Origin of the sequence: Bradyrhizobium sp. 40 (genome assembly GCF_023100925.1) — a bacterium.
Lineage (GTDB): Bacteria > Pseudomonadota > Alphaproteobacteria > Rhizobiales > Xanthobacteraceae > Bradyrhizobium.
Window position 1 is genome coordinate 796653 of the sequence record NZ_CP064688.1, and the last position, 56604, is coordinate 853256.

The 56604-nt window shown below is 64.7% G+C and carries 53 protein-coding genes and 1 other RNA gene (2 of these 54 running past the window's edge); 28 read left to right on the top strand and 26 right to left on the bottom strand.

Annotated features, from left to right (window positions below; all coding sequences use genetic code 11):
• The 9 genes from IVB40_RS03690 to IVB40_RS03730 all read left to right on the top strand — a co-directional run.
• Positions 1-240: the 3' end of a DUF934 domain-containing protein gene (locus tag IVB40_RS03690; RefSeq protein WP_247818117.1), read on the top strand. The gene continues 276 nt to the left of window position 1, outside the view; only the last 240 of its 516 coding nucleotides appear in the window; its start codon lies off the left edge, out of view; it ends in the stop codon at positions 238-240.
• The gene (locus IVB40_RS03695) at positions 237-968 is read left to right on the top strand and encodes a phosphoadenylyl-sulfate reductase (RefSeq protein WP_247818118.1); all 732 of its coding nucleotides are present in this window, start codon (positions 237-239) and stop codon (positions 966-968) included. The genes IVB40_RS03690 and IVB40_RS03695 overlap by 4 nt, the downstream gene beginning before the upstream one ends.
• A gap of 120 nt (positions 969-1088) precedes the next feature.
• The gene (locus IVB40_RS03700; protein WP_247818119.1) at positions 1089-2090 is read left to right on the top strand and encodes a sulfate ABC transporter substrate-binding protein; all 1002 of its coding nucleotides are present in this window, start codon (positions 1089-1091) and stop codon (positions 2088-2090) included.
• Positions 2091-2126: 36 nt separating this feature from the next.
• A complete protein-coding gene (gene cysT / locus IVB40_RS03705; RefSeq protein ID WP_081747971.1) occupies positions 2127-2963 on the top strand; it encodes a sulfate ABC transporter permease subunit CysT in 837 nt (278 codons plus the stop codon).
• A 9-nt stretch (positions 2964-2972) separates the two neighbouring features.
• On the top strand, positions 2973-3884 hold the full coding sequence (gene cysW / locus IVB40_RS03710) for a sulfate ABC transporter permease subunit CysW (RefSeq protein ID WP_027570237.1): 912 nt from the start codon (positions 2973-2975) through the stop codon (positions 3882-3884).
• Positions 3874-4911: a sulfate ABC transporter ATP-binding protein gene (locus IVB40_RS03715; protein ID WP_027570238.1), complete on the top strand. Its 1038-nt coding sequence runs from the start codon at positions 3874-3876 to the stop codon at positions 4909-4911. Before cysW ends, IVB40_RS03715 begins: the two co-directional genes overlap by 11 nt.
• A 91-nt stretch (positions 4912-5002) precedes the next feature.
• Positions 5003-5506 (top strand): CAP domain-containing protein, encoded by a 504-nt coding sequence (locus IVB40_RS03720; protein ID WP_247283753.1) that lies wholly within the window; start codon positions 5003-5005, stop codon positions 5504-5506.
• 78 nt (positions 5507-5584) lie between these two features.
• Entirely contained in the window at positions 5585-6760 is a 1176-nt protein-coding gene (locus IVB40_RS03725; protein ID WP_027570240.1) for a patatin-like phospholipase family protein, read from the top strand.
• Position 6761: 1 nt separating this feature from the next.
• Positions 6762-7550, top strand: coding sequence for a 3-hydroxybutyrate dehydrogenase (locus IVB40_RS03730; protein WP_027570241.1), 789 nt, complete (start codon positions 6762-6764; stop codon positions 7548-7550).
• A gap of 46 nt (positions 7551-7596) precedes the next feature.
• Here the strand turns inward: IVB40_RS03730 and IVB40_RS03735 are convergent, their stop codons facing one another.
• From IVB40_RS03735 to IVB40_RS03750, 4 genes are all read right to left on the bottom strand, one after another.
• Positions 7597-8421, bottom strand: a complete 825-nt coding sequence (locus tag IVB40_RS03735) for a sulfite exporter TauE/SafE family protein (RefSeq protein ID WP_027570242.1) — start codon at positions 8419-8421, stop codon at positions 7597-7599.
• Between the two features lie 530 nt (positions 8422-8951).
• Positions 8952-9188, bottom strand: coding sequence for a hypothetical protein (locus tag IVB40_RS03740; protein WP_247818120.1), 237 nt, complete (start codon positions 9186-9188; stop codon positions 8952-8954).
• Positions 9189-9241: 53 nt separating this feature from the next.
• Positions 9242-10609, bottom strand: coding sequence for a flippase (locus tag IVB40_RS03745; RefSeq protein WP_247818121.1), 1368 nt, complete (start codon positions 10607-10609; stop codon positions 9242-9244).
• 231 nt (positions 10610-10840) lie between these two features.
• Positions 10841-11680: a protein-disulfide reductase DsbD domain-containing protein gene (locus tag IVB40_RS03750; RefSeq protein WP_247465262.1), complete on the bottom strand. Its 840-nt coding sequence runs from the start codon at positions 11678-11680 to the stop codon at positions 10841-10843.
• A 142-nt stretch (positions 11681-11822) separates the two neighbouring features.
• On the opposite strand from IVB40_RS03750, the gene IVB40_RS03755 reads away from it, so the two are divergent.
• A complete protein-coding gene (locus IVB40_RS03755; RefSeq protein ID WP_007605477.1) occupies positions 11823-12467 on the top strand; it encodes a YqgE/AlgH family protein in 645 nt (214 codons plus the stop codon).
• Positions 12468-12596: 129 nt separating this feature from the next.
• Here the strand turns inward: IVB40_RS03755 and IVB40_RS03760 are convergent, their stop codons facing one another.
• Positions 12597-13484 (bottom strand): TauD/TfdA family dioxygenase, encoded by an 888-nt coding sequence (locus tag IVB40_RS03760; RefSeq protein WP_247818122.1) that lies wholly within the window; start codon positions 13482-13484, stop codon positions 12597-12599.
• Positions 13485-13684: 200 nt separating this feature from the next.
• Positions 13685-14464 carry an SDR family NAD(P)-dependent oxidoreductase gene (locus IVB40_RS03765; RefSeq protein WP_027570246.1) on the bottom strand — a complete coding sequence of 260 codons (780 nt, stop codon included), beginning with the start codon at positions 14462-14464 and terminating at the stop codon, positions 13685-13687.
• Positions 14465-14563: 99 nt separating this feature from the next.
• Here IVB40_RS03765 and IVB40_RS03770 point away from each other — a divergent pair, with 99 nt between their 5' ends.
• The gene (locus IVB40_RS03770; protein ID WP_247818123.1) at positions 14564-15301 is read left to right on the top strand and encodes an SDR family oxidoreductase; all 738 of its coding nucleotides are present in this window, start codon (positions 14564-14566) and stop codon (positions 15299-15301) included.
• A 74-nt stretch (positions 15302-15375) separates the two neighbouring features.
• The gene (locus IVB40_RS03775) at positions 15376-15744 is read left to right on the top strand and encodes a CsbD family protein (RefSeq protein ID WP_247818124.1); all 369 of its coding nucleotides are present in this window, start codon (positions 15376-15378) and stop codon (positions 15742-15744) included.
• 144 nt (positions 15745-15888) lie between these two features.
• On the opposite strand, the gene IVB40_RS03780 is transcribed toward IVB40_RS03775, so the two are convergent.
• Together IVB40_RS03780 and IVB40_RS03785 are read right to left on the bottom strand one after the other, a co-directional pair.
• Complete coding sequence (locus IVB40_RS03780) at positions 15889-17571, bottom strand: SGNH family hydrolase (RefSeq protein WP_247818125.1); 1683 nt, start codon at positions 17569-17571, stop codon at positions 15889-15891.
• Between the two features lie 202 nt (positions 17572-17773).
• Positions 17774-19171 (bottom strand): lytic murein transglycosylase, encoded by a 1398-nt coding sequence (locus IVB40_RS03785; RefSeq protein ID WP_247818126.1) that lies wholly within the window; start codon positions 19169-19171, stop codon positions 17774-17776.
• A 203-nt stretch (positions 19172-19374) separates the two neighbouring features.
• Here IVB40_RS03785 and IVB40_RS03790 point away from each other — a divergent pair, with 203 nt between their 5' ends.
• Positions 19375-20250 (top strand): UTP--glucose-1-phosphate uridylyltransferase, encoded by an 876-nt coding sequence (locus IVB40_RS03790; protein ID WP_007599884.1) that lies wholly within the window; start codon positions 19375-19377, stop codon positions 20248-20250.
• 107 nt (positions 20251-20357) lie between these two features.
• Here IVB40_RS03790 and IVB40_RS03795 read toward each other — a convergent pair whose 3' ends face one another.
• On the bottom strand, positions 20358-21854 hold the full coding sequence (locus IVB40_RS03795) for a diguanylate cyclase (protein WP_027570251.1): 1497 nt from the start codon (positions 21852-21854) through the stop codon (positions 20358-20360).
• A 144-nt stretch (positions 21855-21998) separates the two neighbouring features.
• Here IVB40_RS03795 and IVB40_RS03800 point away from each other — a divergent pair, with 144 nt between their 5' ends.
• Positions 21999-22268, top strand: coding sequence for a hypothetical protein (locus tag IVB40_RS03800; RefSeq protein ID WP_027570252.1), 270 nt, complete (start codon positions 21999-22001; stop codon positions 22266-22268).
• A 12-nt stretch (positions 22269-22280) separates the two neighbouring features.
• Here IVB40_RS03800 and IVB40_RS03805 read toward each other — a convergent pair whose 3' ends face one another.
• Together IVB40_RS03805 and IVB40_RS03810 are read right to left on the bottom strand one after the other, a co-directional pair.
• Positions 22281-25157, bottom strand: a complete 2877-nt coding sequence (locus IVB40_RS03805; RefSeq protein ID WP_026232774.1) for an EAL domain-containing protein — start codon at positions 25155-25157, stop codon at positions 22281-22283.
• 154 nt (positions 25158-25311) lie between these two features.
• Positions 25312-26310 (bottom strand): NAD(P)H-quinone oxidoreductase, encoded by a 999-nt coding sequence (locus tag IVB40_RS03810; protein ID WP_018454625.1) that lies wholly within the window; start codon positions 26308-26310, stop codon positions 25312-25314.
• 111 nt (positions 26311-26421) lie between these two features.
• Here IVB40_RS03810 and IVB40_RS03815 point away from each other — a divergent pair, with 111 nt between their 5' ends.
• Positions 26422-26613 (top strand): DUF1192 domain-containing protein, encoded by a 192-nt coding sequence (locus IVB40_RS03815; RefSeq protein WP_247283829.1) that lies wholly within the window; start codon positions 26422-26424, stop codon positions 26611-26613.
• Positions 26614-27149: 536 nt separating this feature from the next.
• A complete protein-coding gene (locus IVB40_RS03820) occupies positions 27150-27659 on the top strand; it encodes a DUF1465 family protein (RefSeq protein WP_007599893.1) in 510 nt (169 codons plus the stop codon).
• A gap of 163 nt (positions 27660-27822) precedes the next feature.
• Here IVB40_RS03820 and rpmE read toward each other — a convergent pair whose 3' ends face one another.
• Positions 27823-28050, bottom strand: coding sequence for a 50S ribosomal protein L31 (rpmE, locus tag IVB40_RS03825; RefSeq protein WP_007599895.1), 228 nt, complete (start codon positions 28048-28050; stop codon positions 27823-27825).
• 218 nt (positions 28051-28268) lie between these two features.
• Between rpmE and IVB40_RS03830 the strand changes: the two genes are divergently transcribed.
• Positions 28269-30095, top strand: a complete 1827-nt coding sequence (locus IVB40_RS03830) for an ABC transporter ATP-binding protein/permease (RefSeq protein ID WP_027570254.1) — start codon at positions 28269-28271, stop codon at positions 30093-30095.
• A gap of 253 nt (positions 30096-30348) precedes the next feature.
• Positions 30349-30522, top strand: a complete 174-nt coding sequence (locus IVB40_RS03835; protein WP_247283832.1) for a hypothetical protein — start codon at positions 30349-30351, stop codon at positions 30520-30522.
• Between the two features lie 331 nt (positions 30523-30853).
• Here IVB40_RS03835 and IVB40_RS03840 read toward each other — a convergent pair whose 3' ends face one another.
• From IVB40_RS03840 to IVB40_RS03855, 4 genes are all read right to left on the bottom strand, one after another.
• Positions 30854-31075 (bottom strand): hypothetical protein, encoded by a 222-nt coding sequence (locus tag IVB40_RS03840; protein WP_027570257.1) that lies wholly within the window; start codon positions 31073-31075, stop codon positions 30854-30856.
• A 111-nt stretch (positions 31076-31186) separates the two neighbouring features.
• On the bottom strand, positions 31187-31633 hold the full coding sequence (locus IVB40_RS03845) for a GNAT family N-acetyltransferase (RefSeq protein ID WP_247818127.1): 447 nt from the start codon (positions 31631-31633) through the stop codon (positions 31187-31189).
• Positions 31633-32661, bottom strand: coding sequence for a peptidoglycan -binding protein (locus tag IVB40_RS03850; RefSeq protein ID WP_247283836.1), 1029 nt, complete (start codon positions 32659-32661; stop codon positions 31633-31635). The genes IVB40_RS03845 and IVB40_RS03850 overlap by 1 nt, the downstream gene beginning before the upstream one ends.
• A gap of 4 nt (positions 32662-32665) precedes the next feature.
• Positions 32666-33688 (bottom strand): flagellar motor protein MotA, encoded by a 1023-nt coding sequence (locus IVB40_RS03855; RefSeq protein WP_247818128.1) that lies wholly within the window; start codon positions 33686-33688, stop codon positions 32666-32668.
• A 202-nt stretch (positions 33689-33890) separates the two neighbouring features.
• On the opposite strand from IVB40_RS03855, the gene IVB40_RS03860 reads away from it, so the two are divergent.
• The 5 genes from IVB40_RS03860 (at position 33891) to IVB40_RS03880 (ending at position 43848) form a co-directional block, all read left to right on the top strand.
• The gene (locus IVB40_RS03860; RefSeq protein ID WP_247818129.1) at positions 33891-34910 is read left to right on the top strand and encodes a cyclopropane-fatty-acyl-phospholipid synthase family protein; all 1020 of its coding nucleotides are present in this window, start codon (positions 33891-33893) and stop codon (positions 34908-34910) included.
• Between the two features lie 296 nt (positions 34911-35206).
• Positions 35207-37810: an autotransporter outer membrane beta-barrel domain-containing protein gene (locus tag IVB40_RS03865; RefSeq protein ID WP_247818130.1), complete on the top strand. Its 2604-nt coding sequence runs from the start codon at positions 35207-35209 to the stop codon at positions 37808-37810.
• 265 nt (positions 37811-38075) lie between these two features.
• On the top strand, positions 38076-39269 hold the full coding sequence (locus tag IVB40_RS03870; protein WP_155810045.1) for an efflux RND transporter periplasmic adaptor subunit: 1194 nt from the start codon (positions 38076-38078) through the stop codon (positions 39267-39269).
• Positions 39270-39275: 6 nt separating this feature from the next.
• The gene (locus IVB40_RS03875) at positions 39276-42428 is read left to right on the top strand and encodes a multidrug efflux RND transporter permease subunit (protein ID WP_247818131.1); all 3153 of its coding nucleotides are present in this window, start codon (positions 39276-39278) and stop codon (positions 42426-42428) included.
• 283 nt (positions 42429-42711) lie between these two features.
• Positions 42712-43848 (top strand): AAA family ATPase, encoded by a 1137-nt coding sequence (locus IVB40_RS03880; RefSeq protein WP_247818132.1) that lies wholly within the window; start codon positions 42712-42714, stop codon positions 43846-43848.
• 26 nt (positions 43849-43874) lie between these two features.
• Here the strand turns inward: IVB40_RS03880 and IVB40_RS03885 are convergent, their stop codons facing one another.
• The 9 genes from IVB40_RS03885 to tkt all read right to left on the bottom strand — a co-directional run bounded on the left by IVB40_RS03885 (position 43875) and on the right by tkt (position 53384).
• Positions 43875-44666: an inositol monophosphatase family protein gene (locus tag IVB40_RS03885; protein ID WP_247465229.1), complete on the bottom strand. Its 792-nt coding sequence runs from the start codon at positions 44664-44666 to the stop codon at positions 43875-43877.
• 84 nt (positions 44667-44750) lie between these two features.
• Positions 44751-45845, bottom strand: a complete 1095-nt coding sequence (locus IVB40_RS03890) for a tetratricopeptide repeat protein (protein ID WP_247283888.1) — start codon at positions 45843-45845, stop codon at positions 44751-44753.
• Between the two features lie 8 nt (positions 45846-45853).
• Entirely contained in the window at positions 45854-46528 is a 675-nt protein-coding gene (locus IVB40_RS03895) for a thiamine phosphate synthase (protein ID WP_247818133.1), read from the bottom strand.
• A 3-nt stretch (positions 46529-46531) separates the two neighbouring features.
• Entirely contained in the window at positions 46532-47557 is a 1026-nt protein-coding gene (locus IVB40_RS03900; RefSeq protein ID WP_247818134.1) for a class I fructose-bisphosphate aldolase, read from the bottom strand.
• Positions 47558-47725: 168 nt separating this feature from the next.
• Positions 47726-48793: a class II fructose-bisphosphate aldolase gene (gene fba / locus IVB40_RS03905; RefSeq protein ID WP_027570269.1), complete on the bottom strand. Its 1068-nt coding sequence runs from the start codon at positions 48791-48793 to the stop codon at positions 47726-47728.
• Between the two features lie 66 nt (positions 48794-48859).
• A complete protein-coding gene (locus tag IVB40_RS03910; RefSeq protein ID WP_247818135.1) occupies positions 48860-50056 on the bottom strand; it encodes a phosphoglycerate kinase in 1197 nt (398 codons plus the stop codon).
• Positions 50053-50211, bottom strand: coding sequence for a hypothetical protein (locus IVB40_RS03915; protein WP_247283907.1), 159 nt, complete (start codon positions 50209-50211; stop codon positions 50053-50055). The genes IVB40_RS03910 and IVB40_RS03915 overlap by 4 nt, the downstream gene beginning before the upstream one ends.
• Positions 50212-50244: 33 nt before the next feature.
• Positions 50245-51252: a type I glyceraldehyde-3-phosphate dehydrogenase gene (gene gap / locus IVB40_RS03920; RefSeq protein WP_247283909.1), complete on the bottom strand. Its 1008-nt coding sequence runs from the start codon at positions 51250-51252 to the stop codon at positions 50245-50247.
• A gap of 146 nt (positions 51253-51398) precedes the next feature.
• Entirely contained in the window at positions 51399-53384 is a 1986-nt protein-coding gene (gene tkt / locus IVB40_RS03925; RefSeq protein WP_247818136.1) for a transketolase, read from the bottom strand.
• 454 nt (positions 53385-53838) lie between these two features.
• Between tkt and IVB40_RS03930 the strand changes: the two genes are divergently transcribed.
• The 5 genes from IVB40_RS03930 to IVB40_RS03950 all read left to right on the top strand — a co-directional run bounded on the left by IVB40_RS03930 (position 53839) and on the right by IVB40_RS03950 (position 56308).
• Complete coding sequence (locus IVB40_RS03930; RefSeq protein WP_007599949.1) at positions 53839-54129, top strand: DUF4164 domain-containing protein; 291 nt, start codon at positions 53839-53841, stop codon at positions 54127-54129.
• Positions 54126-54509, top strand: coding sequence for a cell division protein ZapA (locus tag IVB40_RS03935; protein WP_007599950.1), 384 nt, complete (start codon positions 54126-54128; stop codon positions 54507-54509). The genes IVB40_RS03930 and IVB40_RS03935 overlap by 4 nt, the downstream gene beginning before the upstream one ends.
• A gap of 48 nt (positions 54510-54557) precedes the next feature.
• Positions 54558-54717, top strand: a non-coding RNA gene (gene ssrS, locus IVB40_RS03940) — 6S RNA.
• Between the two features lie 192 nt (positions 54718-54909).
• Positions 54910-55506, top strand: a complete 597-nt coding sequence (locus IVB40_RS03945; protein WP_247818137.1) for a 5-formyltetrahydrofolate cyclo-ligase — start codon at positions 54910-54912, stop codon at positions 55504-55506.
• The gene (locus IVB40_RS03950) at positions 55484-56308 is read left to right on the top strand and encodes a TIGR00282 family metallophosphoesterase (protein ID WP_247818138.1); all 825 of its coding nucleotides are present in this window, start codon (positions 55484-55486) and stop codon (positions 56306-56308) included. Before IVB40_RS03945 ends, IVB40_RS03950 begins: the two co-directional genes overlap by 23 nt.
• Positions 56309-56479: 171 nt before the next feature.
• On the opposite strand, the gene IVB40_RS03955 is transcribed toward IVB40_RS03950, so the two are convergent.
• A protein-coding gene (locus IVB40_RS03955) for a cytochrome c (protein ID WP_247818139.1) crosses the window boundary here: on the bottom strand, positions 56480-56604 show its end. It continues 1219 nt past the right edge of the window; the window shows 125 of its 1344 coding nt (coding positions 1220-1344); the start codon falls outside the window, past its right edge — the gene reads right to left on this strand; it ends in the stop codon at positions 56480-56482.

The window sequence follows — 56604 nt, forward strand, 5'->3', positions numbered from 1 at the left end:
CGCGAGCGCTACAATTACCGCGGCGAATTGCGTGCGACGGGCCAGATCCTGCGGGACCAGTTCGTGTTCATGCTGCGCGCGGGCTTCGATTCCTTCGACGTCAAGAAGCAGGCCGACGCGGAAGCCTTCATGCAGACCGCGAAGCGCTACTCGGTATTCTACCAGCCCACCGGTGACGGCCGGATCACGGCGCTGCACCGGCGCATGCAACTGCGTCATTCCGAGGGTGTCGGCACGTGAACGCAATCGCCTCTCCGGTGTCGTCAATCTCCGTCTCGGCGCTGCCCTCGGCGGAGGAGCTCGATCGCGCCTTGCGCGATGCCTCGCCCGCCGAAATCATCGCCGCTGCGTTGAAGACGGTCGGTCGCGACAAGCTCGCGCTGGTGTCGTCCTTCGGCACGGAATCGGCGACGCTGCTGAAGGTCATGGCCGATGTCGATGCGGCGATCCCGGTGATCTTCCTCGACACCGGCTGGCTGTTCGAGGAGACGCTGGCCTATCGCGACACGCTGATCGCGACGCTGGGCCTGACGGACGTCCGCTCGATCAAGCCCGCCGAGGAGACGCTGTCGCGCGAGGATCCCGACCGCGATCTCTGGTTCTCCGATCCCGACGCCTGCTGCCGTATTCGCAAGGTCGAGCCGTTGGCGCGGGCGCTGAAGCCGTTCGATGCGTGGCTCAACGGCCGCAAGCGCTTCCAGGGCAGCGCGCGCGCCGGCATCCCGGTGGTCGAGGACGACGGTGCACGGTTGAAGTTCAATCCCTTCGCCAATGTTTCGCGCGAGGAACTCGAAGCGATCTTCGCCCGTGCCAAATTGCCGCGTCATCCTCTGGTTGCGTCCGGATTCCTGTCGGTTGGGTGTATGCCTTGCACGAGCAGAACGGCCGAAGGCGAGGATGAGCGTGCCGGTCGCTGGCGCGGCCGGGCCAAGACGGAATGCGGCATCCACACGATGAAGACTTCGTAGCATGGTCACGCTGCCCTGCTACGAACAAGAAAATCCGGTTCCGTTGACTTAAGCGCGTTTCGACCCGAGTTATGCCTGCCATCGATGACGCCGACGTCATTGATGTGAATGGAGATGGACATGATGCGCCGTATCGTTCCGCTCGCTGCAGGACTGCTCGTGACAGGCTTGTTGGCAAGCTCGGCTCTCGCCGCTGACATCAATCTGCTGAATGTGTCGTACGATCCGACGCGTGAGCTCTATGTCGAGTTCAACAAGGCGTTCGCGAATGCGTATCAGAAGGAAACCGGCAAGAGCGTCGAGATCAAGCAGTCGCATGGCGGCAGCGGTTCGCAGGCGCGCGCCGTGATCGACGGATTGCAGGCCGACGTGGTGACGCTTGCGCTCGCCTACGACATCGATGCCATCGCGGGCAAAGGCCTCACGACGGCTGACTGGCAGAAGCGGTTGCCGCAGAATTCGTCACCCTACACCTCGACCATTGTGTTTCTGGTCCGCAAGGGCAATCCGAAGGGCATCAAGGACTGGGACGATCTGCTCAAGCCGGGCGTCGCCGTGATCACGCCGAACCCGAAGACATCAGGCGGCGCGCGCTGGAATTATCTGGCGGCCTGGGGCTTTGCGCAGAAGAAATACGGCTCGGCGGACAAAGCCAAGGATTTCATCGGAAAGCTCTATCAGCAGGTGCCGGTGCTCGACACCGGCGCGCGCGGCGCGACCGTGACCTTCGTCGAGCGCGGCGTCGGCGACGTGCTGCTCGCCTGGGAGAACGAGGCGTACCTGGCGCTCAAGGAATTCGGTCCGGAAAAATTCGAGATCGTGGCGCCGCCGCTCTCGATCCTGGCGGAACCGCCCGTGACGATCGTCGACAAGGTTGCCGATAAAAAAGGCACCCGTAACGCCGCCGACGCCTACCTGCAATATTGGTATACCAAGGAAGGTCAGGAAATCGCGGCGCGCAACTTCTATCGTCCGCGTGATCCCGAGATCGCCAAAAAACACGAAAACTCCTTCGCGAAGGTCGAGCTGTTCACGATCGACGAACTTTTCGGCGGCTGGACCAAGGCGCAGAAGGAACATTTTGCCGACGGCGGCGTCTTCGATCAGATCTACAAGAACTGATCGGGCGCTGTCGGCGGGGCTTAAACAGGGGGCCTGGTGAGCGCAATCGCAGCACGACGCCGGACATTGCCGGGCTTCGGTCTCACCATGGGGCTGACGCTGTCCTGGCTGTCGATCATCATCCTGATTCCGCTCGCGGGCCTGTTTCTGAAATCGCTTGAGCTGAGCCCCGAGCAGTTCTGGAACATCCTCTCCAGCCGCCGCACCCTGAATGCGTTGCGCGTGTCCTTTGGACTCGCCTTTGCGGCCGCCTGCGTCAATCTCGTGATGGGCAGCATCATCGTCTGGGCGCTGGTGCGTTACCGCTTCCCGGGAAGGCGGCTGTTCGACGCCATCGTCGACGTGCCCTTTGCGCTGCCGACGGCGGTCGCCGGCGTCGCGCTGACCGCGTTGTTCGCCGAGAAGGGCTGGCTCGGCGCGCCGCTTGCGGCGGCCGGCATCAAGGTGGCGTTCACACCGGTCGGCATCTTCGTCGCCATGATCTTCATCGGCATCCCCTTCGTGGTGCGCACCGTGCAGCCGGTGCTCCAGGACCTCGACCCTGAGATCGAGGAGGCCGCCGGAAGTCTTGGCGCGAGCCGCTGGCAGACCATCATCCGCGTGATCCTGCCCTCGCTCGGCCCGGCGCTGCTCACGGGGCTGGCGCTCGCCTTCGCACGCGCCGTCGGCGAATACGGGTCGGTGATCTTCATCGCCGGCAATCTGCCCAACGTCTCCGAGATCGCGCCGCTGCTGATCGTGATCCGGCTCTCCGAATTCCGCTATGCCGACGCGACCGCCATCGCGGTGGTCATGCTGGTCGTGTCTTTCGTCATCATCTTCGCCGTCAACCGGCTCCAGCGCTGGGCGCAGAGCCGGATCCCGGCACGCTGAGGGCGGATCATGACGATGCAGATCGCAGATTCGGTTTCGCTCTCGGCTCCCGACGCCAAGGCACGCGCGCATGCGGCGGCCGCGCGGAACAACCTGCGCACCGAACCGCGCGCGGTCCGCATCGTCATCATCGCGCTGGCGATGACCTTTCTCTCTGTCTTCGTCGTGCTGCCGCTGGTCGTGGTGTTCGCGCAGGCTTTCTCGAAGGGAGTCCTCGCCTATTTCGCCGCGCTGGCCGACCCGGAAGCGCTGTCCGCAATCAAGTTGACGCTGTTGGTTGCGGCAATTTCCGTCGGCCTCAATCTTGTCTTCGGCCTGGTCGCGGCCTGGGCGATTGCAAAATTCGAATTCTCGGGCAAGACCTTCCTGATCACGCTAATCGATTTGCCATTCTCGGTCAGCCCCGTCATCTCGGGCCTCGTCTTCGTGCTGCTGTTCGGCGCGCAGGGCTATTTCGGCGGCTGGCTGCGCGATCATGATATCCAGATCCTGTTCGCGGTGCCCGGCATCGCGCTTGCGACCACCTTCGTGACCTTCCCCTTCGTGGCGCGTGCGTTGATCCCGCTGATGCAGGAGCAGGGCACGCAAGAGGAGGAGGCCGCGATCTCGCTCGGCGCCTCGGGCCTGCAGACCTTCTTCCGCGTCACGCTGCCCAACATCAAATGGGGCGTGCTCTACGGTGTCCTGCTCTGCAACGCGCGCGCGATGGGCGAGTTTGGCGCGGTCTCTGTGGTCTCCGGCCATATCCGCGGCGAGACCAACACGATGCCGCTGCTGGTCGAGATTCTCTACAACGAATACCAGTTCGTCGCGGCGTTCGCGATCGCCTCGCTGCTGGCGATGCTGGCGCTGATCACGCTGATCGCGAAAACCGTTCTGGAAAATCACCTCGACGAAGGACACGACGCAAGTGAGCATTGAAGTCAGGAATCTCGTCAAGAAGTTCGGCAGCTTCAAAGCCCTCGACGGCGTCGACCTCAAGGTCAATGACGGCGAGCTGCTGGCGCTGCTCGGTCCGTCCGGCTCGGGCAAAACAACGCTGCTGCGCATCATCGCCGGCCTCGACTGGCCCGATTCCGGTGAGGTGTCTTTCAACGGCGAGGATGCGCTGGCGCAGGGGGCGCGCGAGCGGCACGTCGGATTCGTGTTCCAGCACTACGCGCTGTTCCGCCACATGACGGTGTTCGAGAACGTCGCCTTCGGGCTGCGCGTGCAGCCGCGCGCGATCCGCAAGGACGAAGCGACCATCCGCGCGCGCGTCAAGGAGCTGCTCGATCTCGTGCAGCTCGACTGGCTCGCCGACCGTTATCCGAGCCAGCTCTCCGGCGGCCAGCGCCAGCGCATCGCGCTGGCCCGCGCGCTCGCGATCGAGCCGCGCATCCTGCTGCTCGACGAACCCTTCGGCGCGCTCGACGCCAAGGTGCGCAAGGAGCTGCGCAAATGGTTGCGTTCGCTGCACCATGAGATCAACGTCACCTCAATCTTCGTCACCCATGACCAGGAGGAGGCACTCGAAGTCGCCAACCGCGTGGTGGTGATGGACAAGGGCAAGATCGAGCAGATCGGCTCGCCCGATGACGTCTATGAGAGCCCCGCGACCGCCTTCGTCCACAGCTTCATCGGCGAATCCATCGAGCTTCCGGTGCTGATCGCCGACGGTCTCATCACGCTCGGCGACCGGCCGCTTCAGCTCGCGGCAGATGGGCTTGCGCCTGGCGCGTCAAGACTGTTCGTGCGGCGACACGACATGCTGGTCGGCCCGCCCGGCAGCGGGGCCTTCGAGGGCGCCGTGCGGCATGTCCGGAATTTCGGTCCCGTACAGCGGGCCGAGGTGGCACTCGCTGGCGGCGAGACCATCGAGATCGACGCTCCCCGCGACAGGGAACTGCGCGCCGGCGACACGATCGGCCTGGAGCCCCGCCGCTACCGGATATTTGCGGGCACCTGAGCGGGATCAAAGGGTCAATTTTTCCTCAATATTCACCTTTCAGCCACGGTTGGTATGCAACAACGGCCCCCTGATTTGGGGGCTCCTGTTCATGCGCGCCGCGGCCGCAATACTCATCACTTTGCTGCTCGCCGGCTGCGCCGGCAACGAAGCACCGGTCCAGCAACCCTCGATGTATGCCGATATGGCTGTCCCGGGCGCAAAGCTCGATGCGCAGGCGGCAGCGATCATGATTTCGCAATACCGCCAGAACAACGGGCTCGGGACCGTCGTGATCGACCCCGAATTGATGCGGCTCGCCGAATCCCAGTCCCAAGCCATGGCAGCGGCCAACAAGATGGACCATGACGTCCGCGCGCCGCTGGCCAAGCGCCTCAGCGCCGGCGGCTATCCGGCGACCGTTGCAGTAGAGAACGTCTCGGCTGGCTATCACACGCTGGCGGAAGCGTTTTCGGGTTGGCGCGACTCGCCCCCCCACCGCGCCAACATGCTCAAGAGCGGTGTCACAAAATTAGGCATCGCGGCGGGCTATGCTCCCGGCACCAAATACAAGGTGTTCTGGACCATGATCCTGGCCTCGACGGACTCCCGATAAGCCAGACTTGATCCCGGGATGCATTGACGCCGCGGCAGACTGTCGCCACGGTCGCTCGCCATCTGCTACTGTTCCCGCATGACCGATCATAGTCCAGAAGTCGCAACAATCCCCGCGAACGCGCAACGTGTCCTGGTCCTCCAGGGCGGCGGCGCGCTCGGCTCCTATCAGGCCGGCGCCTATCAGTCGCTCTGCCATGCCGGCTTCGAGCCGGACTGGGTCGCCGGCATCTCGATCGGCGCGGTCAACGCCGCGATCATCGCCGGCAACGAAGGGCAGACGCGCGTCAAGCGGCTCAAGGAATTCTGGGAGATGGTCTCCGCGCCGGTGCCGTGGAAGCCGATCGGCAAGAGCGATCACAGCCGCGAACTGTTCAACTCGACCAGCGCCGCATTGATCGCGACCTTCGGCGTGCCAGGCTTCTTCACGCCGCGCATCCCGCCCGCGCCGCTCTGGCCGCCCGGCAGCCCGCAGGCCGAGAGCTATTACGACACCGCACCGCTGAAGAAGACGCTGGAGCGACTGGTCGATTTCGACCGCATCAACGATCTGAAGACGCGGCTGTCGGTCGGCGCGGTCGGCGTCACCTCGGGCAACTTCAAATATTTCGACAATTTCGAGTTCAGGAAGCTCGGCAAGAAAATCGGCCCCGAGCACATCATGGCCTCCGGCGCGCTACCGCCCGGGTTTCCGTCCATCGTCATCGAGGGCGAGCATTATTGGGACGGCGGCATCGCCTCCAATACGCCGCTCGACTACGTGCTGGACGCCGAGACCGACCGCGATCTCCTGATCTTCCAGATCGACCTGTTCAGCGCGCGCGGCGATCTGCCGACCTCGCTGCTCGAGGCGACCGAGCGCGAGAAGGACATCCGCTTCTCCAGCCGCACGCGGATGAACACTGACAAGAACAAGCAGGTGCACAACGCCCGCAGGGCCGTGCGCGACCTGATTTCCAAATTGCCCGATTATCTCAAGAACGACCCTTCCGTGGAATTCCTTGCCAAGGTATCGCGCGAAAGCACTGTGACTGTGGTGCACCTGATCTACCGCAGCAAGAATTACGAATCCTCGTCCAAGGATTACGATTTCTCGCATGTCGCGATGGTCGAGCATTGGGAAGCCGGCGTGCGTGACGTGCATCTGTCGATGCGCCACAAGGACTGGCTCGAGCGGCCGCAATCCGGCGAGACCATGGTGACCTACGATCTCACGGGGGACGTCACTGCGCCCCCGCCAAAAAGGAGCGAGTAATATGGGAAGTCTGTCAGGCAAGAATGCCGTCGTGACCGGTTCGACCAGCGGCATCGGGCTTGCCTATGCGCGCGCCTTCGCCGCCGCCGGCGCCAATGTCGTCATCAACGGGTTCGGCTCGCCGGAGGACATCGAGAAGGAGCGCGCCAAGATCGAGTCCGATTTCGGCGTGAAGGCGGTCTATTCGCCGGCCGACATGACCAAGCCGACCGAGATCGCCGGGATGATCGCGCTCGGCGAGAAGAGCTTTGGTTCGGTCGACATCCTCGTCAACAATGCCGGCATCCAGTTCGTCTCGCCCATCGAGGAATTCCCGCCGGAGAAATGGGATCAGATCATCGCGATCAACCTGTCCTCGGCGTTCCATGCCATTCGCGCAGCCGTCCCCGGCATGAAGAAGAAGGGCTGGGGCCGCATCATCAATACCGCTTCCGCGCACTCGCTGGTCGCTTCGCCCTTCAAGTCGGCCTATGTGTCGGCCAAGCACGGCATCGCCGGCCTGACCAAGACCGTGGCGCTCGAGGTCGCGACCAGCAAGATCACCTGCAACTGCATCAGCCCCGGCTATGTCTGGACGCCGCTGGTGGAGAAGCAGATCCCCGACACCATGAAGGCCCGCAATCTCACGCGCGACCAGGTCATCAACGACGTGCTGCTCGATGCGCAGCCGACCAAGGAGTTCGTCACCTCCGAGCAGGTCGCAGCCCTCGCGCTGTTCCTGTGCGGCGACGATGCCGCGCAGATCACCGGCAGCAACCTGTCGATCGACGGCGGCTGGACCGCGGAGTAGAGCGCGACGGCTGGCAAATGGCGGAGCCGAGCTCCGCCGTTTTCGTTCAGTGCGTCCAGGCCAGCGCCGTCTCGAATGCCGAGGACAGGTGCAGCTCCGCGAACATGATCTTGCCGGCGACCACGAACAGCACGCAGGCAAGGGTCAGGCGCAGCACCGTCTCGGGGACGCGCGTCGCGCTGAAGCTGCCGACGATGATGCCGGGCAGCGAGCCCAACAGCAGCACGCCCATCAGCGCCCAATCCACGTCGCCAAGAGCCCAATGCCCCATTCCGGCGATCAGCGTCAGCGGGACGGCATGGGCGATGTCGGAGCCGACGATGGTCGCCACCGGCAGGCGCGGATAGAGCAGCAGCAGAACGGTGACGCCGACCGCGCCGGCGCCGACCGATGAAATCGAGACCAGCACGCCGAGGACGATTCCGGTGACGACGGTTGCGATCGCGGTGGTGCGGTCATCGACCTGCTCCAGGCGCCGGCGATAGCGCTCCATGATCGATCTGCGGAAGATCAGCGAGGTCGCGGTCAGCAGCAACGCGAAGCAGAGCACGAGGTTGACGAGATTGCGCTCGGAATCGCTCTTGAGATCGAGCTTCCAGAGCACGAGCAGCGTCAGCGCGCTCGCCGGAAGACTGCCGCAGGCGAGCCGCAGCACCGCCGGCCAGTGCACGCTGCGCGACCAGCCATGCACCAAGCTGCCGCCGGTCTTGGTGGCGGCGGCATAGAGCAGGTCGGTGCCGACCGCGGTCGATGGATGAATCCCGAACAGCAGGATCAGCAGCGGCGTCATCAACGAACCGCCGCCGACGCCGGTCATCCCGACCAGCAGGCCGACGCCGAATCCGGAGGCGACGTAGAGTGGATCGATCATGTCCAGGGAATCTTAGGTTTATCTCGTCAGTTGGGCAATATGACGTAGAATAAACATTCCCTGCAGCGCAACAGATTGGAGCGAATAAGAAAAATCCTCCTGCAGGGGGCCGAAGTGGAGGTGTTTTCTCCAATTCATCGCTCTCTTGCAAAACAGACATTCGGTTAGACGTCAAACAAGAATCCAGAGCTTCGGTTCTGATCAATCAGAACCGATAACGCTCTAGGCATATTGCCTACCGGGCTCATTCAGCCCCGCGACCGGTCGCCGGGACGTGTGGCGGATGTGGACGATATGGATTACGTCGCCACGGACACGGTAAATATCCGGAATGGGTAGCGGACGACCGCTGCGACACGAACCTCGGAACGGTGCGCAACGCGTGGCCGAGAAAGGCGCGCGACGGACGCGCTCCACGACGTCAACAAATCTCCGGCCGACAGCTTCGGCGACCACAGGGCTGGCGTTGCTGGCATAATAGGTCGCGATGTCCGCGAGATCAGCAAGCGCCTCTCGCGTCCAGACGACCTTCATCCCCGCGCAAATTTCGCGAAGGCCTCCGCAACCTCGGCATCCGTAGCGACCTCGCCGCGATCTATGGACGCCAAGGCCGAATCGATGCTCCGCAATTCCTCTTGCGTCGCAAGATACTCGCCGCCGAGCAGCTCACTCTCGATTTCGCTGGCAATGGCGACCAGCTCGTTCTGGGCCTCTTCAGGCCAGGTCTGGGCACGTTCCAGAACGTTTCGTAGATCGCTTGCGACCATGGATCCGACTATATCAGGCGGCGGATGGCTATCCAATCGCCTTGAGCCGACGGCTATTTCCCAAATGCCAGCACGTGCAACCCCAGCCGCTGTCGCACGATCCAGAACAGCAGCACCGTCTCGAAACTGAGCGAGATCGAGGTCGCGGCCGCAGCGCCGTGGCCGCCGAAGCGCGGCACCAGCGCGATGCAGAGCATCAGGTTCATCGCAAAGGCCAGCGCATAGGCCAGCGCGCAGATCTTCTGCTGGCCGAGCATGTTGAGGAGCCGTTCGACCGGGCCGATCGCGGATCGGACCACGAGGCCAATGGCGGCGACGAACATGATGTCGTAGCCGACCACGAATTGAGGCCCGAACAGCCAGAGCAGCGGCTTGCCGAGCGCGAGCAGCACGATGGTCGCCGCCAGCGACGGCCAGAACGTCCAGTTGATGGCATGCGCCACGTAAGCCGACAGCCGCGCCTTGTCGCCGCTTGCATTGTATTCGGCGAAGCGATGCGCGGTCGTCGCCGACATCGCGTAGTGGATGAAGGAGACCAGCGCGAGCGTCTTCACCACGGCGAAATAGACGCCGACCTCGTCGGAGGGGCGGAACTGCTGAAGCACCAGCACGTCGGTGTAGGACAGCAGCAGGTAGAAGCTTTCGACCAGCAGGATCGGCAGCGAGACGGCGAGCCAGCCGCTGACGTCGTAGGCCTTGGGACCGGGCTCGATGTGACCAGCGAGCTTGCGGTTCAGCACCACCATCTGCCCGGTCATCGCGATCCACACCGCGCCGGCACTCGCGATCATCGCGGCGACCGCGCCGAGATGATAGCCGAGCAGGAAGGCGCAGGCCGTGATGCCGATGATCAGCGCCTGGCGGATGATGAATTGCGGCATCAGGCCGAGCTGCATCCAGTCATGCGAGCGCGCGATGCCGTCCTGGGTGTTGGCGACGACGAAAGCGGGCAGCGTCATGCAGCCGATATAGAGCGGCAGCTCTTCGGCCGGCTCGATCCAGGGTGACAGCAATTTGACGAGACCGGCGAGGCCGAGCGAGACCAGCGCGGAAACGGCAAAGGTCAGCCAACGGCTGCCCGAGAGAAAGCCGCGCAGCAGCGCATGCTCGCCACGGGCGCGGTATTCCGGAATGATCTTTTGCGCGGAGGCCGAGATGCCGAAGTCCATCATGCTGCCGAGCAGCAGCACCCAGGTCCAGACATAGACATAGACGCCGTAGTCCGACGTCCCCATCCAGCGCGCGAGCAGGACCTGAGAGAAATATGCAAGGCCCGCGCTGATCACGCGGATGACGAAGATGGTGCCGGCCAGCCGCCGCGTCAGCGATGCCTCGCTCGACCCGCCCGTTAATTTCTCGCGCAGCCGCGCGATGAGGCCGGCAGGTCCGGTCGTTGCGGGTTCTGCATCCATCACGGCCAATTCGAAGGGTCCCCGAGGCGCGCACGAGTGCTGCGGCAGACTTGCCGCAGGAGCCCTGGGGCTTAGCAACCATTCGTTAAGATTCGGTTGGATCAAGGATGTCGTCCTAGCGAATGCCAGGACCCATACCGCGTGATCTGTCAGGAGGAATTGGGTAGCAGTTCCAAAGAAGGAGTCTTCGCCAAACTAATCCCTGGGGTAATGGGTCCCGGCCTGCGCCGGGACGACCACTCACTCCAAGTTGGTATTGAACTCGTACGACTTCTCCGGTCCGACCAGCGTGAACTTCAGCGCTGCGCCGTCGGGCTTGGCGCCCGGCGGCAGTCCGTCGAGTTCGAAAGAAAATCGCTTCACGCCCGGTGGGCTGGGCTCGACCGGCGCCGGGATCGGCAACGCCCAATCGGGCGTCGGGCCTTCCACATAGAGATTGACGGTGCGCGCATCGGGCACGACGACGTCCACCACCACATTCTTGGGCCCGTCGCGCTTGACGTCGCGGATGGTGAGCGGGTTGGGATCGCCGATGGTGGCAGGCTTGGGCACGGTGTCGAGCGCTGCACGCAAATTGGCGTCCTCGGTCGAGGCGACGCTATTGAAGCCAAGCTCGGCGCGAGCCTCGACGGGAATGCAAAGCTTTTCGCACACCGCATAATTGATCTCGGCGCGCAACGTCACCGGCTTGTCGGCCGCCTTGGCGATGATGCGCAGGGGCAGCACGATCTGGTCGTGATAGCCGATCGAATGGCCGCCCGCGCCGTCGTCGAATTTCTGCGGGGCCGGCCACATCACCGTCACCGCCTCGACATTGTCGGATTTCGAGAAATCGAAGCGCGGCGGAACGCCGGAATCGCCCGGCATGCGCCAATAGGTTTTCCAGCCGGGCTGGATCTGGAAGGCGATACCGCCGAGCAGGACGGCGCCGCTGCGCGATCCCGCGAGCAACCGCACCGCGGAATGTCCATCGCGCTGCCACGGCGATGAATCGTCGGCATGGGCCGCAAGCGCCAGCGACGACGCGAGCAGGGTTGTCGCGACGCCAATCGCCGCACGCCGGGGAACTCTTGTCAGCATGGTACGTCTTTACAGGGTCACCCCGCGGCAAACCATTGAATTGCTTGTGATGGATGCACTTGAATCAAGGCCCTCCAAGCCTTGATTTGACAGCGGCCCGGCCCGACATCAGGATAGGAATTGAAACCGGAGTGCTTCACCGATGGCTCCCACAGGCAAGAGGACGGGCGAAAGCACCCGCAAGTCAGCCCCCGCGCTCCCGAGTTCGGCGGGCTACCTCGACGGCCAGCTGTTGATCGCCATGCCCGTGATGGGCGACGAGCGCTTCGAGCGCTCGGTGATTTATCTCTGCGCCCACTCCGCCGAAGGCGCGATGGGCATCATCGTCAACCACCCGGCCGGCAGCATCGACTTCCCCGAGCTGTTGCAGCAACTCGGCATCATCAACAAGGGCGAGCACATCAAGCTGCCTGAGAACGCCGAAAGCATGAAGGTGCTGCGCGGCGGTCCGGTCGATACCGGCCGCGGCTTCGTGCTGCACTCCAGCGATTTCTACATCGAAAACGCGACGCTCCGGATCGACGACGGCGTCTGCCTCACCGCGACCGTCGACATCCTGCGCGCCATCGCCAACGGCTCCGGCCCCAAGCACGCCATCCTCGCGCTCGGTTATGCCGGCTGGGCGCCCGGCCAGCTCGAGACCGAAATCCAGAGCAATGGCTGGCTGCATTGCGACGCGGATTCGGATTTGATCTTCGGCGACGACGTCGACGAAAAATACGGACGCGCGCTGCGCAAGATCGGCATCGATCCCGGCATGCTCTCGAACGAGGCCGGGCACGCGTAGCGCCTCGCTGTCATGCCCCGCGAAGGCGGGGCATCCAGTACGCCGCGGCGCATCGGTTCTATCACAACTGTCTCGGAGTGCTGGATCGCCCGGTCAAGCCGGGCGATGACACCGATTGCTGAGTAACGCCTACTCCGCCGCCTGCTGCTGGACCGTCGGCTCCGTGCCTGCGACCGTCGCGCGGCGCATGTCGCGGGGCTGCGACTGGTCGTAGCGGCGGACGCGGTGCATGGTCTGGCGGTTGTCCCACATCACGAGGTCATGCAGCGTCCATTTGTGGACGTAGACGAACTCGCTCTGGGTCGCGTGCTCGTTGAGATCGCGCAGCAGCAGCCGACCCTCGGGGACGCTCATGCCGACGATCTTGCCGGCATGCGATGAGAGATAGAGCGACCTCCGGCGATGAACGGGATGGGTGCGCACGAGACGTTGCAGCACCGGCTTGAACATCTGCTTCTCGTCGTCGGTGTATTCGGTGAAGCCGAGCGATCCCCGCGAATACATCAGCGAGTGCTCGCAGACGAGATCTTCGATCTCCGCCTTGGTCTCGTCGTCGAGCGGGTCATAGGCCGCCCGCATGTCGGCGAATTCTGTGTTGCCGCCCTTCGGGTTGAGCACGCGGGCCGACAGCAGCGAGAATTTTGCCGGGATGGGGCGGAACGAGCTGTCGGAATGCCACAGGCAGTTGCCGAGGTTGAACAGATGCGCGCGGCTGTCCTTTGCCAGCGGCTTGCCGTCCTTGCCGAGATTGGAGACGTCGTTCAGGCCCGATTGGAGGCGGTAGTCTTTTTCCTTCGTGACGGTGCCGCCGCGCGCGTCCTCGCGCTGGCCGAAATTCAACGCGAAAGCCATCTGCTGTTCGTCGGTGATGTCCTGGTCGTGGAACACCAGCACCGCATATTTGTCCATGGCGGCTTCGATCTCGCGCGCCTCGGCCTCGGTGAGAGGTTGCCGCAGGTCGAGGCCGGAAACCTCGCCGACAAAATGTTTGTGAAGCTGCCGGATGGCGATCGTCATGACGTTTCTCCCGCGAACCGCGAGCGGTTGGTCCGCTCTGTCGGTGAAAAAGTTACTCCCGTAACAAGCGATGTCAACGCTAGGCGCGCATAGCTGCCCGTAGCCCGGATGGAGCGCAGCGTAAATCGGGAAGTCTTCCCGCGAGGTGAGAACCCCGGAGTGCGCTGGGCTCCATCCAGGCTACGCACCTTTGGTGCCGCTCACGCGTTGCGCGCCATCAGGCCGCCGTCGACGGGGATCACCGCGCCGGTGAGGAAGGACGCTGCCGGCAGGCACAGGCTCAGCGTCATGTGCGCGACCTCTTCGGGGTCGCCGTAGCGGCCCAGTGCAGTGCGGCGCTTGGCGTAGATGGTCTTGTGCTCTTCCGAGATCCTGTCTGTGATGGCGGTGCGGACCGGCCCCGGGCAGATGCAGTTGACGGTGATGCCTTCGCGGCCGAGCTCCACCGCGAGCGAGCGGGTGAGGCTGGCGACGCCGCCCTTCGCCGCCGAATAGGGGCTGTGCAAAGCGGTGGCGCCGAGCGCCTCGGTCGAGGCGATGTTGACGATGCGCGGGCTCTTCGACTTGCGCAAGTGAGGCAGCGCGGCGCGGATGATGCGCGGATGAGCCGTCAGCATCACCGCGATACCCCTAGCCCAGGCGTCCTCATAGGCCTCGTCGTCGATCGCGACGCGCACGGAGATGCCGGCATTGTTGACGATGATGTCGAGCCCGCCGAAATGCGTCGCGACGTCACCGACCACGCGCCTGATCTCATCGCCGTCGGCCACGTCGAGCTTCCAGGCTTTCGCGGCTCCGCCGCTTGCCGCGATCTCCTTCGCCACGGCCAGCGCGCCCTGCTCGTCATAATCGGTGACGGCGACGTTGGCGCCCTCGGTGGCGAACACGCGGGCCGTTGCGCGTCCCATGCCGCTGGCCGCGCCGGTGACGAGAACGGTCAGGCCCTTCACGGAGCGGCTGAGCTGTTTGAAATCGGACATGGTGTTTCCTCGTGCTCTGCTTGTTCTTGTTGGTGATTGACAAGGCTGTCATCGATCCGCAGACAGGTCAAACAAGCAAGACGATCGGGGAGGCCAGCGATGACGAACGAGCTCGATTTCTCAGGCAAGCAGGTGCTGGTCGTCGGCGGATCCAGCGGCATCGGCAACGGTATCGCGCAAGCCTTTCGCGTCAGGGGCGCGCAAGTCGCGGTCTGCGGCACGCGTGCTCACGCGAAGGAATATTCAGCTGAGGAGGGCTCGGATCTCACCGGTCTCTCCTACGCGCAACTCGACGTCGGCAATGCCGGAGCGGTCGAAGCGTTCAAGCCGTCGTTCGATCGGCTCGATATCCTGGTGCTCGCGCAGGGCGCGGTGCTCTATCGCCGCGGCGAGTTCGAGATGGCTGGCTTTCGCAAGGTCGTCGAGGTCAACCTGATGAGCCTGATGGCCTGCGCCACGCGATTTCATTCCATGCTGCGGGACTCGCGGGGATCGCTGATCATGGTGTCCTCGACCGCGGCCTATCATTCCACCATGGGCAATCCTGCTTACAACGCGTCGAAGACCGGGGCTGTCGGATTGACACGGACGCTCGGCGAGGCCTGGGCCGAAGACGGCATCCGCGTCAACGGCATCGCGCCTGGTCTGGTCGACACCAAGATGACGAAGGTGACGACCGAGAATCCCAAGCGGCTCGAAGGTGCACTTTCACGCATTCCGCTGCGGCGATTGGGCACGCCTGCTGACATGGCGGGCGCGGCGCTGTTCCTGGCATCTCCGCTGTCGTCCTACATTATCGGCCAGACGTTGGTCGTCGACGGCGGGCTGATTCTCTGAGTCCAATTTCAAGTCAGATGGAACTGCGCCGCTCCTGATCGGTTACTTGGGCTGACCCCCCGAGGAGGAGCATCATGGATAAAGATCGGATTGTCGGATCGGCCAAGGAATTCGCCGGACGCGCGGAAGGCGCTGTCGGTGATCTCGCAGGCGATGCGCAGACACAGGCGTCGGGCAAGGCACGCGAAGCGGCCGGCACGGTGCAGAATCTCTACGGCCAGGCCAAGGATGCCGTACTTGACGCGACCGATACCGCGGCCAGCTATGCCAAGGACGCCTACGACAAGCCGGCCGAAACCTTGCGCGACGGTTCGCAGGCGATTGCCCAGAAGGTGCAGGACAACCCGCTCGGCGCGCTGCTGGTCGCCGGCGGCATAGGCTTCGCGCTCGCGTTGCTGATGGCACGGCCTTCCCGCCGCCCGCCGCCGCGCTGGCGGTATTAAGGCTGAAGCCAACGCGCGATATTCATCGGGCCCCGGACGCAGCGCGGCGTGTAACGCCGCGTTGCCGAGCCGGGGCCTTTTTTTATGGATGTTGTAAGGCTGTGTCCGTTCTGCGGCTGCGCCGCGTCCGGGACATGAGATCAACTATCGGAACACTTCCGCCGATCGCCCGACATTGCCAGGCGGCCGCGGGATCGCGGGGTTGGGATTCGGATTGCGCGGCGCGGGCGCCAATTGACGCGGCGGGGGCGGCGGCGAGCCAAAGCCGAAGAAATCTCGCATCGATGGCGCTGCCTGTGCCGGTTGCTGCGGCACCGATGGCTTCTTTGGCGCAAGCTTTGGCGGGGCGATCGCTGCGGCCGCACCCGGCGTACCGCCATCAGGCGTCGTCGCGGCGACCGGCGTATCGCCCTTGGCCTGCTCGCGGCCGACTTCGCGGCGCGGCCAGGCATAATCGTCAGCGCGGCCGGCCGGCGCAGCCAGTGGCTCGCCCTTCACCATCGTCTTCGCAGCGAGCGCATCGACGGCGGCAGGACGTGAGCCCGGCCCACCCAGCAATTGATCGGTCGAGATCGAGGCCGCAACCAGCGGCACGATCGGGCCGGCCAGCGGCCGCGGCGCGGGCTTGCCGGGTTCGGCACTGGTGTCGGGGGTCGCCGGTTCGCTCGGCAGCGCGATCGGGCCGGAGCGCCCGGCGAGCAGGCGGGTGATCTCGCGTTCGACATAGTGGGCGAGCTTGCGCGCGCCGGGTTTTGTGAAATAGACGCCGTCACCGCTGCGGAGTTGACGGATCTGGCCTTCGAAGTCCGGGCCCTTCTGCAAGAAGCGGCCGGCCTCGTCGACAAAGCCGTCCCAGACGTCGACGTAAGTGATGCCGGCCTTGGCCGCGCCTTCGCGATAGAGCGAATCCAGGAACAGCATGTCCGCGGTGCCCTTGGGACCGCGGATCGCGGGCAGGCCGACCCAGAGCACCGGCACGCCCTTGGACTTGAGGACGTTGGCGAGCTCCTCGATCTTCTTGCCGTAGAGCTCGACCCAGCGTTCGTCGCGGAATTCGTAGAGGCCGTTCGGGTTACGCGCGGTCTTCTCGGGCGCAGCGACCGCGGGTGCGTCAGCGTTGTCGGCATCATCCTGCGGCAGGTCGGCATCGGCCGGCTTGTCGTCCGGCTTCGCGGCGGTGTCGCCTGGCTTGGCATCGCCGGGCTTGGCCGGTGGTTTGCCGCGCGCGCCCTTGTCGTTCTTCTTGTCCGTCGCCTTGTCCGATTTATCGGGCGCCGCCGCCTCGCGGATCGCGATGCGGTCGTTGAGGCCGAGCATCACCACGATCACGTCGGGCTTCTCGGTCTCGAGAATGCCCTTTGCAGCAGCCGTCCAGTCCGAGGGCTCACCCTTGGGCTGATACTTGATCAGGCCGGACGTGGTCTTGTGCTTGCGGATCACGCCCATGTCGGGCTGCTCGGTGTAGGCATCCTCCAGGCCGTAGGCGAGCCAATCGGCCATGGCGTCGCCAATCACCAGCACGTTCCTGTCGGGAATGGTCTCGCGCTTGGCCGGCGCCGGCGCGCGCGAAAAGTCCTGACGCGGTGCTTGCGGCTGTTGCTGCTGGAACGGCGCGAAGAAGTCGCCGCCGAACCATCCGCCACCGCCACCTCCACCGTTCCGCGGCGGCGGCGGAGCCGCGCGCTGCGGTGGGCCGCCGAAGCCGGGGAAGTTGAAGAACTGCGCCGAGGCGGGTCCCGCGACCGACACCAGAATCGCAAGCGCCGTCCCCAGCGCGATCAGCGGGCCGGTCTCGGTCAGCACCTTGAACAGGGACTTCTTCGACATGCGATCTCGGCACGTGCAATGGGGATCAGGACAGGCTCGATATAATAACGGAATCGGGCGCCAAACGGGCAGATTCTCTTTCAGATTCTCTTCAGATCCTTGAGATCCTTGGCCCAAGATTATTGGCCCATACACGGCGAACCGCCGCCCCGGTCAAGACTGCCGGCCAAAATCCCTGTTCAGGGTTACTTTCGGCGCGATTTTACCGCCCGCGCAGCCGGTTCAGCGCGTCGGAGGAGGCAAATCCGTCCGCGGGGACCCCGATCGAGGCCTGGAAGTTGCGCAGGGCTTCCCGGGTCTGGCCGCCGAACTGGCCGTCGGGGGTGCCCTTGTAGAAGCCGCGCTGGGCCAGCAGCTGCTGGAGTTCCAGCCGTTCGGTCCGGGACAGCTCCCGTTCCTGCCGCGGCCAAGGCTGCACGAACGGCTGGCCGCCGCGCAGGCGGTCGGCGAAATGGCCGATCGCCAGCGCATAAGCCTCGGCCGGATTGTACTTCATGATGACCCGGAAGTTCTGCAGCATCAGGAAGCCCGGCCCCTGCGCGCCGGCCGGCGCCAGCAGGTAGGCCTTCTCGGCCGGATGCGGGAAGGGCTGGTTGGCCGGGCGCTTGAGGCCGAGCTTTTCCCATTGCGCCACCGTCATCGCCTTGGCGCGATCGGCCAGCATGTAGTTGAAGCCCTGGGGCACCACGACCTCGTAGCCCCAGGTCTGGCCGGGCTGCCAGCCGTCCTTCTTCAAATTGTTGGCGGTCGACGCAATCAGGTCGGAGGGATTGTCGACGACGTCACGCCGGCCGTCGCCGTCGCCGTCCACGGCAAAGCGCTTGAACGCGGTCGGCATGAACTGGGTCGGGCCGAAGGCGCCGGCCCAGGAGCCGCGCAATTGTTCGGGCCTGAGATCGCCGCGGTTGAGGATCTCCAGCGCGGAGAGGAATTCGTCCTTGAAGTAAGCCTGACGGCGGCCGATGCAGGCGAGCGTCGCGGTCGATTGCAGCACGCTGCGGTCGCCCATCTGAGTCGAGTAGTTGGACTCGATGCCCCAGATCGAGGCGATGATATAGCGATCGACGCCGGTGGCTTTTTCGGTGGCGTCGAACTGCGCCTTGTATTTGGCCAGGACCTCGCGGCCCTTGGCGAGGCGGTTGTCGTTCACGAGGATGTCGAGATAGTCCCAGATCGACTTGGTGAACTCCGGCTGCGAGTCCATCAGGTCCATGATGCGCAGATCGGGCGCGAGGCCTGCCGTGAAGCGCTGGAAATTTTCCTGCGTGATGTTGCGCCGTGCGGCATCGGGCCACATGCCCGCGACGCAATTGTTGAAATTGCCCGCGGCCTCGCGGATCGCGGCGGCTGTCATCAGCGGATGCCCGGAGGCGCCGTCCTCGCCGGTCCAGGGTTGAACTCCCGTTTGAGCCCCGCTGGGCCCGGGCGCTGCTGGCGAAGGCGCCGCGTTGGGGCCGGAGAAGATACCGCCGAACAGATTTGACAGACCGTTCTGAGCCTGCGCGCCGGCGGGAAGCGGGAACAGCAGGGCGGCCGCAATCATCGTCGCACCGGTCACGGACCCGCCCCGTTTTGCCAGCCCTGCCATTGATTGCATCATGTCCACACCTGTCCGGCCAAAATCCGCCCTCAGGAGGCCTGGTTACGGTTGCCAACAGCTTAACAAAGGTGAAATTTTGATGGTGGCCTTTTTCTTAACTCTGTGAGGATGAGGCCCCACATCCGCCTTTGTTGGCGGCTGCAAACAAGCTAGCAAGATGCCATTGCTCCCTTCACGTGTTCCTCAGGTATTCGATCAATCCCATGAAAATCCGCAAAGCCGTATTTCCCGTTGCCGGCCTCGGCACCCGCGTCCTGCCCGCCACCAAGGCGATGCCGAAGGAAATGCTGACGATCGTCGACAAGCCGCTGATCCAGTACGTCTATGACGAGGCCCGGGAAGCCGGCATCGAGCACTTCATCTTCGTCACGGGCCGCAACAAAAGTGTCATCGAAGACCATTTCGACCGGATGTTCGAGCTCGATGCGACGCTGGCCGCGCGCGGCAAGAAGACCGAGCAGGACGTTCTGGCGCAGAACCAGCCGGAGGCCGGCGCCGTCAGCTTCACCCGCCAGCAGGCGCCGCTCGGCCTCGGTCACGCGGTCTGGTGCGCGCGCGACATCGTCGGCAACGAACCGTTCGCGGTCGTGCTGCCCGACGAACTCGTGCTCAATTCGCCCGGCTGCCTGAAGCAGATGATCGACACCGCCAGCAAGCTCGGCGAAAAATCCAACGTCATCGCGGTCGAGCCGGTGCCTGACCATCTGACCCATCAATACGGCATCTGCGGCGTCGGCAAACGCACCGGCAAGATGTTCGAAGTCGACGGCATGGTCGAGAAGCCGGCCAAGGGCACCGCGCCCTCCAATCTTTCGATCACCGGCCGCTACATCCTGCAGCCGGAGATCTTCAAGATCCTGGAGACCCAGGAGCGCGGCGCCGGCGGCGAGATCCAGCTCACCGACGCCATGATCGGCCTCGCCAGATCGCAAAAATTCTACGGCGTCGAGTTCGAGGGCGAGCGCCACGATTGCGGCTCCAAACCCGGCTTCCTCCGCGCCAACATCGCCTACGGCCTGAAGCGGCCGGAGCTGCGTGACGGGCTCATTGCGGAGATGAAGAAATATCTGGGGCAGTAGCGCTCCGCTCGTCATTGCGAGGAGCGAAGCGACGAAAGCAATCCAGGCTGCCTCCGCGGCGACAGTCTGGATTGCTTCGCTTCGCTCGCGATGACGGAACGAACCCCTCACGCCACCAGCGACAGCTTCGGCAAGCTCGCGACCACCGACTGGTTGCGGCCGCCGGCTTTTGCGGCGTAGAGGGCCTTGTCGGCGGCGGCGACCAGCAGCGGCCAGTCCATGCCCGTGGTCGGAACGAGGCTCGCGATGCCGCAGGACACTGTCGAGCTCGTGTGGTCGTCGGACCAGCCCTGCACCTTGGCGCGGATCTTCTCGGCCACCGTGAGGGCGTCGGTGACCGAGGTGCCCGGCAGCAGCACGGCGAATTCCTCGCCGCCATAGCGCGCCGCGCAATCGCCGGCGCGGCTCACCGAATCGGAAATGCAGATGGCGATGCCGACCAGCACCTGGTCGCCGGCCTGGTGGCCGAACGTGTCGTTGTAGGCCTTGAAGTGATCGGCATCGATCATCAAGAGCGCGATCGGCGTCTGCTGCCGCATCGCGCGCCGCCATTCGACGTCGATCACCTGGTCGAACTTGCGGCGGTTCTTCAGGCCGGTGAGCGCGTCGGTCGTCGCCATCTCCTCGAGCTTGCGCTCGGCCTCGGCGCGCCGGCCGATCTCGCGCGCGAGCACCAGCGTCGATGCGAGCATGAACAGGCTGAGCGCCAGCACCACGGCGCCGATGCGGTAGGCTTCCCTCTGCCAGAGCTCGAACACCGCGGCCAGCGGTTTGCCCGCCACCACGAACAGCGGACCGCTGTCGCTGCTGCGCACATAAAGTCGCGGAGTCGGATCGACCGGGCCCTGGCCCGCATAGGAGGCGCCGACCCGGAGATTTTCGGCCTTCCATGTCCGCCGATCGTTCAGGTTGGTGCCGATCACGTCGAGGTCGAACGGGCGCCGCATCATGATGGTGCGGTCGCGCTTGAGCACGGTGATGGTGTCATGGGGATCGAGGTTCAGCCGCTCGAACAACTCGTGGAAATAGCTGAAGCGGATCGAGCCGGCGACGACCCCGAGGAAGCCTCCGTCGGTGTCACTGATGCGCCGGCTCAGCACGATTGCATAGGCGCCGCGGAACAGCATCGGGCGGCTGATGAAGAGGCCCGTTTCGGGACTGTCCCGATGGGCCTTGAAGTAATCCTCGTCGCCCCGGTTCACGGCAACGGGATCGAGCGTCGAGGCGTCGATGGTCAACCGGCCGTCGGCGTCGAACACCTGGATCGCGCCGAAATGCCTCGCCGTGGTCGAATGGTCGAACAGGATGAGGTGACGGATCGGCTTCGAGACCGTGGCGATTTCCGGCAGCAGCATGTTGCTGGCGACCGCCTTGAGGGCCAGATCGTAGATCTCGATGTTGCGGCTGACGTCGGACTCGATGGTCGTCGCCAGGTTTTCCAGCGTCTGGCGGGCGAGCGCCTCCTCGCCGCGGCGCATGTCCAGCATGACGTTGACGCAAATGGCGGAAAAGCCGATCACCGTCACCACGGACGAGATGATCAGCAGCTTCGCCGAAAGCCGCCATGGCCGTCGGGCCGTGACGTCGCGCCATCGAGACAACATCGTTTGCTCCCGGCACCAGTGAATGCGCCCGAAAGCTTGAGTAGTGTTTAAGCCGGGACGGCGCTGCCGGAATGAGTTAAAAATTGGTTTCCGCGGCTCACGTTTTTGGGCAAAGCGGGCCTTCGACCAGCGAAGAGGACAGCGGTGAACGACTACGACGCGTTGCGCGATTATCTGATGCGGCAGAAGCAGACGGAATTCGTGCTGACCTATGAACAGATCGAAGAGATCATCGGCGCGGCCCTGCCGCGCGCGGCGAATCGTGCCTCATGGTGGGACAGCCTGCGCAGCCCGGATATCCAAATGCCGCAACGCGAAGCCTGCCTCGCCGCGGGTTTCAAGGCGATGCGGATGCCGGACGGCGAGAGCGTGCGGTTCACCAAGCTGAAGAGTGACCGGCGCAGGCCTGGGTGAGGCGAGGGGAAGCTAGCTCGCCGCTTCCAGGCGCACTTCCGTGAGCAGGCGCATCGCGGCGTCGGCATCCATGGGTTCGCCGAAGGCAAACCCTTGCGCGTATTCGCAGCCCATCTGGTAGAGCTCGACCGCGTCGGAATCGGTCTCGGCACCTTCGGCGACCACGTCCATGCCGAGGTCGTGCGCGAGCGCGATGATGGACTTCAGGATCACCGGGCGGGTGCCGCGGTTGGTGGTGCGAACGAAGGACTGGTCGATCTTGATGGTGTCGAACGGGAAGCGCTGCAGATAGGCCAGCGACGAATGCCCGGTGCCGAAATCGTCGAGCGACAGCCCGGTGCCGAGCTCGCGGATCCGCGTCAGCATCTGTGCCGCGTGCTCCGGATTCTCCATCACCAACGATTCCGTCAGTTCCAGCTTCAGCGTGCCGCGCGCGACCGAGGAGCGCGACAGCACGGTGCGGATATCGTGGATCAGATCGTGGCGCAGCAATTGCCGCGAGGAGACGTTGACCGATGCGAAGATCGGCTCGCGCGAGCGCATCGCGCGCTGCCAGATCGAGAGCTGCTTGGCGGTCTGGTCGAGCACGAACATGCCGAGGTCGATGATCAGGCCGGTCTCTTCCGCGATGGTGATGAATTCCGACGGCGCCATGCGTCCGAGCTTGGGATGATCCCAGCGCACCAGCGCCTCGAAGCCGGCGACGGAGCGGTCTTCAAGCCGCACGATCGGCTGGTACAGGATCGTGAGCTCCTGCCGCTCGATGGCGCGGCGCAGTTCGCTCTCCAGCGTCAGCCGGTCGGTCTTTCGCGCGCGCATCGCGGACTTGTAGACGTCGATGCGGTCGCCGCCGATGCGCTTGGAGTGATACATCGCAAGCTCGGCGTCCTTGATGATCTCGTCCGTGAGCTGAACTTGCGGATCGGACAAGGCAAGGCCGATCGAGGCCGTGAGAAATATCTCGCGTTCGTTGAAGGCGATCGGCGCGCGGATGGTCTTGCGGATGGTCTCGGCGAAGGCGGTGATGCGGGCGGGGTCCTGCTCCGACAGCAGGATCAGGCCGAACTGGTCGCCGGCGAGCCGCGCCAGCGTATCCTGCGGCTTCAGGATGCGGGTGAGGCGGCGGGCCAGCGTCAGCAGGATGGAATCGCCGACCGCGATGCCGACGGAATCGTTGACCTGCTTGAAGCGGTCGAGGTCGATCACCATCAGCGTCGGCCGCAGCGTCGGCATGGTCTTGGCAAAATGCGCGACGGCGCCGAGGCGGTCCATGAACAGCTTGCGGTTGGGCAGGCCGGTCAGATTGTCATGCACGGAATCGTGGAGCAGGCGCTCCTCGGCGTTGCGGAGCTCGGTGACGTCGGTGAGGGTGCCGACCACGCGCGAGACCTCGCCGTCGGAGCCGACCACCGGGCGCGCCTTCAGCGCGAACCACATGAAGTGACCGTCCGGCGTGCGCAGGCGGAAATCCTGCACCAGGCGGCCGCGGCGCTGGTCGAGCACGCTGTCGAGCGCTGCGCGAAAACGGTCCTGGTCGAGCGGGTGCAACACTTCGAGCCAGGAGGCGGCCGGACCTTCCAGCGTGCCGCGCTTGAGGCCGAGCAGGGCCTCGGTCTCGGGGCTGGTGAAGACCTTGTCGGCGGAAACGTCCCAGTCCCAGATCAGATCGCCGGAACCGGCCAGCGCCAGCGCGCGGCGCTCGATGTCGGAGACGACGCCGGTGGTGGCGCCGCCGCCGGCGAACGCATGCTGCATCACCGTGAAGCCGATCAGCATCACGATCAGCACGAGGCCGCCGAGCAGGGCAGGGCCGACGATGTCGTTGGTGACGGAGCCCGCGACCGTCATGCCGGCCGCGACCACCCAGACCACCAGCAGGAACCAGGTCGGGATCAGCAGCACCGCGCGGTCGAAGCCGTGGGTGGAGAGATAGACGATCAGCGCGAAGCCGGCGAAGGCAATCAACACCAGCGATATGCGCGCGATGCCGGACGCCACCGCAGGGTCGAACAGGGCTAGCGCCACCAGGGAGCCCAGGAACGCGAGCCAGCCCACCGTGATGTGGGAATATCGCACGTGCCATCGACTGAGATTGAGATAGGCGAACAGGAACACCAGCAGCGTCGCCGCCAGGATCGCCTCACCCGCCGCGCGCCAGATGCGCTCGGCGTTGTTCGACATGTCGAGCACCTTGCCCCAGAAGCCGAAATCGACGCCGATATAGACCAGCACCGCCCAGGCCAGCGCCGCGGCGGCCGGGAACATGATGCTGCCCTTGACCACGAACAGGATGGTCAGCACCAGCGCCAGCAGGCCGGAGATGCCGATCACGATGCCCTGGTACAGCGTGAACGAGTTGACCTTGTCCTTGTAGGATTCCGGCTCCCACAGATAGAGCTGCGGCAGCTTGTCGGTGCGCAGCTCCGCGACGAAGGTGACGACGGCGCCGGGATCGAGGGTGACGCGGAAGACGTCGGCGGTCGGACTCTCCTGCCGCTCCGGCCGGTCGCCGGTCGAGGGCGTGATGGTCGCGATGCGCGACAGCCCGAGATCGGGCCAGAGCAGCCCCGAAGAGACGATGCGGTAATGCGGGGCGACGATCAGGCGGTCGAGCTGGTCGTCGGTGTTGTTGGCGAGCGCGAACACCACCCAGTTCTGGCCCCCTTCGCGGGCGCGCACCTCGATGCGGCGGACGATGCCGTCGGTGCCGGGCGCGGTGGAGACCTGGATCCGGTCGGCGTCGCTGCGCTGATGCTCGAGCACGCCGGTGAGGTCGATCGCGGGCGCGTCACCGCGGACGCTGACAGCGTCGAGCGCGCGCGCCGGGAACGCGCAGACGAGAATCATGAGGCCCAGCGCTATGGGCGCGAGGCACCTGATCAGACGCAAGGTCAGTTCTCCGCGTTCGACGCAAACTGTTCGGTGCAGGCTCTTCGGTGCACGGCGTTTTCCGAACGGAACAAGGTGGTTCGGTGCGTCGCGATAGATGCCACGAAAGCAAGGAAAATCAAAGGGTTTCCGGCTTGCCCTGTGGGCCGCTGGCCTAGACCTCCAACACAATTTTGCCAATATGTGCCGAGGTTTCCATCCGCCGGTGCGCGTCGGATGCCTTTTCCAGCGGGAAAGTGCTGTCCATCAGCGGCTTGACCCGGCCTTCGCGCAAAAGCGGCATCACTTTCGCCTCGATCGCGGCCACCATCGCCGCCTTGTCCGCATTACTACGGGGGCGCAGCGTCGAGCCGGTATGGGTCAGGCGCTTCACCATCACCTTGGCGATGTTGACGGTGACCTTGGGCCCGTTGAGGGTCGCGATCTGCACGATGCGGCCGTCGAGCGCGGCGGCGTCATAGTTGCGGTCGACATAGTCGCCGGCGACCATGTCGAGGATCAGATTGGCGCCGGCATTGTTCGTCTCCGCCTTGACCACGGCGACGAAGTCTTCCGTCTTGTAGTTGATGGCACGATCCGCGCCGAGCTTGAGGCAGGCATCGATCTTGTCCTGCGATCCTACGGTGACGATCACCTTGGCGCCGAACGCTTTGGCGAGCTGGATCGCCATGGTGCCGATCCCCGACGAGCCGCCATGGATCAGCAGCGTCTCGCCGGCCTTTAGGGCGCCGCGCTCGAACACGTTGTGCCAGACCGTCATCAGCGTTTCCGGCAGTGCGCCGGCTTCCTTGATCGACAGCGACGGCGGCACGCTCATCGCCTGGCCGTCCTGCGCGATGCAGTACTGCGCATAGCCGCCACCGGCGACCAGCGACATCACCTTGTCGCCGATCTTGTGCCGCTTGGCGTTGCTGCCGACGGCCACCACTTCGCCGGCGATCTCGAGGCCGGGCAGGTCACTGGCGCCGGGCGGCGGCGGATAGGCGCCGGAGCGCTGCGCCACGTCGGGCCGGTTGACGCCGGCGGCCTGCACCTTGACCAGGATCTCGTCGGGACCGGGCTGCGGCAGCGCCCGTTGTTCCGGCACCAGCACTTCCGGTCCGCCGGGTTTCGAGATGGCGACCACGGTCATTTGCGCGGGCAGCTTGTCCATGATGTGTCCTTGAGCAAAGGTGCGGGATGGAACGAGGCCATTGCTTAGCCAGCGCGGTGCAGGCTGGCAACCGCCTCAGCCGCTTGTGAAGCGAACGCAGGAGGAACCACGATGGCGATGGAAGACGACGACCGCCCGCGCAAGAAGATCAGCCATGACATCGGACAGGATCTCTCGCTCTTGTCAGTGGAGGAACTGACCGAGCGCCTCGCGCTGCTCAAGGGCGAGATCACAAGGCTGGAAGAAGCCGCAACGAAGAAGCGCGCCTCGCGCGATGCGGCGAACAGCGTCTTCAAGAAGTAGGCTCGAAACAATAGCTGTCGTCCCGGCGGAGGCCGGGACCCATACGCCGTGCGAGCAGTTTTCCGAAGACTCGGAGTTGCCGGCTCGCGCGACGACTTTTCCCTGTGGCTATGGGCCCGGCCCCCGTGCGCAATTGCGCACTAGGCCGGGGCGACGGAGAGAGTTTGTTCCGCGGGCGCACTCGGCCACTGACCGACATGGCTAACGAACCCTCAAAATGTTCGCTCGTTTACTCCACATTAAGCTTTCGAGTTTATGACTGGGAACTGTCCTTGTTTGGACACCGAGTGGCTCCTGTCCACTCTGTTTGACGCCTCCCTGTTATCAACTTTCAAAGCCGCCGGTTTTCCGGCGGCTCTTTTTTGCGCCCAGCTCCGCCTTTTTGCGTCTCGCACCGGTTGAATTCCGAGCAAAGACCCGCGGAAACCATATCCATGCTTGTCACTGGACTCGGCGTCCCGCCCGCGCAATGATTTGTTCATCATAAGCCGGCGCCAAAGCCGGGCAGTCAGACAGTTGCGTAAGGGGCGTTAACCATGGAACGTTTGCAAGCCGAAGGCGCTCTCGTTCAACTCAGCGAGCGGTTCACCAATTCTGCGGCGTTCGGCGTCCTGTTCCGCGAGGGCATGGACCTGGTCGAGGAGACCGCCGCCTATCTCGATGGCGCCGGCCGCACCGAGGCCAAGGCGCTCGATCGCGCCGTCAGCCTCACCTATGCGACCGAGAGCATGCGTCTGACCACCCGCCTGATGCAGCTCGCCTCATGGCTGCTGCTGCACCGCGCCGTCAAGGAAGGCGAGATGACGTTGGGCCAGGCCAACCGCGAAAAAACCAAGGTCAAGCTCTCCGCCGCCGATCCCGGCTCCACCGACAGCATCGAGAAGCTGCCGTCGCAGCTCCAGGATCTGATCCATCGCTCGATGAGCCTCCAGACCCGCGTGCGCCGCCTGGACACCACCATCCACACCCCGCCGGTCGATCATTCCTCGATCGGCAACCCGCTGGTGCCGCATCTCAACGCGCTGAAGGCCGCGTTCGAGCGGTAAGCCCCCGTCATTGCGAGCGTAGCGAAGCAATCCAGAAATCCCTCCGCGGAGACAGTCTGGATTGCTTCGTCGCAAGAGCTCCTCGCAATGACGAGCGTCACCCAAAACGAAAAACGCCCCCGGCTCTCCGGGGGCGTTTTTCGTCTCCGGCCTTGCGGCCGGATCAATCCTTTTTGAGAAAGCCCGAAAACTTCTTCTGGAAGCGCGAGACGCGGCCGCCGCGATCCATCAGCTGCGCGTTGCCGCCGGTCCAGGCCGGGTGCGACTTGGGGTCGATGTCGAGGTTCAGCGTGTCGCCTTCCTTGCCCCAGGTGGAGCGGGTCAGGTACTCGGTTCCGTCGGTCATCACGACCTTAATCGTATGATAGTTCGGGTGAATTTCGGCTTTCATGGCAATTCCTCGGCGCCCCGGCGCCTCACTTGAGTGGCTATCGAATGACGGATTTGGCGGGGTCTATACCCCACGGGCCCCTGTAAAACAAGCCATTGCAGAGCCTTTGGGGCCTTAGGGGACCGGGCGGCCCCCTAAGGGACATCCCGGATTTGCCACGCCTGCTCGCGCGGCCTATCTGGAGCAGACTACCTCTCTTTGTCTTTTGGTCGGATCTCATGAGCGCAGTAGAACGGCTTGAAACCGGGCCCGCGGAGGCCCCGTCGATCGAGGCCGACCTGGTCGAGGCGCCGGCGAAGAGCCGCGCGAAGCTGCGGCCGCTGCTGGCGCTTGCGCCCTATGTCGCGCGCTATCGCGGCCGGGCTGCGCTGGCCTTCGTGGCGCTGACGATCGCGGCGCTGACCACCCTGCTGGTGCCAGTCGCGGTGCGCAGGATGATCGACTTCGGCCTGACGCCTGAAGGCATCGAGCTGATCAACAGCTATTTCTCGGTGATGATCGCCGTCGTCGCCGTGCTCGCACTCGCGAGCGCCGCGCGCTACTACCTCGTGATGACGATCGGCGAGCGCATCGTTGCCGATCTCAGGCGCGACGTCTTCGCCCATCTGTTGTCGCTGTCGCCGGCCTTCTTCGATTCGGCGCGCAGCGGCGAGCTGGTGTCGCGCCTGACCGCCGACACCACCCAGATCAAATCCTCCGTCGGCGCCTCGGTCTCGATCGCACTGCGCAACCTGATGATGTTCTTCGGTGCCGCGGCGATGATGGTGATCACCAGCCCGCGGCTATCAGGCTTCGTGCTGCTGGCCATTCCCCTGATCGTGCTGCCGCTGGTCGCCTTCGGGCGCTGGGTGCGGCGGCTGTCGCGCAATGCGCAGGACACGCTGGCCGAGGCCTCCGCCTATGCGAGCGAACTCGTCGGTGCGATCCGTACCGTGCAGGCCTATACCAGCGAGAGCCTCGCCGAGAGGCGCTTCGGCGGCGAGGTCGAGCAGGCCTATGAGGCCGCGCGCACCTCTACGCAGGCGCGCGCCGTGCTCACCGCCATCATCATCTTCATCGTGTTCGCAAGCGTGGTCGCGATCCTCTGGATCGGCTCGCACGACGTGCTGACCGGCACCATCACGCCGGGCCGGCTCGGCCAATTCGTGCTCTATGCGGCCTTCGCGGCTGCTGGCCTCGGCCAGCTCAGCGAGGTCTGGGGCGAGATCTCGGCGGCGTCAGGCGCTTCCGAGCGCCTGTTCGAGATCCTGCATGTGCAGCCCGATATCACCGCGCCCGCGTCGCCGCGCGCGCTGCCGGTGCCGGCGCGCGGCGAAGTCGGCTTCGACCATGTCAGCTTCGCCTATCCGGCACGGCGCGACGTCAATGTGCTCGATGCCGTCTCGTTCACCGTGCGCCCCGGCGAGAAGGTCGCGATCGTCGGTCCGTCCGGCGCCGGCAAGAGCACGATCTTTCATCTGCTGTTGCGCTTCTACGATCCGCGCAGCGGCGCGATCTCGCTCGACGGCGTGCCGGTCAAATCCGCCGATCCGCGTGAATTCCGTTCGCGCATCGCGCTGGTGCCGCAGGAATCGAATGTGTTCGCGGCAAGTGCCCGCGACAACATCCGCTTCGGTCGGCCCGATGCCACCGACGCCGAGGTCGAGCGTGCCGCCGAGCTCGCGCACGCCGCCGAGTTCATTCGCCGCCTGCCCGAAGGTTTCGACACCCCGCTCGGCGAGCGCGGCGTGACGCTGTCCGGCGGCCAGCGCCAGCGCATCGCGATCGCGCGTGCGATCCTGCGTGATGCGCCGCTGCTGCTGCTGGATGAGGCCACCTCCGCGCTCGATGCCGAAAGCGAGACGCTGGTGCAGACCGCGCTTGAAGAGCTGATGCGTCACCGCACCACGCTCGTCATCGCGCACCGCCTCGCCACCGTCTTGTCGTGCGACCGCATCCTGGTGATGGACCAGGGCCGGATCGTCGAGCAGGGCACGCATGCGGAGCTGGTGGCCGCGAACGGGCTTTATGCCAGGCTCGCGAGGTTGCAGTTCGAGGGGGCGTGAGGCGTCGCCTCACGCACAGTGTCATCGCCCGCGAAGGCGGGCGATCCAGTACTCCGAGACGGTCGTGATCAATCGAGAAGCCGCGGCGTACTGGATTCCCCGCCTTCGCGGGGAATGACGGCGGAGATTTTGGCAGGCGCGTCGCGCGACAAGGTCTTCCTTCATAGCAAGCGGATGATGGATGTTTGTCGATCTCGCGAAGAGCACGATCCGGATCGGCCGCCCTGCGCCCCTGGTGATTGGGAATACTTGAATGATTGTTCTGATCGGTCCGGTACTCTTCATCCTCCTCATCCTGTTCGCTATTCGGCAGCAAAAGCGCGGCCTTGCGGGATGGAAGGCGGCCCTGCTTGTTATCGTGGGCACAGGCGCGATCGCTGTGTTGAGTTTCGGATTGCTCATCGTGGGCTTCCGGAATTTCGGATAGGGCGCCCGCGCGCCCTGAGCCGAGTGGATGGACCTTGCGGTTCCCCCGGATGTGGCGCCTAATCAGGTATCGCCGGCCAAAGGCTCGTCCATAGGCGTCGGTGCCTGAGAGATGATTTGCGCTCCCGCCTCAACGGGAGTGCGCATCATGGCCCAGCCATACAGCGAAGAGACCCGCGAACTCCTGGAGCGGGCGCAGCGAACGATCAACGAGTCGATCGAGCTTCGCGAAGAAAGCCGCCACGCGATCCTCAAAGCCAAGAGCTGGCAATTCGAGCTCGAACTCCGCCTGAGCCGAGAGCGCGTCACGGCGAGTTACGCGACAGCGCCGATCATCGACACTTCGGCGACAGCGCCGGCACATTCGGCCACGGCCAGTTCTTCCAGCTCCCGTCCTCATCGACGCAGGCCGATGGCCCAAGGCCGTTCGTCGGAGCACTCGTCGTCTTGACCGGCGTGGCGAGGCGCTGGTCGACATAGCTCGTGGAGACATATCCGGCGACGATGACGCCGAGCAGGACCGAAGATCCCTTGGCCAGATCGCTCAGTTTCATCGGTCATCTCCATCCGCTTGCCGGAGCGATTTCTCCGGGCACAACGACTAGCTGACGTCCTGGGATCCCGACGTGACGGGCGTCACGCCGCCAGAATCAGGGTCGCCAGAATCAAGATCGCCATTGCATCTTCAGCACCGGACGTCCCGAGGTCGGATTCACCTCGTCGCCGGCATGCGCGAAGCCGTTGCGCTCATAGAAGCGGATGGCGCGGCTGTTGTCCTTGTTGACGAGCAGTGTCACGCCGGTCGGTGACAGACGCTTGGCCTCGTCCACCAGCAGCCGCGCCGCATCCGAGCCCCAATGCGCGGGATCGACAACGAGCTGGTCGAGATAGCCGTCGCCGTCGATGGTGACGAAGCCCGTGAGTGCGCCGTCCTGCTCCGCCACCACGATCGAAGCCTTCGGCACCAGCTCCTTGCGCCAGCGTTCGCGCCACCAGTCCAGCCGTGCCGCGAAGTCGATCTGCGGATAGGCCTGCTGCCAGGTGCGATGCCAGAGATCGATTGAGGCGGCCTCGTCCGCGGGAAGGTAAGGACGAAGATGGAGGGCGCTCACTACCGCTCCGTCAGCTTCAGCTCGATGCGGCGGTTGCGCTTGTAGGCTTCCTCGGTGTTGGCGGTGTCGAGCGGCTGGAATTCGCCGAAGCCGGCGGCGACAAGGCGCTGGGCGGGCACGCCGAGCGAGATCAGGTACTGCACCACCGAGATCGAACGGGCGGCCGAGAGGTCCCAATTCGACTTGAAATTCGCACCGTTGACCGGACGCACGTCGGTGTGGCCGTCGACGCGCAGCACCCAGGGGATCTCGTTCGGGATCTTCTTGTCGAGATCGATCAGTGCGGTCGCGAGCGTGTCGAGCTCGGCGCGGCCTTCGGGCAGCAGCACCGCCTGTCCGGTGTCGAAGAACACTTCGGACTGGAACACGAAGCGGTCGCCGACGATGCGGATGTCGGGGCGGTTACCGAGGATGGCGCGCAGGCGGCCGAAGAATTCCGAGCGGTAGCGCGACAATTCCTGCACCCGCTGCGCCAGGGCGACATTCAGGCGAGAGCCCAGATCGGCGATTCGATTTTGCGATTCCTTGTCGCGCTTCTCGGAGACGTCGAGCGCTTCCTCCAGCGCCGCTAGCTGCCGCCGCAGCGCGCTGATCTGCTGGTTCAGTACCTCGATCTGCGCCAGCGCGCGGGCGGAAACCGCCTTCTCGGAGTCCAGCGCCTTGCCGAGCTCGGAGGATTTGCCCTGCGCATCGTTGCCGGCGGCGGCGAGCCCGTCATAGAGGCCCTTGATGCGATCGCGTTCGCTCTCGGCCGAGGCGAGGCCGGCTTTCAGCGACGAGACCTGGTCGTCAAGCGTGAGCTTGCCGAGCTTCTCCAGCGACAGCAGCTCGTTGAGCTGAGCAATCTTGGCGTTGAGTTGCTCCAGCGCCTTGTCCTTGCCGGTGACCTCCTGCGACAGGAAGAACTGCACGACCAGGAACACCGACAGCAGGAACACGATCGACAGCACCAGCGTCGACAGCGCGTCGACGAAGCCGGGCCAGTAGTTGAAGGAGGTATCGCCGCGGCGGCCGCGCGCCAGTGCCATGTCGTTAACCCTTCTCGGGCTGACGCGCGATGCGCTCCAGCAGGCGCCGGATCTCGCGGTTCTGCTCGCCCTGGCCGTCGGCCCATTCGCGGATCATCTGCTGCTCGGTCCGCATATGCGAGACCAGCGCCTGGATGGCTTCGGCGAGGCTCGCCATCGCCGCGGTGGTGCCGCGGCTGCCGCTGCCTTCCTCGAGCACGGAGCGCAAGCGCTCGACGACGGCCTGAAGCTCGCCGCTGGCAATGCCACCGCCGCCACCGGAGGCGACCGCCGCTTCGCCGCTGCCATATTCGCGCACGGTGGTGGCAAGCCAGTCTTCGAGATCGGTGTAGAAACGGTTCTGCGCCTGGCTCGATTGCAGGTCGAGGAAGCCGAGGATCAGCGAGCCGGCGAGGCCGAACAGCGAGCTCGAGAACGAGATGCCCATGCCGCCGAGCGGGGCGGCCAGCCCCTCCTTCAGCGTGTCGAACAGGGCGCCGGAATCGCCCCCGACCTTGAGCCCGTCGATCACCTTGCCGACCGAGCCGACCGTCTCGATCAGGCCCCAGAAGGTGCCGAGCAGGCCGAGGAAGACCAGCAGCCCGGTCATGTAGCGGGAGATGTCGCGGGCCTCGTCGAGGCGGGTCGCGATCGAATCGAGCAGGTGCCGCATGGTGGTCTGGGTGATCGACATCCGCCCGGTGCGCTCGCCGCCGAGGATCATCGCCATCGGCGCCAGCAGCTTGGGGTGGCGGGCGGGCGCAAGGCCGGGATCGGCGATGCGGAAATTGTTGACCCAGGAGACTTCGGGATAGAGCCGGATCACCTGGCGGAAGGCCAGGATGATGCCGATGAACAGCACGCCGCCGATCAAGGCATTGAGCCCGGGATTGGCGAAGAAGGCCTGGATGATCTGCTTGTAGAGCACCACCCCGACCAGGGCGCAGAGCACCAGGAAGACCAGCATCCGCACCAGGAAGACGCTGGGCGAGGATAGCTTCGTATATTCGATGTCGATGGAGGAGCGGGGCGAGGCGCCTGGCGGCATGGCCGGTATCATCCGTTAACTTGCTTGCGGGGCGCACTATGGCACAGCGCCAGCCCAAAAAAAGCGCCGGATGCGCCGATTTCGGGGAGAGCTGGGGAACCCAACGCTGAAACCGGGCTTTGGTAAGGACGTACTTTGCAAATCGTCGGCATTCCACAGGTTCAAATCGCACTTTTCCCCCTGCCCAAGACGGAGTCGTCGCATGAGCGTCGTGTCCGCGATCATCGGGACTGCCGAACGGGTGCCGCTGCCTGATGTCGTGATCCGCGCGGCGATCCAGCGGCTGTGCTCGCGCACGGTGACGCGGCTGTCCGCGCTGGGCGGGGCGGACGATGCCGCCTTCGCCGGGCGGATGATGCTGCGGCCGATCGCCGAGGACGCGGATGCCGGGCATGACAAGGTGCCCGCTTCGGTCTTTGCGAAGGTGCTCGGTCCAAACCGCAAATACTCCTGCTGCTTCTACAAGACGGACGCGACCACCTTGCAAGAGGCCGAGGAGGAGGCGTTGCGCCAGACCGCCGAGCATGCCGCTCTCGCCGACGGCCAGACCATCCTCGAGCTCGGCTGCGGCTGGGGCTCGCTGTCGCTGTGGATGGCGCGACAGTTTCCGCACGCCAAGGTGACGGCGGTGTCGAGCTCGCAGGCGCAGCGCGCCCATATCGAGGAAGAGGCACGGCTGCGCGGTCTCCTCAACCTGCGGGTGGTCACGGCGGACATCAACGTGTTCGCGCCTGACGGCCAATTCGACCGCATCGTCTCGGTCGAGATGTTCGAGCACGTGATGAACTGGCGCAAGCTGATGACGCGCCTGCGGTCATGGCTCGCGCCCGAGGGGCGCTTCTTCATGCACATCGTCGCCCATCGCTCCGGCTCTCACCTGTTCGACCGGGCCGATCGCGACGACTGGATCGCGCAGCGCGTCTCAACGGGCGGGCTGATGCCGAGCCATCACCTCGTCAGGCAATTCGACGATATCATCACGGTCGAGAAGGAATGGTGCTGGAGCGGCACGCATTATCAGCGCACCGCCAACGACTGGCTCGCCAATTTCGACACGCATCGCTGTTACATCGAGGCGGCCTTGCGCAACATCCATGGCGAGGAGACCGCCCTGCAGATGCGACGCTGGCGCTGGTTCTTTCTCGCTACCTCGGGCCTGTTCGGCTATGCCGATGGAACCGAGTGGGGCGTCAGCCACTATCGAATGAAGGCGGCGGGATAAGGCGCGGACACTCGAAAGAATTTGTTAAGCGTCTTTCGTTGCGCAAACGGCACACGCTGCGCATTTTCTTTGCAGGAACATGTTGCGATTGTTGTCTGATCATTTCCTCTCGCCTATCGTCGTGGTTGTCCTTCGTGGACGACATAAATCCGCATCCCCGAACGGTGCGGACGCAATTGGAATGACGTATGCGCGAATGCATCGGTGCTGCCTCGATCCGACGACACCACGATGATCCGCTGCGGAGGAGTCTGAAACGGACGCAGCGCTCTCGATCCAGCGACACCCGGACGCGAATGCTTCGCTTGCTTCTGGCAAGCGCCTCGGCAGCGGCACTGATAGCCCTGTCCACAGCATCCGCCTCCGCCCAAAGCTGGACCGGTACGACCAGCAATGACTGGACGGTCGGCAGCAACTGGTCGGGCGGAGTGGTCCCAATCGCGGGCAACGGCGTCAACATCAATACGACCTCGCCAAACCCGACCGTGCTCGGCATCGGCGGCGCGGCAGTCGGAGCGACCGGAAGCCTCTTCCTTGGCGGATCTTCCAGCAGTCTGACGATTCAGAACGGCAGCACGCTGACGAGCAACGGCGCGTCTCTCGCAATTGGAGTCGCAGGCGGGAACAACGGCACCGTGACTGTCAGCGGCGCCGGTTCGCAATGGATTACATCCGGCGACCAGATCGAAATCGGCGCCAGTGGCAATGGCACACTCAACATCCAGAACGGCGCCAGAGTCGTCGCCCAATCAGGGGTTGCGCTCGGAACCTTCGCTGGCGGCGCGGGCACGCTCAATATCAATAGTGGCGGCACACTCGAGACGAACACTCTCGCACGCGTCGCTGTCGGAACCGGACAGGTCAATTTCGATAACGCCATCCTGCGCGCCCGGATAAATACCGCCTTCTTCATCGGTGGATTTTCGGCGGGAACACTCAACATCGCCACAGGCGGGCTGACCGTCGACACCCAGGCTTTCACCGTGAGCGCGAGCTCCGGTTTTTCCGGCGTCGGCGGATTGACCAAGACCGGCACAGGTACCTTCAATCTCCGCGCAGCCAATACCTATACCGGTGCGACGGTGATCCAGGCCGGCACGCTTGCCCTCGCCGTTACTGGCTCGGTAGCCGCGTCAAGCCGGGTCGTCGCAAACGGAATCTTCAACGTCTCGGGCATCACTGCCGCCGGCACCAGCATTCAAAGCCTGGCGGGAACCGGCACCGTCGCGCTCGGCGCGAAGAACCTCACCATCACCAACGCGAACGATCAGTTCGCCGGCGTGATCGGTGGCACCGGCGGCCTGACGCTCACCGGCGGCACCCAGACGCTCGCGGGCGCCAATACCTACAACGGCGCAACGACCGTGAACGGCGGCACCCTCCGCGCCGGGGCGGCCAACACCTTCAGCGCGGCCTCGGCCGTTACGGTCGCCTCCGGCGGCACGCTCGACCTTGCCGGCTTCAATCAAAGGCTCACTTCGCTGGCCAACGCCGGCATGGTTAGCCTCGGCGGCGCGCCGGGCACCACGCTGACCGTGGTCGGCAATTACATCGGCAGTGGCGGCACCGTGCAGCTCAACACGCGGCTCGGCGGCGACAGCTCGCCGACCGACCTGCTGCGGGTGCAAGGCAGCACGTCGGGCACTTCGTCGCTGCGCGTCACCAATGTCGGCGGCACCGGCGCACCGACCGTCGAGGGCATCAAGGTGGTCGACGTAGCAGGCGCCTCCAACGGCAGCTTTTCGCTTTTGGGCAGCTATGTTTTTCACGGCGAGCAGGCGGTGGTCGGCGGCGCTTATGCCTATACGTTGCAGAAGAACGGCATTGCCAGCCCGGGCGACGGCGATTGGTATCTGCGCTCAAGCCTGCTCAACCCGCCGCCCGCGACACCTGCCGGTCCACTCTATCAGCCGGGCGTTCCGCTGTACGAAAACTATGCGCAGGTGCTGCTCGGCATGAACGATCTGCCGACGCTGCAGCAGCGCGTCGGCAACCGCTATTGGGGTGGCAGCGATGCGATGGCGCGCGCCGGTGGCGCGGCGACGGTGCCAGGCGCGGCGTCATCGGCGCCGACGGCGTTCTGGGGCCGCATCGAAGGCGGGCATTCGGATTTGCAGCCCTCCAACACTGCGGGTTCGACCTACAAGGCCGACCATCTGAAAGTGCAGACCGGGCTCGATGGCCTTGCGTTTGAGAACGAGCGGGGCCGGTTGTTCGTCGGGCTCACGGCACAATACGGCCTGACGACCGCCGATGTCGCGTCGTTCTTCGGCAACGGGCGCATCCGCGTCGAGGGGACGGGCGTCGGCAGCACGCTGACCTGGTATGGCGACAACGGCTTCTATGTCGACGGTCAGGCGCAGTCGATGTTCTATCGCAGCGATCTCAGTTCCGTGCTGGCCGGCAGCCTGATCCATGGCAATGAAGGGCTCGGTTATGCCTTCAGCGCCGAAACCGGCAAGCGGATCGGTTTGGGCAATGGCTGGCTGCTGACGCCGCAGGCGCAGCTTTCCTATGCGAAGGTCGCTTTCGACGGCTTTGCCGATCGGTTCGGCGCGCCGGTCGCGTTGCGCGATGGTGACAGCCTGCTCGGCCGCACCGGTCTTGCACTCAACCACCAGAGGACCTGGAACGACGGCACGGGTATCGTGCGATCCGATGTCTACGGGATTGCCAATCTGCGTTACGAGTTCCTCAACGGCACCACCGTCGATGTCGCGGGCACCAGCTTCGCCAATGCGCAAGATCGGCTGTGGGGCAGCATCGGCGGCGGCGGCACCTATAGCTGGGCCAACGGGCGCTACGCTGTCTTCGGCGAAGTCTCCTACAATGCGAGCCTCAACAACAGCGCGGACAACCGCAATTACAAGGGGACCGGGGGCTTCCGTCTCACCTGGTGAGTCACGCCGCCGGCAGCAGGGTGGGAACACCGCTCGTTGCGATCTTCTGTCGCAGCACGCGGCGGTGGAACCGGACTCACAATCGAGTGAGGCGTAAAAAGCGCCCTGAACTCAGCAGCATAGACCGTGTGACATTGGGCCGCCCGCAAGGTGCGTTGCGTCGCAGCACGTCCCCTCTATTTTGACGGCATCAGCCGCGTGCCATGGCCCAGAACGGGCGCCGCGGCGCGTGATCAGTTTCAACAATATCGGGGCACTTAACTTCATGTCAGGACTTCGCGCGCGATCGGCATGCGTTGCAATGATGCTCGCGGCCTTTACGCCGCTGTTGGCAGGCTGCGACGAATCCAGCTCCGCCATTTCAGCCGCCCAGCCCAACGACCCCGATGTCAGCATCGTCATCGTCAAGCCGCAGCCGCGCGCCGTGGTGCGCGAACTGCCGGGCCGCATCGCGCCGACGCGGGTCTCGGACGTGCGGCCGCGCGTCTCCGGCATCGTGGTCGAGCGCCTGTTCCGACAGGGCAGCGAGGTGAAGGCCGGCGATCCGCTGTACCGGATCGATCCGCGTCCGTTCGAGGTCGAGGTGATGGCCAACGACGCCGCGGTCGCCAAGGCCGAGGCCGCGCTGATGCAGTCCCAGCAGCAGGCCCGCCGCATCGCCACGCTCACCGCCCAGCGCGCCGCGCCCGAAGCCGAGAACGAGAAGGCGATCGCGGCCGAGCGCCAGGCCCATGCCGAGGTCGAGGGCCGCAAGGCCGACCTCGCACGCGCCAAGCTCAATCTCGATTATGCCACCGTGCGCGCGCCGATCGACGGCGTCGTCGGTGCCGCCCTGGTCAGCGAGGGCGCGCTCGCGGTCCAGAACGAGACCAATCTGGCCACCATTCAGCAGCTCGATCCGATCTATGCGGATTTCACCCAGTCCGTGAACGAGCTCAACCAGCTCCGCCGCGCCTTCGAGAGCGGTGACCTCGAGCGCATCGCGCCAGATGCCGCGAAGGTGCATCTCGTGCTCGACGACAACACCCTCTACTCGCTCGACGGCAAACTATTATTCTCCGACGCCAAGGTCGACGCCAATACCGGTCAGGTGACCTTGCGCGGCGAGTTCCGCAATCCCAAGCGCGAGCTGCTGCCGGGCATGTATGTCCGCGTCCGCATCGACCAGGGCCTCGATAGCGACGCGATCGCGGTGCCGCAGCAGGCGATCCAGCGCAACGGCGGCGGCGGCAGCGAGGTGTTCGTCGTCAAGGACGACAACCACATCGCGGTGCAGCCGGTGCGCACCGGTTCGGTGCAGGACGGAATCTGGTTCGTCACCGAGGGACTGAAGGCCGGCGACAAGGTCGTGGTCGAAGGCTTCCAGAAGTTCGCCGCCGGCGACAGGGTCAAGCCGCAATCCTGGTCGGAAGCGGATGCGACCGCCGACAATCGGCACGCCCAGAAGCTGACGCGGTAACGCGCCATGGCGAGCTTCTTCATCGACAGGCCGATCTTCGCCTGGGTTGTCGCGCTGTTCATCTGTCTGGTCGGCGCAATTTCGATTCCGCTGTTGCCGATCGCGCAATATCCGATCATCGCGCCGCCCTCGATCTCGATCTCGACCAGCTATCCCGGCGCCTCGCCCGAAAACCTCTACAACAGCGTCACGCGGCTGATCGAGGAGGAGCTCAACGGCGCCTCCGGCATCCTCAATTTCGAATCGACCAGCGACTCGCTCGGCCAGGTCGAGATCATCGCCAATTTCGTGCCGGGCACCGACACCAGCGCCGCCTCGGTCGAGGTGCAGAACCGCATCAAGCGCGTCGAGGCGCGGCTGCCGCGCGCTGTGATCCAGCAGGGCATCCTGATCGAGGAAGCCTCCAGCGCGGTGCTCCAGATCATCACGCTGAATTCGACCGACGGCAGCCTCGACGAGGTCGGCCTCGGCGATTTCATGATCCGCAACGTACTCGGCGAAATCCGCCGCATCCCCGGCGTCGGCCGCGCCACGCTGTATTCGACGGAACGCAGCCTGCGCGTCTGGGTCGATCCGGCAAAGCTGGTCGGCTATGGCCTGACCGCCGACGACGTCAACAAGGCCATTGCCGCGCAGAACGCGCAGGTCGCTTCGGGCAGCATCGGCGCCGAGCCGTCGACCGCGACCCAGCGCACCTCCGCGCTGGTGCTGGTCAAGGGCCAGCTCTCGTCCCCGGACGAATTCGGCACCATCATCCTGCGCGCCAATGCCGACGGCTCGACCGTGCGGCTGCGCGACGTCGCGCGCATCGAGGTCGGCGGCCTCAGCTACCAGTTCAACACCCGGCTCGACGGCAAGCCGACCGCCGGCCTCTCCGTGCTGATGTCGCCGACCGGCAACGCGCTGGCGACCGCGAGTGCCGTCGAAGAGAAGATGAAGGAGCTGTCTCGCTTCTTCCCGGCCAATATCGGCTACGAGATTCCCTACAACATCACGCCCGTGGTCGAGGCCTCGATCAAGAAGGTGCTGACAACGCTGGTCGAAGCCATCGTGCTGGTGTTCGTGGTGATGTTCGTGTTCCTGCAGAACATCCGCTACACCATCATTCCGACCATCGTGGTGCCGGTAGCGCTGCTGGGCGCCTGTACCACGCTGCTGCTCGCCGGCTACTCCATCAACATGCTCTCGATGTTCGGCATGGTGCTCGCGGTCGGCATCCTCGTCGACGATGCCATCGTCGTGGTCGAGAACGTCGAGCGCATCATGGCGGAGGAGGGGCTGCCGCCGAAGGAAGCGACGCGGAAAGCTATGTCGCAGATCACCGGCGCCATTATCGGCATCACGCTGGTCTTGATGGCCGTGTTCGTGCCGATGGCGTTCTTCCCGGGCTCGGTCGGCATCATCTACCGCCAGTTCTCCGTGACCATGGTCGCCGCGATCGGCTTCTCCGCCTTCCTCGCACTGTCGCTGACGCCGGCGCTGTGTGCGACCTTGCTCAAGCCCGTCGCTGCCGGCCACGGTCATGCCAAGAAGGGCGTGTTCGGCTGGTTCAACCGTATGCTCGACAGCAGCAAGGAGGGCTATTCCCGCACCGTCGGCTTCTCGCTGAAGCGCACCGGCCGCTTGATGCTGGTCTATGTCGCGCTGCTCGCCGGCCTGTCCTGGGCCTTCGTCAACCTGCCCGGCGGCTTCCTGCCCGTCGACGACCAGGGCTTCGTCACCACCGACGTGCAGACGCCGTCGGATTCGTCCTATGGCCGGACCGAGGCGGTGATCGAGAAAGTGGAAAAATATTTGGCGCAGCGCCCGGGCGTCGACAACGTCACCTTCCTCACCGGCTTCAGCTTCTCCGGCCAGGGCATGAACACCGCGCAGGCCTTCATCACCCTGAAGGACTGGTCGGAGCGCGGGCCGAAGGATTCTGCAGCGGCGATCGTCACCGACATCAACCGCGATCTGTCGTCGTCGATCCGCGACGCCAAGATCTCCGCGCTGCAGCCGCCGCCGATCGACAATCTCGGCAACTCCTCGGGCTTCTCGTTCCGCCTCCAGGATCGCGGCCAGAAGGGTTATCCGGCCTTGATGCGCGCCGCCGATCAGTTGATCGCGGAGGCCAATGCAAGCGCTGTGCTTCAGAAGGTCTATGTCGAAGGCCTGCCCGAGGCCGGCGTGGTCAATCTCGTGATCGACCGCGAAAAGGCCGGCGCCTTCGGCGTCACCTTTGAGGACATCAACAATACGATCTCGACCAATCTCGGCTCGAACTACATCAACGACTTCCCGAACCGCGGCCGCATGCAGCGCGTCGTGGTGCAGGCCGATGCCCGCGACCGCATGCGGACCGAGGACATCCTCAACTACAACGTCAAGAACAGCCGCGGCCAGCTCGTGCCGTTCTCGTCCTTTGCCACCGTGGAATGGGCGCGCGGACCGACGCAGATTACCGGCTTCAACTACTATCCGGCGGTGCGCATCTCGGGCGAGGCGAAACCCGGCTTCACCTCGGGCGATGCCATCGCCGAGATGGAACGGCTCGCCGGCAGGCTGCCGCGCGGGTTCGGCTATGAATGGACCGGACAGTCGCTCCAGGAGAAACTGTCGGGTTCGCAGGCGCCGTTCCTGCTTGGACTCTCGGTGTTCGTGGTGTTCCTGTGCCTGGCCGCGCTTTACGAGAGCTGGACCATTCCGCTCGCGGTGCTGCTCACCGTGCCGCTCGGCATCGTCGGCGCGGTGGTGGCCGCCATGCTGCGCGGCCTGCCCAATGACGTCTATTTCACCGTCGGCCTGATCACTATCATCGGGTTGGCGGCCAAGGACGCGATCCTGATCATCGAGTTCGCCAAGGATCTGCGGAAAGAAGGCAAGCCGCTGGTGGATGCCACCATCGAGGCCTGCCGCCTGCGCTTCCGTCCGATCCTGATGACGGGCCTCGCCTTCATCTGCGGTGTGCTGCCGATGGCCATCGCCCATGGCGCCGGCGGCGCCAGCCAGCAGGCGCTCGGCAGCATCGTGATGGGCGGCATGATCGCGGTGGTGATTTTGGCGCTGCTGATGGTGCCGGTGTTCTTCGTCTCGGTGCAACGCGTGCTGGGTGGGGATCGGGAGAAGGTGGCGAAAGAGGCCGAGATGTACGGGCCGCCCGCGCCGGCCAAGCTGTAAGGTGAGGTGTCATGCCCCGCCTAGTGCGCAATTGCGCACGGGGGGGCGGGGCATCCAGTACGCCGCGGCCTTTCCGTACCGAACAGACGCTCTGGAATACTGGATCATCCGCCCTCGCGGATGATGACCGTTCGGGTTTGCGCTGGTGAGAGTCGGCCACTGAACGCCGGATTGGTCGGCTTGATTTCTCGGAGGCCTCAATCCAGACTGCATCCCTGGATTGAAACAACGTATTCGCACCGTGCCCGCGAATGCCCAGGCACCCGCCGATTGAGAGCATGTGATGCGTCCGTCCGACATTGCGATCTCGAATTATCGCTCCATTCGGCGGCTCTCCGTACCCATCCATCCCTTGTCGGTGTTTGTCGGCGAAAATGGTGTCGGCAAATCCAATCTCTACAAGTCCTTGTCGCTGTTGCGCGACGCGGCGACCGGTCAGATCACCCGCACGATCGCCGATGAAGGCGGATTGAATTCGGTCTGCTGGTCCGGCACACGCAAGCGAGGCGAAGACCGTCGGCTGCGGCTCTCGGTCACATTCGACAGCATGAGCTATTCCATCGAGCTGGGGTTTCCGAGCCCGCTTCAGGCCGCGTTTTCCGGCGAGCCGATGATCAAGACCGAAATTATCGAGGCGACGAACGGCAGACGAAGGGTTAAGCTGATGGAGCGCATCAATTCGCTCATCAGCGTCCGCGGCGAGAGCGGCGCCTGGAACGCTCACAAGGATGCAGTGCTGCCGTCAGAGACCGCGCTTGCGGCTTTTTCCGACGGCAAGCAATGCCCGGAAATCGACCTTATCAGAAATGCAATGCTGGGCTGGCGATTCTATCATGACTTTCGCACCGATCCTGCGTCGCCGATACGAAAGCCGTGTCTCGCGATCGCAACGCCCTCGCTCAGCGCCGATGGAATCGATTTAGCTGCCACCCTGGCGACCCTCTATGTCATTCGGGAAGACGCCAGCGACCTGCAGGACGCAATCCAGGATGCATTCCCGGGCGCCGAACTCCGCGCATGGGAAGAAAATGGCAGGTGCGAATTCGCTCTGCAATTGCCGGATATGCCGCGGCCGTTCAGGGCTCATGAACTGTCCGACGGGACGCTGAAATACATCTGCCTGCTCGCGGTGTTCATGGGTTACCGGCTGCCGCCCTTCATCGCCCTGAACGAACCCGAGACCAGCCTGCATCCGTCGCTGCTGGCGCCGCTGGCCCGGCTCATCGCCAAGGCGTCGCGCCGCGCCGACATCTGGATCGTCACCCATTCGGAACAGCTGATGGACGCACTGCGAAGCGAGAGTTCGGTCCCGCTTCGCCGCGTCATCAAGTCGAAAGGCGCCACGGCGATCGAGGGCCTGACCATGGGCGGTGAATATCGCGAGGACGAGGACGATTCCGACGAGGACGACGATTCTTGAGCGTCGTAGATCGAGCCGTCGAGCTGTTACGCCGGCTTCCGCAAAATCTTCACCAGCTCGCCGTGCACGAACTCGTTCCCGCACACGACATTGCCCGTCACCAGGGCATCGCCCGGCGTGTCGATGTCGGTGATCGTTCCGCCGGCCTCACGCAGCATGATCATGCCCGCCGCGATGTCCCAGGATTGCAGATTGCGCTCCCAGTAGCCGTCGAGGCGGCCGGCGGCGACGAAGGCGAGGTCGAGCGAGGCGGCGCCGAAGCGGCGCAGGCCGGCAACGCGCTCCTGCATCGCGGTCATCTCGCGGCGGAATTCCTCGTGGTCGCCGCGGCCGATATGGGGCAGGCCGCAGGCCACCACGCATTCGTTGAGCTGGCGGCGGCCGGCCACGCGCAGGCGCTGGTCGTTGAGGAAGGCGCCCTTGCCGCGCTCGGCGATGTAGAGCTCGTCATTGGCGGGGTTGTAGATCACGCCGGCGATTATCGTGCCTTCGCGCGAAAGCCCGATCGAGATCGCGAATTGCGGGATGCCGTGCAGGAAGTTGGTGGTGCCGTCGAGCGGATCGACGATCCAGGTGTGGCTCTTGTCGGATCCCTCGCGCGTGCCGCCTTCCTCGCCGATGAAGCCGTAGCCGGGACGGGCCTTGGCGAGGTCCTGGTAGAGGATCTCCTCGGCGCGCTTGTCGGCCAGCGAAACGAAATTCGCCGGTCCCTTCAGCGAGACCTGGAGATGCTCGATCTCGCCGAGATCGCGCTTGAGGCTGCGGCCGGCGCGGCGCGCGGCCTTGACCATGACGTTGATAGTTGCGGAATACAGCATGAGCTTCCGGTCTGATCGGGGGAAATGGCGCGAAATCGCGCCTGTTTAAGGGATGGGGTGCCCTGCGGGGGCCTCAACGTCAAGTCATTTGGCCCCGAGCCATTTCCTGGCGGCGGCCTCGGCCTTGGCCCGGTCCTCGGCCGGCAAATCGGACAATTGCTTGTCCAGCTCCGGATCGCCCTTGCCGGCGGTCTTGGCCACCAGATGCCATTTGAAGCCCTCGACCTTGTCCACGGCCGTGCCCATGCCGTTGATCAGCACCCAGGCCAGCCGGTTCTGCGCGATCGCGCTGCCCTGGCGGGACGCCTTGCGGAGCAGGGCGACGGCCGCCGGCTGGTTCTTCGGCGTGCCGGTACCGTTGAACAGCGCGATGGCGTATTCGACCTCGGCATCGACATTGTCGGTCAGCGTGGCGACCTGGAGCAGACGCACTGCCCGTTCCAAATCCTTCGGCACGCCAGTGCCTTCCTTGTAGAAGGTCGCGAGCGCGTATTGCGCCTCGGGCAGACCGGCATCGGCCGCCTGGCGCAGCAGCTCGGCGGAGCGCTTGACGTCCTGCGGCAGGGTCTGTCCGTCGAGATAGAGCAGCGCGAGGTTATAGGCCGCCTTGGGCTCGCCGAGCTTGGCGGCGGACGCCATCAGCTTGACCGCCTCGTTTTTGTCGACCGGGCCGCCACGGCCGGACATCCTGAGCATGGCGAGCGCGAACATCGCCTCGCGGTCGCCGGCGTCGGAGGCGCGCTTGTACCATTGCAGTGCCTTGGCGTAGTCGCGCCGGATGCCCATGGCATTGGAATAGAGCTCACCCAGCATGGTCATCGCCTTGGCATCGCCGGTCTCGGCACGAGCGGTGGCGAGTTCGAAGGCGGTCTTGTACTGGCCGCGCTGATAGGCGCCGAACACCAGATCGACGTTGGGATTGTCGGCCGGAGGCGCCGGGATCACGGTCGCGGCCGGAGCAGGCTTTGGAGAGGCTGAAGGCTTGGGGGAAGCTGAAGGCTTTGGTGCCGGCGCTGCTTCCTTCTTCTTGGTGATGGTGTGCGGCGTGGCCTTCGGCTTGTCCTTGCTTTTCTCGGCTGAAGGGTTCGGCGTTGCCACGGGCGGCGTGATCTGGAGCTGCGCGGCCGCGGGCACTGTGAGCAGCAGCGTGGCCAGGATGGTGATGCGCGGGAGCTTCATGACGGGCGCTAGCCGTGCTCCTGTTCTGCAAGCGCAGTCGCATGAGCCTTCTTGATCGCAGCGTCGGCCTCGATCAGCGCCGCCTTGGGTCCGCGCGGATCGGCCCAGATGAAGTCGCCCACCAGCACGAAATCGGCACCGCTGGCGGCGAATTCGTGGGCCTCCTCCAGCGAGATGGCAAAGCCGACGCAGGGCGGTTCGAACAGCTCGGCCCACCAGTCCAGCCGCTCGGCGATCGCTTGCGACGACGGCCGCTGGCCCTTTGCGTCGGGCTCGCCGAACAGCACGTAATCCGCGCCGATCTCGCCCGCATCCATGGAATGGTGCCGCGTCGTCAGCCCGCCGACGCCGGCGATGCGGTCGGGCTTGAGCGATGGCAGCGCCTCTTTCAGCGCGGCGATGCCGGGCAGGTGCGCGCCGTCGGCGCCGCCGCGTGCGACGAGCTCAGGATGGCCGTCGACGAGCAGGGCTGCCCCCGCTTTCTGAACCGGCGGCGCCAAAACCTTGATCCGCGAGATCATGGTGCGCTGATCGGTCACCTTCAGACGCAACAGCACGGCCGCGACGTCGGCGGCGGCGAGCAGGCCGGGCAGCTCGGCCAGAAGCGAAGCGGGATCGTCGACAACGGGCGTCGCGAGATAAAGGCGCGGCGCCGGGCGCGGCGGAGGAGATTTGTTCGACAAGATCTAGGCTGCTTTCTGTTCCAGGCCGCTTTGCCATTCGCCTTTGGAGGCGAGGCCATTCATGCGCGCGCGGTGACTGAATGCGCTTTGTCCCGCCGCGACGTTCTCGGCCTTGCCGGACCAGGCCTTCTGCGGCGCGGCCTGGAGAGCGCGACCGTAGGAGAAGGTCAGGCCCCAGGGCAGCGGGCCGAGCTTGTGCATGGCGTTGAGGTGCGCCGTTGCCTCTTCGTCCGACTGGCCGCCGGAGAGGAAGGCGATGCCGGGCACCGCCGCGGGCACGCACGCTCTGAGCAGCCGTATCGTCTTCTCCGCGACCTCCTCGGCGGCAGCCTGCTTCGCAGACTTCTTGCCGGGGACTACCATATTCGGCTTCAGCACCATGCCCTCGAGCGCGACGCGCTGCAGGCGCAATTCCTGAAACGTCTTGTTGAGCACACGGCTCGTCACCTCATAGCAGCGATCGATGTCGTGATCGCCGTCCATCAGCACTTCGGGCTCGACGATCGGCACGATCTGCGCGGCCTGGCATAGCGCGGCATAACGCGCCAGCGCGTGGGCGTTGACGCTGATCGCGGTCATCGAGGGGATGCCACTGCCGATGTCGATCACCGCGCGCCATTTGGCGAAGCGCGCGCCGCGCTCGTAATATTTCTTCAAGCGCTCGGCGAGCTTGTCGAGCCCGACGGTGACGAGCTCTCCCGGGCACATCGGCAGGGCTTGCGTGCCCTCGTCGACCTTGATGCCGGGAATGGCGCCGCTCTGCTCGATCAGCTTGACCAGCGGCGTGCCATCCTTTGCGTTCTGCCAGATCGTCTCGTCATAGAGGATGACGCCGGAGATGTGCTGGTTCATCGCGTCCTTCGAGCGGAACAGCATCTCGCGATAGTCGCGGCGGTTCTCCTCGGTCGATTCCACGCCGATCGCGTCGAAGCGCTTCTTGATGGTGCCGGAGGATTCGTCGGCGGCAAGGATGCCCTTGCCGGGCGCGACCAGAGCGGTCGCGATCCTGTTCAGCTCAGTCAGATTCATCGAGATGTCCTCCCAAAACGATTCTGCCCTTGCCGGTGAAAATAGACCGTTCTCGGGCAAATGCCGAGTTAACGTTCGTCGCAGGGTAAGGGGGGAGGGGCTTTGGCGCCGGCAACAAGGCGTCATCCCGGGCTTACCGCCCGGAATGACGGAGAAAGTGGGGCTGGCCTACGCCACCTTCGGGGCGAGCTCGCCCTTGGCGTAGCGCTTGGCCATCTCGGCCGTGGTCAGCACCTTCTTGATCTTGGAGGCTTGGCCAGCGGTATTGAATTCCTGGAGCCGCTGCTTGCACAGCTTGGTCATCGCTTCCATCGCGGGCTTCAGGTATTTGCGCGGGTCGAACTCTTCCGGATTGTCCTTGAGCACTTTCCGGATCTGGCCGGTCATCGCCATGCGGTTGTCGGTGTCAATGTTGATCTTGCGCACGCCGTTCTTAATGCCGCGCTGGATCTCGGCCACCGGCACGCCCCAGGTCGGCTTCATCTTGCCGCCATAGGCGTTGATGATGTCCTGGAGGTCCTGGGGCACCGACGAGGAGCCGTGCATGACGAGATGCATGTTCGGCAGCTTGCGGTGGATCTCCTCGATCACGTTCATGGCGAGGATGTCGCCGTCGGGCTTGCGGGTGAATTTGTAGGCGCCGTGGGACGTCCCCATCGCGATCGCGAGCGCGTCGACCTGGGTCTCCTGGACGAACTTCACGGCTTCATCCGGATTGGTCAGGAGCTGGTCGTGGCTGAGCTTGCCCTCGGCGCCGTGGCCGTCTTCCTTGTCGCCCATGCCGGTCTCGAGCGAGCCGAGTACGCCGAGCTCGCCCTCGACCGAGATGCCCCCGAGATGCGCCATCTCGGTCACGGTCTTGGTGACGCCGACATTGTAGCCCCAGTCGCCAGGGGTCTTGCCGTCCGCCTTGAGCGAGCCGTCCATCATGACCGAGGTGAAGCCGGCCTGGATCGCGGTCATGCAGGTTGCCGGCTCGTTGCCGTGGTCGAGATGCACGCAGACCGGAATGTGCGGGTAGATCTCGGTCACCGCGTCCATCATGTGCTTGAGCATGACGTCGTTGGCGTAGGAGCGCGCACCGCGCGAGGCCTGGATGATGACGGGCGCGTCGACCTGGTTGGCCGCGTCCATGATCGCCAGCGCCTGCTCCATGTTGTTGATGTTGAAGGCCGGGACGCCGTAATCGTTCTCCGCCGCATGGTCGAGCAATTGACGCAACGTGATCCGAGCCATCTGTGTTTTTCTCCCGTTTGGGCCTGCAAGGCCACTGCTTGAAGGCGGCTACGACTTGCCGACCGATTACTTGGTGCGCAGAACTTCGACGCCGGGCAGGGGCTTGCCTTCCATCCATTCAAGAAATGCGCCACCGGCGGTCGAGACATAGGTGAACTGACCGGCCACATGGGCCTGGTTGAGGGCCGCAACGGTGTCGCCGCCGCCCGCGATCGAGACCAGCTTCTTGGCCTTGGTGCGCTCGGCGGCATGCTTGGCGGCGGACATCGTGCCGCGGTCGAACGGCTGCATCTCGAAGGCACCGAGCGGTCCGTTCCAGACCAGCGTCGCCGCATCGTCGATCGCGGCATGAACACGCGCGATCGACTGCGGACCGACGTCGAGGATCATGCCGTCGGCCGGGATCGCGTCGAGGCCATAGGCGTGCGACGGCGCGTTGGCCGCGAAATGATAGGCGACGGTGGCGTCGACCGGCAGGATGATGGCGCAGTTGGCGGCTTCCGCCTTTTCCATGATGCGCAACGCGGTCGCGGCGAGATCCTTCTCGGCCAGCGACTTGCCGATGCCGACGCCCTGGGCGTGCAGGAAGGTGTTGGCCATGCCGCCGCCGATCACGAGTGCGTCGACCTTGGTTACGAGATTTTCGAGCAGGTCGATCTTGGTCGAGACCTTGGCGCCGCCGATGATCGCGATGACGGGCTTGGTCGGTGAGCCCAGCGCCTTCTCCAGCGCGACCAATTCGGCCTGCATGGTGCGGCCGGCATAGGCGGGCAGCTTGTGGCCGAGGCCTTCGGTCGAGGCATGGGCGCGGTGCGCGGCCGAGAACGCGTCATTGACCCAGATGTCGCCGAGTTTTGCGAGCTCCGCGACAAAGGCCGAATCGTTCTTCTCTTCCTCTTTGTGGAAGCGGGTGTTTTCCAGACAGAGGATGTCGCCGTCCTTCAGCGCCGCCACGGCCTTGGCTGCGGGCTCGCCGATACAGTCGTCGGCGAAGCCTACGGGCTTCTTCACGACTTTCGACAGCGCCTCGGCGACGGGCTTGAGCGAGTCCTTGGCATCGCGTCCTTTCGGCCGACCGAAATGCGCGAGCAGGATGACCTTGCCGCCCTTGTCGGAGATTTCGGTGATGGTCGGCGCGACGCGCTCGAGCCGGGTCGCGTCGCTGACGCGCCCGTTCTCCATGGGCACGTTGAGATCGACGCGCAGCAGCACGCGCTTGCCCTTCACGTCGACGTCGTCGAGGGTGCGGAATTTGTTGGTCACGAGGTATCCCCTGAACCGCCTTGGGTAATGTTGGGCCAGTCCTCGATCTTCCGATCCGGATCGGGCTTGATCTTCGAGCCCGATCGCAAGAACAGGAACAACAGGCCGCCCATCAACGCCAAGAGGAGCGCGAGGGCGACGAGTTGCGAGGTCATGGCGTTCTCCGGCTGTGCCGTGACGCGTGTTGGTTAGATCACCTTCGCCATCGCCACGGCAGTGTCCGCCATGCGATTGGAGAAGCCCCACTCATTGTCGTACCAGGACATCACGCGCACCAGCGTGCCGTTCTGCACCTTGGTCTGGTCCTCGTGGAACGTCGAGGAGTGCGGGTCGTGGTTGAAGTCGATCGAGACGTTCGGCGCGCTGGTGTAGCCGAGGATGCCCTTGAGCTGCTGCTCGGAGGCGCGCTTCATCGCCGCGTTGATTTCCTTGACGTCGGTGGCGCGCTTGGCGACGATCTTGAGGTCGACGACCGAGACGTTCGGGGTCGGCACGCGGATCGCGACGCCGTCGAGCTTGCCCTTCAGCTCCGGCAGCACGAGGCCGATCGCCTTGGCGGCGCCGGTCGAGGTCGGGATCATCGACATCGCAGCCGCGCGGCCGCGGTAGAGATCCTTGTGCATGGTGTCGAGCGTCGGCTGGTCGCCGGTATAGGCGTGGATCGTGGTCATGAAGCCGGTCTCGATGCCGACGAGGTCGTTCAGCACCTTGGCGATCGGCGCGAGACAGTTGGTGGTGCAGGAGCCGTTGGAGACGACCAGATGTTCCCGGGTCAGCGTGTCGTGGTTGACGCCGTAGACGATGGTGGCGTCGGCGCCGTCGGCGGGCGCAGAAACGAGAACGCGCTTGGCGCCAGCGGTCAGATGCGCGGAGGCCTTGTCCTTCGAGGTGAAGATGCCGGTGCATTCCATCGCGATGTCGATCCCGAGATCCTTCCACGGCAGCTTCGAGGGATCGCGCTCGGCGGTCACCTTGATCTTGTTGCCGCCGAGGCTGATCGTGTCGCCATCGACGGTCACGGTGCCGGGGAAACGGCCATGGACGCTGTCGAAGCGAAGCAGATGCGCGTTGGTCTCGACCGGGCCGAGGTCGTTGATGCCGACGACCTCGATGTCCTTGCGGCCGGACTCGGCAATGGCCCGCAGGATGTTACGGCCGATGCGGCCAAAACCGTTGATTCCGACGCGGACTGCCATGTTTCGTCTCCTTCAATGACCGTTGTCATCCCGCACAACGCGCTAGCGCGCCTGCGAGGGTTTTTTTAGGGCGGACGCCCGGTTCGGCCGGGCGGGGCTTGATCATATGAGAGTTAGGTAGTCCTTTTTTTCGGCAATCTCAACTCTCAGGAAACGCGTTTCAGAACGGCGTTAACCGCGGCCTCGGCGGTAATGCCAAAGTGCTGGAATACCTTGTTGAGAGGGGCGCTGGCGCCGAAGGAGTGCATGCCGATAAACTCGCCATCCTGGCCGATCACGGCGTCCCAGCCCCAGCGCACGGCGGCCTCGATCGCGACCTTGACCGGGGCGTTGCCGATGATCTCGTCGCGGCGCTCCTTTGGTTGCGCTAACAGGAGCTCGAGCGAGGGAACCGAAACCACCCGGGTCGGAATGCCGCGCTCGGCGAGCTGCTTCTGGGCGGCCACGGCCATCTCCACTTCGGAGCCGGAAGCGAACAGCGTCGCCTTGGCTTCGCCCTGGGCGGCCACCAGCTCGTAGGCACCGAACCGGCACGGGCTCTCGTTCGGCGCGGCGGTGCGCAGTTGCGGCAGGTTCTGCCGGGTCAGCGCCAGGACTGTCGGGCCGTCGATGCGGTTGAGCGCGAGCTCCCAGCACTCGGCAACCTCGATGGAATCGCACGGGCGGAACACGCGCATGTTGGGAATGGCGCGAAGTGCTGAGAGATGCTCGACCGGCTGGTGGGTCGGGCCGTCTTCGCCGAGGCCAATGGAATCATGCGTCATGACATAAACGACCCCGGTCCCCATCAACGCGGCGAGCCGCATCGCGGGCCGGGCATAATCCGTGAACACCAGGAAGGTCGCGCCGTTCGGCGCAAAGCCGCCGTGCAGGAAGATGCCGTTCATCGCCGCGCACATGCCGTGCTCGCGGATGCCGTAATGGATGAAGCGGCCCTTCGGCGTCTTGGCCGAGAACGCAGTCGCCGACTTCGCCTTGTTGTTGTTGGAGCCGGTGAGATCGGCCGAGCCCGCCAGAAACTCCATCGGCATCGCGCCGGCAATCACTTCGATCACGGCTTCGGAAGATTTGCGGGTCGCCGCATTCATCGGCTTTTCCAAGAGCTCCTTCTTGTAGCCCTTGAACGCCTTTGCCAGCGCGGCCGGGCGCTCGTGGCGCAGCCGACGCTCGAACTCGGCGCGCTTGCGGCTGCCGAGTTCACCGAGCCTTGCTTCCCATTCCTGTCGTGCCGCCGCGCCACGGCTGCCGGCCGCGCGCCAGGCCTTGAGCACGTCGTCGGGCACCGAGAACGGCTCCAGCGAAATGCCGAGATTTTCCTTGGCGGCCTTGAGTTCGTCGGCACCGAGCGCTTCGCCGTGCACTTTGTTGGTGCCGGCCTTGTGCGGCGCGCCGAAGCCGATGGTGGTGCGGCACGCAATCAGCGTCGGCTTGTTTGATTTCTGCGCGCGCGTGATCGCGGCCGATATCGCGGCCTGGTCGTGGCCGTCGATCTTTTCGGCTGCCCAACCCGCCGACTTGAACCGCTTCACCTGGTCCACGGAATCGGAGATCGAGGTCGGGCCATCGATCGAGATGCCGTTGTCGTCATACAGCACGATCAGCTTGTTGAGCTTCCAGTGCCCGGCCATCGCGATCGCTTCCTGCGACACGCCTTCCATCAAATCGCCGTCGGAAGCGATCACATAGGTGTGGTGATCGACGATCTTCTTGCCGAACTCGGCCGCGAGCATCTTCTCGGCGAGCGCCATGCCGACGGCGGTGGAAATGCCCTGGCCGAGCGGACCGGTGGTGGTCTCGATGCCCTTGGTGTGGCCGTGCTCGGGATGTCCTGGCGTCAGCGACCCCAACTGACGAAAGTCCTTGAGCTGGGCGATCGTCATCTCGGGACTGCCGATCAGATACAGCAGCGAATAGATCAGCATCGAGCCGTGCCCGGCCGAGAGCACGAAGCGGTCCCGGTCCGGCCAGTCCAGCGCGGCGACGTCGAATTTCAGGAATTGCGTGAACAGCACGGTCGCCATGTCGGCGGCGCCCATCGGCAGGCCGGGATGACCCGATTTCGCCTTCTCGACGCCGTCCATGGCAAGGCCGCGGATCGCATTGGCCATACGGTTGTGATCGACCTGCGTCATGTCTGAAAATCCGTCTGAAATGAGGCGCTTGTGGCTGGATTTGGCCGCGCCGGAAGGAGCCTTTCGGCCGCTGGGGTCGCGGCTGGGATAGCATCTCGGTTCCGGCAGGCCAAGGCAATCAAACGCCGGTTTGGCCGTAAAAGTTGCTTACGGCATGATCCGGACCCGCAGGGCCGCGTTAGCGCAAAGTGGAGGCCGGTTTTCCGGCCAGGTCATGCCCGGCAGGAACTGATAGATCGGGATGAATCCCATCCCGATCTATCAGTGCATAGTTTCGTGGCGGCGTTGCGCTCCGCTAGCTTGCCACGTAAATTTCTGCTTCTAACCGCTTGCCGAACCGAGTCTTTTGCCGGACGGCAAGCTCCAAGGTAAATGCCCAAAGGAAAAGCCCAAGGGCAAGGCCACAGGTTCCGCCGCTGACTGCATGAACGATCGCGTATCCAACAGCTCTGCCATGACCGAGTCCTCGGCCGTCGAGATCGAGATCGCGACCCGCAGGCTCATGGCGGCGCTCGACTCGCTCGAAAGCGCCGTGGAGCGGCGGCGCGATGCCGATCGCGACGAGAACGAGCTCGCGGCGCGGATTCAGGCGCTGGGCGCGGACCGCTCGCGGCTTGCCGACGAACTCGACGGCGCGTTGGTGAAGGCGCGCAAGCTCGAGCGCTCCAGCCGCGAGATCTCCGATCGGCTGGATTCCGCGATCGTCACGATTCGCTCGGTGCTCGATACCGGAGAGGATGGATGAGCCACATCAACGTCACCATCAACGGCCGGCAATATCGCATGGCCTGCGAGGAGGGCCAGGAGGTGCGGCTGCTCAAGCTCGCCGAAAGCCTGGAGACGCGGATTCAGTCGCTGCGCGGAAAGTTCGGCGAGATCGGTGATGCCAGGCTTACCGTGATGGCGGCGCTGACCGTCTGCGACGAATTGGTAGACGCCGGCAATCGCATCCGCACCATGGAGCAGGAGCTGACCGAACTGCGGGATTTCCGCAACGCCGCCGTCGAGCGCGCCCGGCTGACCCAGACCGCGGTCGTGAACGCACTGAACTCTGCGGCGGAGCGCATCGAAAAGTCGACCCAGGTCCTGAACCGCACCGTCGGCAACGGGATCGCCATCGGCTGATCGTTCACCGGGCTGGCGATTCGTCAGCATCGTTGTTACATTGCCCGAGCGGGGCTGCGACGCGCGTCAGGAGCCATTATCCCCGGGGCCTTATCGATCCTTTAGGGAACTGTCCCTGGCCGGGCCCGTGGGCTCGGACATATGGTGCCCACCTACTTTCGTAGGGAACTCCGGGATCGAGTGCTTCAACGGCGTTCGCGGCTTCGCACTTTTGTTTTTCTGGCCATACGTTCCTTCGAATTGCGTCCTCGACAAACCAGCGGTGTCATGCCCCGCGTAGGCGGGGCATCCAGTACGCCGCGGCGTCGATGTTTGATCACTGGCGTCTCTGGAATACTGGATCACCCGCCTTCGCAGGTGATGACGGCGGAGCAAGGCTCAGCCTTCGGAGCAAGCGCGCATGACCAACACCAAAGCCGAACTCCGCGCCAAAGCCCTCGCGGCGCGCGATGCGCTGAGCGAAAAGAAGCGCACCGCCGCCGCCGCCAAGCTCGCCAAGCGCGGGCTGCCGTTCCAGCTTCTGCCCGGCAGCATCGTGTCAGGCTATTCGCCGATCCGCAGCGAGATCGATCCGATGCCGCTGCTGAAGAAGCTGGCCGAGCAGGGCGCCAGGCTCGCGCTGCCTTGCGTCACCGCGCGCGGCCAGGCGCTGATCTTCCGCATCTTCCATCCCAACGATCGTCTGATGCTCGGCCCGCTCGGTATTCCCGAGCCGTCGCCAGGGGCCGCTGAAGTCATTCCCGACATCATGCTGACGCCGCTCGCTGCCTTCGATCGTCTCGGCCATCGCATCGGCTATGGCGCGGGGCACTACGACCACACCTTCGCGCATCTGCGAAAAGCCAAGACCATCGTCGGCATCGGGCTCGCTTTTGCAGCGCAGGAGATCAAGGCGGTTCCGGCACTAGCCCACGACGTGGCGCTGGATTATGTGCTAACGGAATCCGACGTATTCGATTTCCGGAGTTCTGAAGTTGCGCATTCTCTTCGTGGGTGATGTCGTCGGCCGTGCCGGGCGCAATGCCATCGCCGAATATCTGCCCGGCATGGTCAAGGACTGGTCGCTCGATTTCGTCGTCGTCAACGGCGAAAATTCCGCCGGCGGCTTCGGCATCACGGAAGCGATCTATCAGGAGTTTCTCGATGCCGGCGCCGACGCGGTGACGCTCGGCAATCACTCCTGGGACCAGCGCGAAGCTCTCGTGTTCATCGAGCGCGCGGATCGTTTGGTGCGGCCCGCGAATTATCCACGCGGTACGCCCGGCCGCGGCGCCGCGCTGGTCGAGACCAAGAACGGCAAGCACGCGCTCGTCGTCAACGCTTTGGGCCGCGTCTTCATGACCCCGTTCGACGATCCCTTCGCAGCACTGGAGCGCGAGCTCGGCGCTTGCCCGCTCGGCGTTGCCGCGGACGCCATCGTCGTCGACTTTCATTGCGAGGCGACCAGCGAGAAGCAGGGCATCGGCTTCTTCTGCGACGGCCGCGCCAGCCTCGTCGTCGGCACCCACACCCATGTGCCGACCGCCGACCACCAGATCCTGTCGGGCGGCACCGCCTACATGACCGATGCCGGCATGACCGGCGACTACGATTCCATCATCGGCATGCAGAAGGAAGAGCCGCTGCGACGGTTCACCTCCGGCATCCCCTCAGGCCGCTTCGAGCCGGCAGCGGGCGCCGCGACGCTGAGTGGCGTGGCCGTGGAGACGGATGATGCGACGGGCTTGGCACTGCGCATCGCGCCGGTGCGCGCCGGCGGCCGGCTGGAGCCGGCGACGCCGAAATTCTGGTTGAGCTGAACGGCGCCACATATTCAGTGTCGTCCCGGCGAAGGCCGGGACCCATACCGCGTGATCTATCCATTGCACGCAGCCGGAGTACCGAACGACGAATCTTTGCCAAACAAATCGCAGTGGCTATGGGTCCCGGCCTTCGCCGGGACGACGCCGAGAGTGATGCGCTCACCGCACCTACTCCGCCGTCTGCTCCCTCAACTCCGCCACATCCTTTGCCGTCAGCTTCGACCCCTTCGTGCCAAACCGCGCCGTGACGTAATTCGCGACCGCCGCGATCTCGTCGTCGCTATAGGCGTTGC

What these genes read in the sequence shown, in the direction of transcription:
- IVB40_RS03700 (WP_247818119.1), top strand. Translation starts at nt 1,089, where the DNA reads ATGATGCGCCGTATCGTTCCGCTCGCTGCAGGACTGCTCGTGACAGGC.
- cysW (WP_027570237.1), top strand. Translation starts at nt 2,973, where the DNA reads ATGACGATGCAGATCGCAGATTCGGTTTCGCTCTCGGCTCCCGACGCC.
- IVB40_RS03720 (WP_247283753.1), top strand. Translation starts at nt 5,003, where the DNA reads ATGCGCGCCGCGGCCGCAATACTCATCACTTTGCTGCTCGCCGGCTGC.
- IVB40_RS03725 (WP_027570240.1), top strand. Translation starts at nt 5,585, where the DNA reads ATGACCGATCATAGTCCAGAAGTCGCAACAATCCCCGCGAACGCGCAA.
- IVB40_RS03730 (WP_027570241.1), top strand. Translation starts at nt 6,762, where the DNA reads ATGGGAAGTCTGTCAGGCAAGAATGCCGTCGTGACCGGTTCGACCAGC.
- IVB40_RS03735 (WP_027570242.1), bottom strand. Translation starts at nt 8,421, where the DNA reads ATGATCGATCCACTCTACGTCGCCTCCGGATTCGGCGTCGGCCTGCTG.
- IVB40_RS03740 (WP_247818120.1), bottom strand. Translation starts at nt 9,188, where the DNA reads ATGGTCGCAAGCGATCTACGAAACGTTCTGGAACGTGCCCAGACCTGG.
- IVB40_RS03750 (WP_247465262.1), bottom strand. Translation starts at nt 11,680, where the DNA reads ATGCTGACAAGAGTTCCCCGGCGTGCGGCGATTGGCGTCGCGACAACC.
- IVB40_RS03755 (WP_007605477.1), top strand. Translation starts at nt 11,823, where the DNA reads ATGGCTCCCACAGGCAAGAGGACGGGCGAAAGCACCCGCAAGTCAGCC.
- IVB40_RS03760 (WP_247818122.1), bottom strand. Translation starts at nt 13,484, where the DNA reads ATGACGATCGCCATCCGGCAGCTTCACAAACATTTTGTCGGCGAGGTT.
- IVB40_RS03765 (WP_027570246.1), bottom strand. Translation starts at nt 14,464, where the DNA reads ATGTCCGATTTCAAACAGCTCAGCCGCTCCGTGAAGGGCCTGACCGTT.
- IVB40_RS03770 (WP_247818123.1), top strand. Translation starts at nt 14,564, where the DNA reads ATGACGAACGAGCTCGATTTCTCAGGCAAGCAGGTGCTGGTCGTCGGC.
- IVB40_RS03775 (WP_247818124.1), top strand. Translation starts at nt 15,376, where the DNA reads ATGGATAAAGATCGGATTGTCGGATCGGCCAAGGAATTCGCCGGACGC.
- IVB40_RS03780 (WP_247818125.1), bottom strand. Translation starts at nt 17,571, where the DNA reads ATGTCGAAGAAGTCCCTGTTCAAGGTGCTGACCGAGACCGGCCCGCTG.
- IVB40_RS03785 (WP_247818126.1), bottom strand. Translation starts at nt 19,171, where the DNA reads ATGATGCAATCAATGGCAGGGCTGGCAAAACGGGGCGGGTCCGTGACC.
- IVB40_RS03790 (WP_007599884.1), top strand. Translation starts at nt 19,375, where the DNA reads ATGAAAATCCGCAAAGCCGTATTTCCCGTTGCCGGCCTCGGCACCCGC.
- IVB40_RS03795 (WP_027570251.1), bottom strand. Translation starts at nt 21,854, where the DNA reads ATGTTGTCTCGATGGCGCGACGTCACGGCCCGACGGCCATGGCGGCTT.
- IVB40_RS03810 (WP_018454625.1), bottom strand. Translation starts at nt 26,310, where the DNA reads ATGGACAAGCTGCCCGCGCAAATGACCGTGGTCGCCATCTCGAAACCC.
- IVB40_RS03815 (WP_247283829.1), top strand. Translation starts at nt 26,422, where the DNA reads ATGGCGATGGAAGACGACGACCGCCCGCGCAAGAAGATCAGCCATGAC.
- IVB40_RS03820 (WP_007599893.1), top strand. Translation starts at nt 27,150, where the DNA reads ATGGAACGTTTGCAAGCCGAAGGCGCTCTCGTTCAACTCAGCGAGCGG.
- rpmE (WP_007599895.1), bottom strand. Translation starts at nt 28,050, where the DNA reads ATGAAAGCCGAAATTCACCCGAACTATCATACGATTAAGGTCGTGATG.
- IVB40_RS03830 (WP_027570254.1), top strand. Translation starts at nt 28,269, where the DNA reads ATGAGCGCAGTAGAACGGCTTGAAACCGGGCCCGCGGAGGCCCCGTCG.
- IVB40_RS03835 (WP_247283832.1), top strand. Translation starts at nt 30,349, where the DNA reads ATGATTGTTCTGATCGGTCCGGTACTCTTCATCCTCCTCATCCTGTTC.
- IVB40_RS03840 (WP_027570257.1), bottom strand. Translation starts at nt 31,075, where the DNA reads ATGAAACTGAGCGATCTGGCCAAGGGATCTTCGGTCCTGCTCGGCGTC.
- IVB40_RS03850 (WP_247283836.1), bottom strand. Translation starts at nt 32,661, where the DNA reads ATGGCACTGGCGCGCGGCCGCCGCGGCGATACCTCCTTCAACTACTGG.
- IVB40_RS03855 (WP_247818128.1), bottom strand. Translation starts at nt 33,688, where the DNA reads ATGCCGCCAGGCGCCTCGCCCCGCTCCTCCATCGACATCGAATATACG.
- IVB40_RS03860 (WP_247818129.1), top strand. Translation starts at nt 33,891, where the DNA reads ATGAGCGTCGTGTCCGCGATCATCGGGACTGCCGAACGGGTGCCGCTG.
- IVB40_RS03865 (WP_247818130.1), top strand. Translation starts at nt 35,207, where the DNA reads ATGCTTCGCTTGCTTCTGGCAAGCGCCTCGGCAGCGGCACTGATAGCC.
- IVB40_RS03870 (WP_155810045.1), top strand. Translation starts at nt 38,076, where the DNA reads ATGTCAGGACTTCGCGCGCGATCGGCATGCGTTGCAATGATGCTCGCG.
- IVB40_RS03875 (WP_247818131.1), top strand. Translation starts at nt 39,276, where the DNA reads ATGGCGAGCTTCTTCATCGACAGGCCGATCTTCGCCTGGGTTGTCGCG.
- IVB40_RS03880 (WP_247818132.1), top strand. Translation starts at nt 42,712, where the DNA reads ATGCGTCCGTCCGACATTGCGATCTCGAATTATCGCTCCATTCGGCGG.
- IVB40_RS03885 (WP_247465229.1), bottom strand. Translation starts at nt 44,666, where the DNA reads ATGCTGTATTCCGCAACTATCAACGTCATGGTCAAGGCCGCGCGCCGC.
- IVB40_RS03890 (WP_247283888.1), bottom strand. Translation starts at nt 45,845, where the DNA reads ATGAAGCTCCCGCGCATCACCATCCTGGCCACGCTGCTGCTCACAGTG.
- IVB40_RS03900 (WP_247818134.1), bottom strand. Translation starts at nt 47,557, where the DNA reads ATGAATCTGACTGAGCTGAACAGGATCGCGACCGCTCTGGTCGCGCCC.
- fba (WP_027570269.1), bottom strand. Translation starts at nt 48,793, where the DNA reads ATGGCTCGGATCACGTTGCGTCAATTGCTCGACCATGCGGCGGAGAAC.
- IVB40_RS03915 (WP_247283907.1), bottom strand. Translation starts at nt 50,211, where the DNA reads ATGACCTCGCAACTCGTCGCCCTCGCGCTCCTCTTGGCGTTGATGGGC.
- gap (WP_247283909.1), bottom strand. Translation starts at nt 51,252, where the DNA reads ATGGCAGTCCGCGTCGGAATCAACGGTTTTGGCCGCATCGGCCGTAAC.
- tkt (WP_247818136.1), bottom strand. Translation starts at nt 53,384, where the DNA reads ATGACGCAGGTCGATCACAACCGTATGGCCAATGCGATCCGCGGCCTT.
- IVB40_RS03930 (WP_007599949.1), top strand. Translation starts at nt 53,839, where the DNA reads ATGACCGAGTCCTCGGCCGTCGAGATCGAGATCGCGACCCGCAGGCTC.
- IVB40_RS03935 (WP_007599950.1), top strand. Translation starts at nt 54,126, where the DNA reads ATGAGCCACATCAACGTCACCATCAACGGCCGGCAATATCGCATGGCC.
- IVB40_RS03945 (WP_247818137.1), top strand. Translation starts at nt 54,910, where the DNA reads ATGACCAACACCAAAGCCGAACTCCGCGCCAAAGCCCTCGCGGCGCGC.